Source organism: Streptomyces sp. NPDC052396 (assembly GCF_044593195.1).
Classification (GTDB): Bacteria; Actinomycetota; Actinomycetes; order Streptomycetales; family Streptomycetaceae; genus Streptomyces.
Map to the genome: position 1 here is coordinate 1 of NZ_JBIUAW010000014.1, position 56,305 is coordinate 56,305.

Consider the following 56,305-nt stretch of genomic DNA (forward strand, 5'->3'; position numbering starts at 1 on the left):
ACAAGCGGCGATGAGACCCTGATCTCGCTTGCCTAACATGCCTTAACCCCGTACAGGCGGCTGACCTGCGAACTTCGCAGGTAGCACTAGATAACTTCGGCGGCATGCGCCCTGGCGGCCGTGCTCTACAAGATCGTCACCAGTGGGGCGGTGAGCGCGGCCTTGCAGGCGATCATCGAGAAGGCGCTTCATGCGGCGGTCTGACGGCGGCTATGTGACGGCCGAGGCCGCGTTGGCACTGCCCACGCTGGTGCTGGTCTGCATGGCGCTGATCTGGGGGCTGATGGCCGCGTGCACCCAGATCCGGTGTGTGGACGCGGCCCGGGCCGGGGCCCGGGCGGCGGCCCGTTCGGAGCCGTCGGCGGTGGCGGTGGCGGCGGCGCGGTCCGCCGCCCCCGCCGGGGCCGGCATCACGGTGAGCAGGGAGGGCGATCTGGTGCGGGTACGGGTCCAGGCCCGGACCGCCGGGCCCGGGCCGCTGGCGGTCCGGCTGGGCGGAGAGGCGGTGGCCCTTGCCGAAGACACGGTGGGGTGACGCGGGAAGCGCCTCGGTCTGGACGGCGGTGGTGGCGACGGCGCTGTGCGCGGTGTTCGCGGTACTGCTGGCCATGAGCCAGGCGATGCTGGCCCGGCACCGGGCGGGCGGTGCGGCGGATCTGGCCGTGCTGGCGGCCGCCGATCACGCCCTGCTGGGCGAGGAGGCCGCCTGCGGCCTGGCCCGCCGGGTGGCCGCCGCCCAGCGGGCCAGGGTGGTGCGGTGTGCGCTGTCCGGTGAGACCGCGGAGGTGTCGGCCGAGGCGCGGACCGGTCCCTACGCCGTGCAGGCCCGCTCCCGGGCCGGGCCCGCGACGGTGCGGGCCGGGCCCTGATCGGCCGGCCGCTGGGGTGGTCCGGATCAGCCCGCCGCCGGGCTGGTGGTCCTGGGGCAGCCGGGCTGGTGTCCCAAGACCACCAGCCTGCTGACCGGGCCGGTCCCTGACTCAGGCGGCCGCCGGGGCGGCGCCTGATCAGCCGGCCCCCGGGCCGGGCCTTGATCGGCCGGCGGCGGGTCCGGTCCTTGGTCAGTCGGCGGCCGGGGCGGTCCCGGGGACCTCCGGTGGGGCGTCGGCCAGCAGTCGGGTGAGCAGCCTGATGGCCGCCTTCTTGTCCAGCGGGTCGTTGCCGTTGCCGCACTTGGGTGACTGGATGCAGGACGGGCAGCCGGACTCGCACTCGCAGGCGGCGATCGCCTGGCGGGTGGCGTCCAGCCAGGAAGCGGCGGTGTGGAAGGCCCGTTCGGCGAAGCCCGCACCGCCGGGGTGGCCGTCGTAGACGAACACGGTGGGCAGCAGGGTGTCCGGGTGCAGGGGTACCGAGACCCCGCCGATGTCCCAGCGGTCGCAGGTGGCGAACAGCGGCAGCAGGCCGATGGAGGCGTGCTCGGCGGCGTGCAGGGCGCCGCCCAGCGCGTCGGGGTGGATGCGCGCCTGCTCCAGCTGATCCTCGGTGACCGTCCACCACACGGCGCGGGTGCGCAGCGTACGAGGTGGCAGGTCCAGCTTGGACTCGCCCAGGACCTCGCCGGTGATCAGCTTCCGGCGCAGAAAGGAGACCACTTGGCTGGTGACCTCGACCGAGCCGAAGCACAGCCGGGCGTCCCCCCAGGGGACCTCGGTGGAGGTTTCCAGGATGGAGATGGCGGTGGTGTCCCGGGCGGTCGTCGAGTACGGCGGGTCGGCCTGTTCCACCAGGGCGACCGAGTCCTCCAGGTCGAGCCTGCGGACCAGATAGCTGCGTCCCTGGTGCAGGTGGACGGCGCCCTCGTGGACGGTGGTGTGCGCGGCCGCGGCGTCCACGGTGCCCAGCAGCCGCCCGGTGCCTTCCTCCACCACCTGGACGGGCCTGCCGCCCTCGCCTCGGATGTCGGTGAGGTCGGCGGCGCGCTCTCGGCGGGTCCAGTGCCAGACGCTGCCCCGGCGCCGGAGCAGCTTGCGGGCCTCCAGCTGGGCCAGCAGGCCGGGGGTCTCGGGGCCGAAGAGGGACAGGTCGGCCTCGGTGAGCGGCAGTTCCTCGGCCGCCGCGCACAGGTGGGGGGCCAGGACGTAGGGGTTGTCCGGGTCCAGCACGGTGGATTCGACGGGCTGGGCGAAGAGCGCCTCGGGGTGGTGCACCAGATAGGTGTCCAGCGGGTCGTCCCTGGCCACCAGGACGGCGAGCGCGCCCTGGCCCGCGCGGCCGGCGCGCCCGGCCTGCTGCCACATGGAGGCACGGGTTCCGGGATAGCCGGCCAGCAGTACGGCGTCCAGGCCGGCCACGTCCACCCCCAGTTCCAGGGCGGAGGTGGCGGCCAGGCCCAGCAGTTCGCCGGAGTGCAGGGAGCGTTCGATGGCCCGGCGCTCCTCAGGCAGGTAGCCGCCGCGGTAGGCGGCGACGCGGGAGGGGAGGGAGCGGTCCACGGCGGCCAGCCGCTCCTGGGTTATCAGCGCCACCAGCTCCGCGCCCCGCCGGGAGCGGGTGAAGGCCACGGTGCGCACCCCCTGGACGGCGAGGCCGGTGAGCAGGTCCGCGGTCTCGGCGGTGGCGGTGCGGCGCACCGGCGCGCCCCGTTCGCCGTGCAGCTCGGTGAGCGGGGGCTCCCACAGGGTGAAGACCAGCTCGCCGCGCGGGGAGGCGTTGTCGGTGATCTCCGCCACCGGCAGCCCGGTGAGCCGGCCGGCGGCGGCGGCCGGTTGGGAGGCGGTGGCGGAGGCCAGCAGGAAGACCGGTTCGGACCCGTAGCGGGCGCAGACGCGGCGCAGCCGGCGCAGCACCTGGGCCACATGCGAGCCGAATACCCCCCGGTAGCTGTGGCATTCGTCGATGACCACAAAGCGCAGGGCGCGCAGGAAGGAGGCCCATCGGGGGTGGGCGGGCAGGATGGAACAGTGCAGCATGTCGGGGTTGGTGAGCACGTAGTTGGCGTACTGCCGCACCCATTCGCGTTCCTCGACCGGGGTGTCGCCGTCGTAGACGGCGGGGCGCACCGCCTTGCCCAGCGGGGCGGCCAGTTCCTGTACGGCGCGGCGCTGGTCGGCGGCGAGCGCCTTGGTGGGTGCGAGGTAGAGGGCGGTGGTGCCGCGCCCGTTGGGCGCCTCGGACCCGTCCAGCAGGGTGCTCAGCACCGGGGCCAGATAGGCCAGCGACTTGCCGGAGGCGGTGCCGGTGGCCACTACCGCCGACTCGCCGCGCAGGGCGTACTCCGCGGTGGCCGCCTGGTGGGCCCAGGGGCGGGGGATCCCGGCCGCCCGGATGGCCTCCGTGACCTCCGGCCGGATCTTCTCCGGCCAGGGGGCATGACGTCCGGGACGAGGGGGCAAGTGCTCCGTATGAGTGATGCGTGCAGCCCGGTCTGGCCCCGCGGCGAGTCGGTCGAGGATCGCCCGGGGAGCGGGATGTACGCCCGCCTGCGGCGGGAGTTGATCGTGAGCCATCGACATCGAGTGTGTCACTGGCGTGACGGACAATGGCCCCAAGGCGTCGTGCACGCCTGCCGGTAAGTGATTGAATGCCATCGCGGCTGCCGATCCATGGGGGGCGACCGCTCGATGCAAGGTGCTGGAGGATCCGTGGACCTGTCCCTGTCGACCCGTACCGTTGGCGACCGCACGGTTGTCGAGGTCGGTGGCGAGATTGATGTGTACACCGCGCCCAAGCTGCGTGAGCAGCTGGTCGAGCTTGTCAACGATGGCAACTACCACCTTGTGGTGGACATGGAGCGGGTCGACTTCCTCGACTCGACCGGTCTCGGCGTCCTGGTGGGCGGGCTGAAGCGGGTGCGTGCGCATGAGGGCTCGCTGCGTCTGGTGTGCAACCAGGAGCGCATTCTGAAGATTTTCCGTATCACCGGTCTGACCAAGGTGTTCCCGATCCACACCTCGGTCGATGACGCGGTGTCCGCGACCGACTGACCGGTCGCCGGACAACATCGTCACACGGGGGTTCCGGGCCGCGGGGCTCGGCGCCTCCGTGAGTTGGCCCGGTTCCCTGGGCGGGAGCGTGGGCCCGTACGCCTGAGGGGGATGGCATGGCCACCGTCGAATTGCTCTTCAGTGCCCTTCCCGAGCACGTCCGCACCGCCCGTCTGGTGGCGGCCGCGGTGGCGCGCCGGGCCGGGGTCGACGAGGCCGTGCTGGACGAGGTGCGGCTCGCCGTGGGCGAGGCGTGCTCCCGGGCGGTCGGGCTGCATGCCAGCAATGAGATCCCCACGCCGGTCCGGGTGGTGCTGACCGAGGACGAGAAGAAGTTCTCCATCGAGGTGGGTGACGACGCGCCGCGTGCGGTCGCCGTGGAGTCCGCCGCCGGGGGCGCCGGCGCGGGTGCCGCCGAGGAGGGCGGCGCGGACGGGGACGATGAGATGGGCCTCGCCGTGATCAGCGGTCTGGTGGACGACGTCGAGGTGACGGCCGGCGAGAGCGGCGGCGTCATCCGGATGAGCTGGCCGACCACCCCCGCTTCCGTGGCTCCCTAGCGCCGACGCGCGACAGCGCCGGGACGTAGTACCGGCTGCGCTCCCTGCGGCAGTCGTGGCTGCCGAGCCGGGCGTAGTCATCAGCGGTGGCCGGATTCATCCGGTCCATGCGCGTGCTGCCCGTGCTCTCCCGGGAGATCGGCGTTCCGGACGGTTTTCGAGGCCGGCCTTCACCCGGTGCCCATGGCGGCCGCGCGGGGCGTTCACCCGGCCTTCACCGGCCGCAGGCTCATTCCATTACCGCGTACTGTTTCTGATCTCGCCATGCTCCCTACAATCCGTCCATCTTGAGCTCAGGACGCCTGAGCGTGGCGGCTGTTCCGTCGTCGCGGTGCGGCCGCGCGCCCATGTGCCAAACGTCTAGGGAGGACGAATGGCGGGGCACTTCACCCCTGAACAGGTGGACTTCACGCACAATCTCGCGGTCGAGCTGACCGGCGGCAACCGCACCATCGTGATCGTCATCGCGGCCGTCGCGCTCGCGGCGCTCGTGGTGGCCGTGATGCTGGTGCGGCAAGTACTTGCCGCGGACGAGGGCACCGACAGCATGAAGAGAATCGCGGCGGCGGTCCAGGAGGGCGCCAATGCCTATCTGGCCCGGCAGTTGCGCACCCTCGGTGTGTTCGCCGTGGTGGTCTTCTTCCTGCTGATGCTGCTGCCGGCCGACAACTGGTCGCAGCGGGCGGGGCGTTCGGCCTTCTTTCTGGTGGGGGCGCTCTTCTCCGCGGTGACCGGCTATATCGGCATGTGGCTGGCGGTACGCAGCAATGTGCGGGTGGCCGCCGCGGCACGTGAGGCGACCCCCGCGCCGGGGGAGCCGGAACGGGATCTGACGGCGGTGGCACACCAGGCCATGAAGATCGCGTTTCGGACGGGCGGTGTGGTCGGCATGTTCACCGTCGGCCTGGGCCTGCTCGGCGCCTCCTGCGTGGTGCTGGTGTACGCGGCCGACGCGCCCAAGGTGCTGGAGGGCTTCGGTTTCGGCGCGGCGCTGCTGGCGATGTTCATGAGGGTCGGCGGCGGCATCTTCACCAAGGCCGCGGATGTGGGCGCCGACCTGGTGGGCAAGGTCGAACAGGGCATTCCGGAGGACGACCCGCGCAATGCCGCCACCATCGCGGACAATGTGGGCGACAACGTGGGCGACTGCGCGGGGATGGCGGCCGACCTCTTCGAGTCCTATGCGGTGACCCTGGTGGCCGCGCTGATCCTGGGCAAGGCCGCATTCGGCAACGCCGGACTGGCCTTTCCACTGCTGGTCCCGGCCATCGGTGTGCTCACCGCGATGGCGGGCATCTTCGCGGTGGCCCCGCGGCGTGCCGACCGCAGCGGGATGACCGCGATCAACCGGGGGTTCTTCATCTCCGCGGTGATCTCGCTGGCCCTGGTGGCGGTGGCGGCCTTCAGCTATCTGCCGTCCAGCTACGCCGACTTGAAGGGGCTGGGGGACGCGGCCATCCGCGGCCACCACGGCGATCCCCGGGTGCTGGCGCTGGTGGCGGTGGCCATCGGCATTGTGCTGGCGGCGCTGATCCAGCAGCTCACCGGCTACTTCACCGAGACCAGCCGGCGGCCGGTGCGGGACATCGGCAAGACCTCGCTCACCGGCCCGGCGACCGTGGTGCTCTCCGGCATCTCGGTCGGCCTGGAATCGGCCGTCTACTCCGCGGTGTTGATCGCGCTGGCCGTCTACGGGGCGTTCCTGCTGGGCGGTTCCTCCATCATGCTGGCGCTGTTCGCGGTGGCCCTGGCCGGCACCGGCCTGCTGACCACGGTCGGGGTGATCGTGGCCATGGACACCTTCGGTCCGGTCTCCGACAACGCCCAGGGCATCGCCGAGATGTCCGGTGATGTGGAGGGCGCGGGCGCGCGGGTGCTCACCGATCTGGACGCGGTGGGCAACACCACCAAGGCCATCACCAAGGGCATCGCCATCGCCACCGCGGTGCTGGCCGCCTCCGCGCTGTTCGGCTCGTACCGGGACGCTATCGCGACCGCGGTGCATGATGTGCACGCCAAGTCCGGTGAAATGGGCCTGAGTCTGGATATCTCACAGCCCAACAACCTGGTGGGGCTGGTGCTGGGTGCCGCGGTGGTCTTCCTCTTCTCCGGGCTGGCCATCAACGCCGTGTCGCGGTCGGCCGGTTCGGTGGTCTACGAGGTGCGGCGGCAGTTCCGCGAACATCCCGGGATCATGGATTACAGCGAGAAGCCGGAGTACGGCCGGGTGGTGGACATCTGCACCAAGGACGCCCTGCGCGAACTGGCCACGCCCGGGCTGCTGGCGGTGATGGCGCCCATCGCGGTGGGCTTCTCGCTCGGGGTGGGTGCGCTCGGTTCGTACCTGGCCGGGGCGATCGGCACCGGCACCCTGATGGCGGTCTTCCTGGCCAACTCCGGTGGCGCCTGGGACAACGCCAAGAAGCTGGTGGAGGACGGGCATCACGGCGGCAAGGGCAGTGAGGCCCATGCGGCCACCGTCATCGGGGACACCGTCGGCGACCCGTTCAAGGACACCGCCGGTCCCGCGATCAACCCGCTGCTGAAGGTGATGAACCTGGTCGCCCTGCTGATCGCCCCGGCGGTGGTGAAGTTCTCCTACGGCGATGACGCCAACCGGGGGCTGCGGATCGCGGTGGCGGTGCTGGCGGCCGTGGTCATCGTGGGCGCGGTGTATGTCTCCAAGCGGCGCGGCGTCGCCGTGGAGAGCGAGGGCGAACGGTCGGCCGAGAAGGTCGGTCCGGCGGTGGTGTCCTGACCGGCAGAGGATGAGGAACTGATACGGGCGGCGGTTGCCGCCCGTATCCAGGTATGTGATCCGTATCCGCCGCCGCGCACCACCGGGAATGCGGCGAAGACCACGCCAAGCTTGGTGCAAATGGCGCTAATCACCGCATAGGGACTGCCCTGTTCGTGGTCGGCACCCGCTGGACGTGTAAGTTCCGGGGCCGGAGAGCCACTGAAGGGACCGAACCGGTGAACAAGAAGCTTCTGACCGCACTGTCCGGCGGTGCGGCACTTGTCCTGGCACTGACGGGCTGCGGCGGCGGTGACGACAGCGGCAAGAAGCTCGACAAGTGGGCCAAGCAGGTCTGTGACCAGATGCAGCCTCAGGTGAAGAAGATCCAGGATGCCAACTCCTCGATCGCCTCGATGAAGTCGGAGGAGGACTCCAAGAAGGTCCAGCAGACCGACTCGGCCGCCTTCCAGGCCAACGCGGATGCCTTCAAGGAGCTGGCCTCGGCGGTGAGCAATGCCGGTGCGCCGCCGGTCAAGGGCGGGGAGACCAGCCAGAAGAACGCGGTCAAGGCGCTCAACGACCTCTCCGCCGCCTACACCGGGCTGAAGAAGAAGGTGGAGGGCCTGACCACCAATGACAAGGCCAAGTTCGCCAGCGGTCTGGACTCCATCGGGAACGACCTCCGCCAGCTCACCGGCAAGAGCCAGGACGCGCTGAACAACCTGCAGTCCGGCGATGTGGGCAAGGCCATGGTCAAGCAGCCGGCCTGCAAGAACGGCTCGGCGAGCGGCACGCCGACCACCAAGTGACCCGGTTGTGACCCGAAGGCCCGGTGCGCCCCGCGCCGGGCCTTCGCCCATTGTCGGTGCCGCCCGCGACAATGGTGTCCGTGAGTACGCTTCCCTCCGCCGAAGACCCCGCGCGCACCGCCCGCCTGCGCGACGCCCTGCTTGCCGCCGCTTTCACCGCGGACGGCCTGCTCGATCTGCTGGGCGCCTCCGCCTATGCCGCGCTCGCCCGCAGCGAGACCGTCCCCGCGCTGCGCGCCACCCGGGGCGACAGCCCGCTGGAGACCCTGGTCCGGCTGTTCCTGCTGCAACGGCCGGTGGCGGAGCAGCGGGCCAGGGCCGCGCTGCCGGTGGAGGAGTGCCTGGCCGACGGCTGGCTGGTGCGCGAGGGATCCCAGGTGCGGGCCGGCGTGGACGTACGTCCCTACGGCGGGCCCGAGGGGCAGGACTGGTGGATCGTCTCCGACCTCGGCTGCGCGGTCGGCGGCGCCGGCGGCATCGGCCGGGGCCCGGCCGGGGTGGACCGCTCCGAGCTGGTGCTCGGGGTGGGCGGCGCTTCCACCACGCTCGCCGGGATCACTGTGCGCACCCCGGTGGAAAGCGCGCTGGACCTGGGCACCGGCTCCGGCATCCAGGCGCTGCACGCCGCCCAGCACGCCACCCGGGTCACCGCCACCGACGTCAACCCCCGTGCCCTGCATATGACCCGGCTCACCCTGGCGCTCTCCGGCGCCCCGGCCGCCGACCTGCGCCAGGGCCCGCTGTTCGAGCCGGTGGCCGGGGAACGTTACGACCTGATCGTCTCCAACCCCCCGTTTGTGATCTCCCCCGGCGCCCGGCTGACCTACCGGGACGGCGGGATGGGCGGCGACGACCTGTGCCGGGAGCTGGTGCGCCAGTCCGCCGCCCACCTCAACGACGGCGGCTACTGCCAACTCCTGGCGAACTGGCTGCACTTGGCCGACCAGGACTGGCGGGAGCGGCTGGCCTCCTGGGTGCCGGACGGCTGTGACGCCTGGATCGTCCAGCGCGAGGTGCAGGACGTGGCGCAGTACGCCGAGCTGTGGCTGCGCGATGCCGGGGACCACCGCACCACGCCCGAGGAGTACGCGGCCCGCTATGACGCCTGGCTGGAGGAGTTCGAGGCGCGTGGCGCCAAGGGCGTCGGCTTCGGCTGGATCACCCTGCGCAAGTCGGGCGCCGAGCGGCCCTCGGTGACCGTTGAGGAGTGGCCGCATCCGGTGGAGCAGCCGCTGGGCGAGCACATCCGGTCCCACTTCGAGCGGCAGGACTTCCTGCGCGCTCACGATGACGCGGCGCTGCTCGGCGCCCGGTTCCGGCTGTCCGCCGAGGTGATGCAGGAGCAGATGGGGCTGCCGGGCGCGGAGGACCCGGAGCATGTGGTGCTCCGTCAGGGCCGGGGCATGCGCCGGGCCACCAAGGTGGACACGGTGGGCGCCGGCTTCGCCGGGGTCTGCGACGGGACGCTCAGCGCGGGCCGGATCCTGGACGCCATCGCCCAGTTGCTGGGGGAGGACCCGGTGCTGCTGCGCGATCGTACGCCGGACTCGATCCGGCTGCTGGTGGAGCAGGGCTTTTTGACGCCGGAGGCGGGCTGATGCCGGAAGCGGGCTGACGGCACTGGTGGCCGACGGCGCCGGTGGCTGGGGGTACTGGTGCTGACGGCGCCGGTAGATGGGGCCCACCGGCGTCCGGGCTCGCTGGTAGCCCGGCTCGTCGGCGCCGGGCTCACTGGTAGACGGGCTCCAGCAGGCCGGGGTCGAAGGGCGCCCGGGTGGCCCGGCCCGGCGGCAGCGGCCGGACCACCACCGCCCGCAGCACCTCGCCGATCGCCGTCCGCTTCTGGCCCGGGCCGAAGGCCGCCCAGCGCTCCTCGGTGAAACCGGCCAGCAGATTGCGGGCGGCCTGCCGGGCCAGGTACGCCTCCCGCTGCCGCTCCGCCTCCTCGACGCGCCCGGCGGGCGGGTGCTCGGCCGCCCGCAGGGCGTCCAGTTCCCGCTGCCCGGGCCAGGGGGTGTGGTCGGGTGCCAGCCGGCCGTACCGGTCGGCCAGCGCCCGGGTCACCAGCTCTTCGATATGCCGGTCCACCAGGTCCATGCGCCGGGCCAGGCCACGGCAGTTGGCGGAGTTGCAGGCGTAGGAGCCATGCGGGGTCCGTTTGCTGACCGGATTGCCGACCAGCGGTGAGTCGCACATCTGACCGGACAGATTCAGCCGTCCACAGCGCAGGAATCCGGACAGCAGATATTTGCCGGCCGCCCTGGCCGCCGGGCGGGCCCGGTGCCGCCGCATCCGCTCCGGATCACCGGTGAGATCGGCCGGATTGATCTTGTAGTAGCCGTTGTAGCGGGCGCACAGCCGCTTCCACTCCTCCGGCGTCGCCACCGTCTGCCAGCTGCCCCGGCTGGGCTCGCCGGTGTCCGGATCCAGCACGATGGCACCGGCCAGCGCCCGGTAGCCGCAGACGGCCGGGTTGGTGATCATGTTGCGCACGGTGGTGCTGGTCCACCGGCCGCCCTTGACGGTGGGTATGCCCTCGCGAATCAGCCATTGCGTGATGGTGCGTTCGGACTCGCCCGCCAGCGCCATGTCGATGGCGGCGCGCAGACAGCGGGACTCCACGGGGTGCAGCACCTCGTTGTGGCCGCGGCCGGCCCTTTCGTCCGCCGCCAGCCAGCCGAAACGGCGCGGGCCGCCCGGTCCTCTGCCCTGCCGGGCACGGCCTCGGCGGCCGTCCTCCGCCGACGCACCGGCCCCGGGCGTATCGGGCAGCCCGGGCACCAGTCCCGGTGTCGACGTAGCCTTCATTAAGACCTTCGGAGAATGCGACCGGCTAGTGTACTGGTTGGTACGTACATTACCGTTCGAGTGGCGTTGCGGGCTTCCTCCGTTTGACACGGGGGCGGGATGTACCGTCACACTCCGCAGCGACACAGCAACTCCCGTACCGAGCGCCGACCGGAAGAAGAACGAAGTTGTCCCCGACCAGCGAGACCGCAGACGGCGGCCGCCGACTCGTCATCGTCGAGTCGCCTGCCAAGGCGAAGACGATCAAGGGCTACCTCGGCCCCGGATACGTCGTCGAGGCGAGCGTCGGGCACATCCGCGACCTGCCGAACGGCGCCGCAGAGGTCCCGGCCAAGTACAAGGGGGAGCCCTGGGCCCGCCTCGGGGTGAATGTCGACGCCGACTTCCAGCCCATCTATGTGGTCAACGCCGACAAGAAGGACCAGGTCAAGAAGCTCAAGGGGCTGCTGGCCGAGTCCGATGAACTCTTCCTGGCCACCGATGAGGACCGCGAGGGCGAGGCCATCGCCTGGCACCTCCAGGAGGTCCTCAAGCCCAAGGTGCCGGTCCGCCGGATGGTCTTCCACGAGATCACCAAGGACGCCATCCAGTCCGCGGTGGCCAACCCGCGCGAGCTGAACAAGAAGCTGGTCGACGCCCAGGAGACCCGGCGCATCCTGGACCGCCTCTACGGCTACGAGGTCTCCCCCGTGCTGTGGAAGAAGGTCATGCCGCGGCTGTCCGCCGGACGGGTGCAGTCGGTGGCCACCCGCCTGGTGGTGGAGCGCGAGCGCGAGCGCATCGCCTTCCGCTCCGCCGAGTACTGGGACCTCACCGGCACCTTCTCCACCGGCCGCGCCGGTGACACCAGCGATCCCGGCGCCTTCGCCGCCCGCCTGACCTCGGTCGACGGCCGCCGGGTGGCCCAGGGCCGGGACTTCGGCTCCAACGGGCAGCTCAAGGACGCCGCTCAGGTGCTGCACCTGGACGAGGCCAACGCCCGCGCGCTGGCCGCCGCCCTCGCCGACACCGCCTTCGCGGTGCGCTCGGTGGAGTCCAAGCCCTACCGCCGCTCGCCCTACGCGCCCTTCCGCACCACCACGCTCCAGCAGGAGGCCTCGCGCAAGCTGGGCTTCGGCGCCAAGGCGACCATGCAGGTGGCCCAGAAGCTGTACGAGAACGGCTTCATCACCTATATGCGTACGGACTCCACCACGCTGTCCGACACCGCCGTCAGCGCCGCCCGCAACCAGGTCACCCAGCTCTACGGCGCCGAGTACCTGCCGGAGAAGCCCCGTACCTACGCGGGCAAGGTCAAGAACGCCCAGGAGGCGCACGAGGCGATCCGCCCCTCGGGTGATCGTTTCCGCACCCCGGCCGAGACCGGCCTCACCGGCGACCAGTTCCGGCTCTATGAGCTGATCTGGAAGCGGACCGTCGCCTCCCAGATGAAGGACGCGGTCGGCAACTCGGTCACCGTGCGCATCGGCGGCCTGGCCGCCGACGGCCGGAACGCCGAGTTCAGCGCCTCCGGCAAGACCATCACCTTCCACGGCTTTATGAAGGCTTACGTCGAGGGCGCCGACGACCCCAACGCCGAGCTGGACGACCGCGAGCGCCGGCTGCCGCAGGTCGCCGAGGGCGACGCGCTGGCCGCCACGGAGATCACCGCCGACGGCCACGCCACCAAGCCCCCGGCCCGCTACACCGAGGCCACGCTGGTCAAGGAGCTGGAAGAGCGCGAGATCGGCCGCCCGTCGACCTACGCCTCGATCATCGGCACCATCCTCGACCGCGGCTATGTGTTCAAGAAGGGCACCGCACTGGTCCCGTCCTTCCTGTCCTTCGCCGTGGTCAACCTGCTGGAGAAGCACTTCGGCCGGCTGGTCGACTATGACTTCACCGCCGCCATGGAAGAGGACCTGGACCGCATCGCCCGTGGTGAGGCCCAGGCCGTGCCGTGGCTGCGCCGCTTCTACTTCGGTGAGGGCACCGAGGGCGAGGCCGGTGGCGCCGCCGACGCCGGGAACGGCGACGGCGACCACCTCGGCGGCCTCAAGGAACTGGTCACCGACCTGGGCGCGATCGACGCCCGTGAGGTGTCCTCCTTCCCGGTCGGCAACGACATCGTGCTGCGGGTGGGCCGCTACGGTCCGTACATCGAGCGCGGGGAGAAGGACACCGAGGGCCACCAGCGGGCGGACGTCCCCGGGGACCTGGCGCCGGACGAGCTGACCGTGGAGTACGCCGAGGAGCTGCTGGCCAGACCGAGCGGCGAGTTCGAGCTGGGCGCGGACCCGGAGACCGGCCACCAGATCGTGGCCAAGGACGGCCGCTACGGTCCGTATGTCACCGAGGTGCTGCCCGAGGGCACCCCCAAGACCGGCAAGAACGCGGTCAAGGCGCGTACCGCCTCGCTGTTCAAGTCGATGGCCCTGGACACCGTGACCCTCCAGGACGCGCTCCGGCTGATGTCGTTGCCGCGCGTGGTCGGCACCGACGCCGAGGGCCAGGAGATCACCGCACAGAACGGCCGCTACGGTCCCTACCTGAAGAAGGGCACCGACTCGCGCTCCCTGGAGAGCGAGGACCAGATCTTCGCCATCACCCTGGAGCAGGCGCTGGCCATCTACGCCCAGCCCAAGCAGCGCGGGCGGGCCGCGGCCAAGCCGCCGCTGAAGGAACTGGGCACCGACCCGGTCAGCGAGCGCCCGGTGGTGGTCAAGGACGGCCGCTTCGGCCCGTATGTCACCGACGGCGAGACCAACGCCACGCTGCGCCGGGACGACGACGTGGAGACGATCACCCCGGAGCGCGGCTACGAGCTGCTGGCGGAGAAGCGCGCCAAGGGCCCGGCCAAGAAGACCGCCAAGAAGGCCCCGGCCAAGAAGGCGGCCGCCAAGAAGACGACCACGGCCAAGAAGACCGCCGCGAAGAAGACCACGGCGACCAAGAAGGCGGCGGCCAAGAAGACCACCACCGCCAAGAAGACGGCCGCGGCCAAGGCCACCGCCAAGGCGGAGTAGGGCGCGGCGGGGCAGAACAGCGCACGCGGGCGGCGCACCGGATTCCGGTGCGCCGCCCGCGTCATCGCACTGGTGACCGGTATGCGAGCGCTCCGGATAGGCTGGCAGGATGACGCGAGCCGAGCAGCCAACCGAGGTGACCTCGATGTCCGGGGCACTGGCCGCGGACTCCCGCGAGCGTGCGGTACGAGCCCTGTTGCGCATTCCGCCGGTCCGCCAGCTGTGGAGCGCACAGCTGGCGGGCGGGGTGGCGGACGCCCTGGGCCTGCTGGTGATGGTGCTGCTGGCGCTGCAGGCATCGGCCGTGGCCGGATCCTTCGGCGGCGGCTACCGCGGGGTCGCGCTGGCCGTGGCCGCCGTGATCGGCGTCCGGCTGGTGGCCGCACTGCTCTTCGGGGCCGTTCTGCTCGGCCCGGTCTCCGCGCTGCTCGCCCCCACCGGACCGCTGGACCGGCGGTGGACCATGGTCGGCGCGGACGCCCTCCGGGCACTGCTGCTGGCGGTGGCCCCGGTGTGGATCGACTTCAGTCATGCCAAGGCCCTGCCGGTCCTGCTGGTCTCGGCCTTCCTGCTGGGCGCGGCCGAGCGGGTGTGGACGGTGGCCAAGGAGGCCGCCGCCCCCGCGCTGCTGCCGGCCCCGTCGCCGGAGGACGCCGCGGTGCGTCCGCTGCCGGATCATCTGGACGCCCTGCGCCGGCTGTCGCTGCGCACCTCCTTTGTGGCCCTGCCGCTGGCGGCCGCGGCGCTGCTGGCCGTCACCCTGCTCGGCAAGCTGCCGGCCGTCTGGTTCGACTGGTTTGACCTGCACCAGGCCGCCCTGGGCAGCTATCTGGGCGCCTCCCTCTTCACCGCCTCCGCGGTGATCCTCTACTTCCTGCTGCTGCCCGGCGCGGAGGCCGTCCCGGTGCGCTCCCCGCTGCAGGGCCTGCGCCGGCCCCGGCAGGGCGAGGTCCCGGACAAGGGCCGTACCGGCGCCATCCCGGTGCTGGTCCTGGCCTGCGCGGCGGTGGCCGGAGCGGTCGCCGCGGCGGTCGGGGTGGCCGCGCTGCAGGCCATGGACCTGGGCGGCGGCCCGGCGGGCTACGCGCTGCTGGTGCTGGCGCTGGGCGGCGGCCCGGTGCTCGGCATCCGCACCGCGGTCAAGGTGCTGCCCGGCTTCTCCCGGCGCCGTCTGCTGGCCCTGGCGCTGGCCGTCACCGGCCTGGCGCTGCTGGTCGCCGGCCTGGTGCCGGACGCCACCACGGTGCTGCTGCTGATGCTGCTGGCCGGGGTGTCCGCCGGAGTGGCCGCAGCCACCGGCCACCACCTGCTGGACCAGGAGACCGAGGACAGCCGCCGGGCGCGCACCACCGAACACCTGCACTCCGTGGTCCGGGTGACCGTGGCGCTGGGCGCGGTGGCCGCACCGGTGCTGGCCGCGGTGATCGGACCGCACCGGCTGGCCGGCGACGGCGTGGTCTTCGCACATGGCGGCGCCGCCTTCACCCTGATGCTGGTCGGCGCGCTGCTGCTGCCGGTGGCCGCCCTGGTGCTGGGCAGGACCGACGACCGGCATGGGGTGCCCATCCACCGCGACCTGCTGGACGCGGTGCGCGGCGGCGACCCGGACCAGGCGACCGCCGGCACCGGCTTCTTCATCGCCTTCGAGGGCGGGGACGGCGCCGGGAAGTCCACCCAGGTGCAGGCCATCGCCGAGTGGATCCGGGGCAAGGGCCACGAGGTGGTGGTCACCCGCGAGCCGGGCGCCACCCCCATCGGCAAGCGGCTGCGCGCCATCCTGCTGGACGTCTCCTCGGCCGGCCTGTCCGACCGGGCCGAGGCGCTGCTCTACGCGGCCGACCGGGCCGAGCACGTGGACTCGGTGGTCCGCCCTGCGCTGGCCCGCGGCGCGGTGGTGATCACCGACCGCTATATCGACTCCTCCGTCGCCTACCAGGGCGCCGGACGCGACCTGTCGCCCACCGAGATCGCCCGTATCAACCGCTGGGCCACCGGCGGACTGGTCCCGCATCTGACCGTGCTGCTGGATGTCTCCCCGGAGACCGCCCGGGAGCGCTTCACCGAGGCGCCCGACCGGCTGGAGTCCGAGCCCGCCGAGTTCCACCAGCGGGTCCGTACCGGTTTTCTGACCCTGGCCGCCGCCGACCCGGCGCGCTATCTGGTGGTGGACGCCGGGCAGCAGCCGGACGAGGTCACCACGGTGGTGCGGCACCGCCTGGACCGGGTGCTGCCGCTCTCCGAGGCCGAGATCAAGGCCCGCGAGGAGGCCCGTAAGGCGGCCGAGGAGGAGGCCCGCCGCAGGGCCGAGGAGGAAGCGGCCCGCAAGGCCGAGGAGGAGCGGCGGGAGCGCGAGCGCCAGGAGCAGCTGGCCAAGCTGCGCGCGGAGGAAGAGGAGCGCCTGCGCCGCGAGCAGGAGGAGGCCCGGCGCCGGGAGGCCGAGCTCCAGGCCGAGCTTCAGGCGGAGAACGCCCGCAAGCGCGCCGAGGAGACCCGCCGCCGACTGGAGGAGGAGCGCAAGCGCCGCGAGGCCGAGGAGCGGGCCCGGGCCGCCGAGCAGGAACGGCTGCGCAAGCAGGCCGAGGAGGAGGCGCGGCTGCGCGCCGAGGCGGAGGAACGGCGCCTGGAGAAGCAGCGCAAGGCGGAGGAGGCTCTGCTGCGCGCGGAGGAGGCCCGGCTGGCGGCCGAGGCCGAGGCCGGGGCCGCTGCCGAAGCCGAGGCCGTCGCGGACGAGCCCGCCGGGCGCCTGTCCCTGCGCAAGGCGGAGCCCGCCGACGCGGAGCGGACCGAGACCCTGCCGGTGAACCACCCGGACGAGGGCGAACGGACCGAGGTCCTGCCCCTCCCGCAGGCCGGCGCCGCGGAGACGGAGGTGCTGCCGGCCGTACCGGCCCCTGAGGCCGCGGAGACCGAGGCGCTGCCGTCCGTGCCGGCCTCTCAGGCCGCCGAGACCGAGGTGCTGCCGTCCGTGCACCGCCCCGACCCGACCGAGCGGGCGGGCATGCGGGACACCGACGAGGCCCTCACCGTGGAGACGCCGGTGGTGCACCGGCGAGACCCGCGGGAGGGGCCATGGGGCGCCGGTGCCGAGGACGAGACCACGGTGCTGCCGCCGGTACCTGCCGCCGCCCCCGCCCCCGCCCAGCAGCGCGTCACCTGGGGCGTCCCGGCCAAGGAAGACGACGGCTCCGGCAAGGGCGACGAGTCCGGCAAGGGCGACGAGTCCGGGAAGGCCGGCGGATCCGGCGAGGCCGGAGAGTCCCGGAAGGGCGCCGCGCCGCGCCGCCCGGCCCCGCCCGAGCGGCCGGAGGACCCGGTGGAGCGGGTGCCCGACTGGCTGTTCCGCCCCGAGGACCGGAAGGACCCGCGGCAGTCGCAGGCCCCGCAGGACGCCGCCGACGGCGACCGCACCCGGGAACTGCCGCAGGCCGGCGACGCCGCCAAGCCGCGGCGCCGCCCGGGCTGGTCCCAGGAGGAGACCGGCGAGCGCCCCTCGCTCGCCGACGACCTCTTCGGCCGCCGCGACGAGAAGTGAGCGCGGACCCACTGTCGGTGGGGTGTCCCACAATGGAGGACGCGGTCAGCTAGCGCAGGAAGAACGGCGGGGAGACAGCCATGGCGGTATGGGACGACCTGGTCGGCCAGGACCGGGTGATCGAGCAGCTCTCCGCCGCCGCGCGGGACGCCGACGCCCTGGTCACCGCCCAGGAGGCCGGCCGGCCCGTGTCGCCGGCCGGCTCCCGGATGACCCACGCCTGGCTGTTCACCGGCCCGCCCGGCTCCGGCCGGGCCACCGCCGCCCGGGCCTTCGCCGCCGCCCTGCAGTGCCTCAGCCCGGACCGGGCGCTCAGCGGCGCCCCCGGCTGCGGCTTCTGCGACGGCTGTCACACCACCCTGGTCGGCACCCACGCCGATGTCGAGGTGGTCCGCACCGACCTGCTCTCCATCGGCGTCAAGGAGACCCGCGACCTGGTCCGGCGCGCCCAGCTGTCACCGGCCGGCGGCCGCTGGCAGGTGATCGTCCTGGAGGACGCCGACCGCCTCACCGAGGGCGCCGGCAACGTCCTGCTCAAGGCGGTGGAGGAGCCCGCGCCACGCACCGTCTGGCTGCTGTGCGCCCCCTCCCTGGAGGATGTGCTGCCGACCATCCGCTCCCGCTGCCGCTCGCTGAACCTGCGCACCCCCTCCGCCCGGGCCGTCGCCGACGTCCTCGTCCGCCGGGACGGCATCGCCCCCGAGCTGGCCGCCCAGTCCGCCCGCGCCACCCAGGGCCACATCGGACGGGCCCGCCGGCTGGCCACCGATGAGCGGGCCCGGGCCCGCCGCTCCGCCGTGCTTCAGCTGCCGCTGCGCGTCGGCGAACTGGGCGGCTGCCTCAAGGCGGCCCAGGAGCTGATCGACGCGGCCGCCGAGGACGCCAAGCAGGTGGCCGAGGAGATCGACGCCAAGGAGACCGAGGAGCTGCGCGCCGCGCTCGGCGCCACGGCCGGCACCGGCGGCCGGCTGCCCCGTGGCACCGCGGGTGTCATGAAGGAGCTCCAGGACAGGCAGAAGCGCCGTGCCACCCGCACCCAGCGCGACAGCCTGGACCTGGCACTGACCGATCTCACCGGCTTCTACCGCGATGTGCTGGCCCTGCAGCTGGGCTCCGGGGTGGAGCTGGCCAATGCCGACGCCCACGAGGCACTGGACCGCATCGCCCGCGGCTCCCGGCCCGAGACGACCCTGCGCCGGATCGAGGCCATCGGCGCCTGCCGCCGCGCGCTGGACCGCAATGTGGCCCCGCTGCTGGCGGTCGAGGCGATGACGGTGGCCCTGCGGGCCGGCTGACCCCCGACGGCCGGCCCGGTAAGCACAGCGGAGTGCGCCGTACACCGCAGCCCGGGTGATTCTCACTCTTACGAGGCGACCTGTGGCCTCAAGGCCACCGACTGACGTGCCCAGCCGGATACGCTCCGTATCTCCACATCTCCACTTTTCCGGCCTGCACCCGCCCAGCTGCCTTCCGCCCCGCCGCACAGAGGGATCAGCCGATGGACCTCAGCCGCCTGCTCCGTACCTCCGGCACCGTGGCCGCCGCCGCGGTCCTGCTGATCGCCGCCTCCGCCGCCGGAAGCGCGGCCCCCGCGGCCGTCCCCAGACACGACCGGGACGCCACCCGCGGCTACCTGGCCGAGGTGGCCACCCCGCACTCGCTGCGCCCCTACTACGCCCAGCAGTTGCACTGGCACTCCTGCCAGGGCGCCACCGGCTTCGAGTGCGCCACCCTGCGGGCCCCGCTGGACTACGCGGCGCCGCGCGGCGGCGAGGTCAAGCTGGCCCTCTCCCGCCAGAAGGCCACCGGCTCCCGCGCCCGCCGCCTGGGCTCACTGCTGGTCAACCCCGGCGGCCCGGGCGGCTCCGCGATCGACTACCTCCAGCGGTACGCCGGCAAGAACTACCCGGCGAGCATCCGCTCCCGCTACGACCTGGTGGCCATGGACCCGCGCGGAGTGGCCAGGAGCGAGCCGGTCAGCTGTCTGACCGATGCCGAGATGGACGACTACGCCCAGGTCGAGCAGACCCCGCACAACGATGCCGAGGTCCGCGAACTGGTCACCGCCCTCAAGAAGTTCGCGGCCGGCTGCGCCGCCCACTCGGGCCGGATCCTGGGCCATGTCTCCACCGTGGAGGCCGCCCGCGACATGGATGTGCTGCGCGCCGTCCTGGGCGACGACAAGCTGCACTACGTCGGCGCCTCCTATGGCACCTTCCTCGGTGCCACCTACGCCGAGCTCTTCCCGTCCCGGACCGGCCGGCTGGTGCTGGACGGCGCGCTGGACCCCTCGCTGGGCGCCGAGCGGGCCAACCGCGACCAGGCGGCCGGCTTCCAGACCGCCTTCGCCTCCTTCGCCAAGGACTGCGCCCGGCGCGACGACTGCCCGCTGGGCACCTCCGGCACCGGCGCCATGGGCAGCCGCCTGAAGTCCTTCCTCACCTCCCTGGACGCCCATCCGCTGCCCACCGCCAGGTCCCGCCCGCTCACCGAGTCCCTGGCCACCACCGGCGTGATCGCCGCCATGTACGACCAGGACGCCTGGCCCACCCTGCGCAGGGCGCTGTCCCTGGCCAGGGGCGGCGACGGTTCGGTGCTGCTGGCGCTCTCCGACGCCTACTACGAACGCGACGCCCAGGGCTCGTACAGCAACCTGATGGCCGCCAACGCCGCCGTGAACTGCCTGGACTCGCCCACCGCCTTCCACGGCCCCGACGATGTCCGCCAGGCCGTCCCCCGCTTCACCAAGGTCTCTCCCGTGCTCGGCGAGAACCTCGCCTGGGGCGGTCTGAGCTGCGCCTACTGGCCCACCCACCCCACCGGCCGGCCGCACCGCATCACCGCCCGCGGCGCCGCCCCCATCCTGGTCGTCGGCACCCTCCGCGACCCCGCCACTCCCTACCCCTGGGCCCGCGCCCTGGCCCGCCAGCTCTCCTCCGGCCGTCTGCTGACCTACGACGGCGACGGCCACACCGCCTACACCCGTGGCAGCACCTGTGTGGACTCCGCCGTCAACACCTACCTCCTCGGCTCCAGCGCCCCGCCCGCCGACCAGCGCTGCAGCTGACCGCGAAGACCTGGTACGAAGCACCCCCGGATGCTGTGTAAACTTGGCGAAGCTGCCGCTGCCAGTTTCGGTCCGGTGGTGTGCCGCCTTAGCTCAGTTGGCCAGAGCAACGCACTCGTAATGCGTAGGTCTCGGGTTCGAATCCCGAAGGCGGCTCAGTTGAAGCCCAGTTCAGTTACCCACTGACCTGGGCTTTTTCCTTGCCTGCGGTCGGTTGCCGTGGAATGGAGACGATCTCCGCACGGACAGGTGAGCCCGAAGTGAGCCCGCCGGTGCCGGCGGAGGCCCTGGGAACGAACCGCGCGGTCGCCTCGGCGGCCAGCCGGCGGGCCAGGGCGCGGGCCCAGGGGTAGGGAGTGGCGGGGTCGCGGGTGGTGCCGGCGACCTTGATGTCCACGCCCGCCGCGAGCATCAGCGTCGCGGCGCCGTGACGCAGGTCATGCAGCCGGATCGGGGGCAGGCCGCCGGCCGACACCAGCCGCTCGAAGTACTCGAAGTAGTGGCGATGGTGGGGGACTTCGTGGTCGGATTCGCGTCCCGCTTCCGTACGCCGCATGCGCCGCCCCGGCGCAGGCCGCGGAAGGCGATCAGGTGGAACGGGGCGTACAGCCGCTCGTCGGCGATGAAGTCGAGGAACTGGCCGGTCTGTTCGGGAGTCCAGACGCTTCCGGTTCGACGTGGGCAGCCGGTGTTCACGAGACCGGGCAGCGCCGGTCCGGTGGGTAACTCCGCTTGGGGCCTGAGGCAGTGCTGGTGGCAGAACTCCGCTACTACCAGCACGGTTACTGACGACGGCATGCAGCTCGGGCCTGGCGACACCTCGGCATTGCCGGTTTACCAGGTAGTGCCGGCGGGCTCCTCGATGGTGGTGTTGATGCGGTTGAAGAAGTTGGTCAGGCTGATCATCAGGATGATCGCGGAGAGCTGCTCCTCGTTGAAGTGGTCCGCGGCCTCGTTCCACACCTCGTCAGGGACGGCCTTGCCGGAGCGGTCGGCAATCCGGGTGGCGGCCTCGGTCAGGGCCAGGGCCGCGCGCTCCTCGTCGGTGAAGAACGGCGCCTCGCGCCAGGCGGCCACGGCGTGCAGGCGTTCGTCGCTCTCGCCGTGCTTCTTCGCACCGGCGACGCCGGCGAACACGCAGGCGCTGCAGCCGTTGATCTGGCTGGCACGCAGGTGAACCAGTTCCAGGATCTGGGGGGAGACGCCGCCCTGGTACATGGCCTTGTAGATGTTCTGGATGCCCTTCATGGCGTCCGGCAGGACCAGGGCGGGGTTCTTCATCCGGGCAGTGGTGGTGACCGCGGCGTTCATCTGCATCTCCGTTGAACCGTTAGCGTCTGTCACTGGACCGACGGATCCGGACGCGGGGGTGTGACAGGTGAGCGAGAACTTTTTTCTGGCCGACCGTTTTGAGGTGGAACAGCCCGGACTCAAGGCAGTGGCCTACCGGATGCTGCGCTCACGTACCTCGCGGCGCGAGGAACCGCTGCCCGAGCACGACGGGTCGGTCCGGCTTCCCGACCCGGTGGTCACCGCGCCGGCCCGCGTCGACCCCGAGCAGGAAATCCTGATCGCGGACTCCGTGGGCATTGCGCTCATGATCGTGCTGGAGACCCTCTCCCCGGCCGAGCGACTGGCCTTCGTCCTGCACGACATGTTCGACGTGCCCTTCGACGACATCGCCCCCATCCTCGGCCGGACCACGATCTCCACCCGGCAGCTCACCAGCCGCGCCCGCCGCCGGGTCCAGGGCGCCGCCCCGGCGGCCGACACAGACGTTGCCCGCAAACGCGATGTCGTGGACGCCTTCCTGACCGCCTCCCGCGGCGGCGACTTCGAGGCGCTCCTGGCCGTCCTCGACCCCGAGGTGGTCGCGCGCTCCGACGGCGGCACGCTCGTCCCGAGCATCCTGCGGCGCGGCGCAGCCGATGTGGCATCCCAGGCGATCACCTTCGCCCGTTTCGCGGCGGACGCGCGTCTGGCGCTGGTCAACGGCACGCCCGGCGTTGTCTCGTTCGCCGGGGACCGGCCTTTGTCCGTCATGTCGTTCACCATCCGGGACGGCCGTATCACCGGACTCGACATCCTCACGGATCCTGACCGCCTGACCGCGCTCGGTCTGAGCGCCTGACCGATGCCGGCCACTCCACAACGGATTCACGCGGCTCGTCGGACCCGCTGACATTCCGGTCCCCACCCATCCACGCAGCCACCACTCGCGCACCCTCAGCAGCGGCCGCGGGGGCGAAGCTCTGCGCCGCGCGATGGCCCGCCCGCGCCCCGGCGGCTGCCGTCAACGCCACTTCTTCGGGGGCCAGTTGCCCTTCGCGCGCAGCTTCAGGTACTCCTCCGTCGGGAGGAAGGTCGGCGGGAAGTGGGCCGCGGTTCCGTCGTGCGGGGCGACGATGACCGAAGTGAAGGGGGCCTGCATGGGGTCCCCGGTTTCCAGGTGCTCCTTGAAGTCGAAGCGCACGGTCCAGCCGTAGCGGAATTCGATCGCCGTGCCGGGCAGCATGACGATGGAATCCGGGCGGTCCGGATATGCCGTGGTCCGCAGGAAACGGGCGGCCGCCGCCACCGCCTCTTCGCGGGTGAGCTTTCGGGTCTTCCAGGCCCTGAGACAACGCACCATGTCAGCGTATGGCCGGTCGCGGAACGTGGCGCACGGGGGCACTGAGTAGTCAAGTCTCTTTTTTCGCGAACCACTTGCTTTGGGGCGGGAACGGGCGCAAACTGACAAATACACCAGACAACCGGTGAGAGCCGCACCGTCGGTGGAGACGTCCATCGGCCCGAGTGACCCCCATCTCGGCATACTGGCTAGGCCCCCGGAAGGGCACATATCGAGGACCGGGGTTCTCAGCGACGACTGAGGATTCGTGGAATCGATAAGGAGCGCCGGGGGCTGTGTTATGCCCGCGACCGGTTACGCAGGGTGGCCGGATGGGTGCGTACGGTCCGCGAATGGCGGTGGCCGAGCGGTGATCGTCGGAGTTGACAAGGGTTTGACACAAGTCTGTTGGACCCCTGTCCAACGCCCGTTGACACCTGGTGTGCCCGCCGAAGAAGCTGATGTCTAGTTTCCGCAGCACTGTATCGATTCACCGATCACCGATGTGCGTCCGGCCGGCTGCCTGAAAGAGCCGCCTGAAAGAGCCGCCTGAAACGGCTGCTTCGAACGGCCGCTTCGCGCGCCGCCCTCTGCGGGGAACCGCGCGCATTCGACGCGGAATCGCTGTGTTCCCACCGTTCACCACGGGTCGATTCCCCGTGTTCTGCGCTGCGTTGATCTCAAGGGATCCCAAGAGGTCTCAAGTGCCTTCCGACTCCCCCGAGGAGAGGTAGATGGATGCTTCAGTCATAGTCGCCGGCGCGGGCCCGGCCGGTCTTACGCTCGCCGCGGAGCTGCGGCTGGCGGGGGTCGATGTCATCGTTCTGGAACGCCTGCCGGAGCCGACCGGGGAGTCGCGCGGGCTGGGGTTCACCACGCGCACCATGGAGGTCTTCGACCAGCGCGGACTGCTGCCCCGGCTGGGCGAGATGGGCACCAGCAACGCGGGTCATTTCGGCGGTGTTCCGGTGGACTTCGGGGTGCTGGACAGCGTGCACCAGGCGGCCAAGACCGTGCCGCAGTCGGTCACCGAGGCGATGCTGGAGGGCTGGGCGCGCGAGCTGGGTGCCGATATCCGGCGCGGGCACGAGCTGTTGGCGTTCCGCGACACGGGGGAGGGGGTGGAGGCCGATGTCCGTGGACCGGACGGTGCCGAATTCCAGTTGTCCGCCCCGTACTTGGTGGGCTGTGACGGCGGCCGCAGCACGGTGCGCAAGGCGGCCGGCTTCGACTTCCCCGGCACCGCCGCCACCATGGAGATGTTCCTGGCGGACATCCGGGGTGTGGAGCTCAAGCCGCGGCTGATCGGTGAGACCCTGCCCGGCGGCATGGTGATGGCCGGGCCGCTGGGTGATGGCGGCTGGACCCGGATCATTGTCTGTGAGCATGGCGCCGAGCCACGGCGGCGCACCGAGCCGCCGGCCTACCAGGAGGTGGCCGCCGCCTGGGAGCGGATCACCGGTATCGATATCTCGCATGCCGAGGCCGGCTGGGTCAGTGCCTTCGGGGACGCCACCCGCCAGGTCACCGAGTACCGCCGGGGCCGGGTGCTGCTGGCCGGGGACTCGGCGCACATCCATCTGCCGGCCGGCGGCCAGGGCATGAACACCGGCATCCAGGACGCGGTCAACCTCGGCTGGAAGCTGGCCGCGGTGGTGCGCGGCACCGCCCACCCCGGACTGCTGGACACCTACCACGGCGAGCGGTTCCCGGTCGGCGAGCGGCTGATGCTCAACACCAAGGCCCAGGGCCTGCTCTTCCTCAGCGGCCCGGAGATCCAGCCGCTGCGCGATGTGCTCGCCGAGCTGATCCGCTACGAGGACGTCAGCCGCCATCTCGCGGGCATGGTCAGCGGGTTGGAGATCCGCTATGAGGTCGGCCCGGGCACCCACCCGCTGCTGGGCCTGCGGATGCCGCACCTGGAGCTGGTCGGCGAGCAGGGCAAGACCAGCAGCACCCAACTGCTGCACCCGGCGCGCGGGGTGCTGCTGGACCTGGAGGACAACGCCCGGCTGCGCAACCGGGCGGCGGGCTGGTCGGACCGGATCGACATCGTGACCGCCGCGCCGCACGGGCTCACCGAGGACAGCCCGCTGTGGGGCACCTCGGCCGTCCTGGTGCGCCCGGACGGGCATGTGGCCTGGGCCGCCCCGGGCAGCCACCACGACCTGCCCATGGCGCTGGACCGCTGGTTCGGCCCCTCCCGCTTCCAGCGCGCCTGACAGCGACCAGGAGAGAGAAGAGAGAACAGATGCACAGCACGTTGATCGTGGCCAGGATGGACCCGCAGTCGGCCGAGGACGTGGCCCGTCTCTTCAAGGAGTTCGACGGCACCGAGATGCCGCACCGGATGGGCACCCGGCGCCGTCAGCTCTTCTCGTACCGGGGGCTGTACTTCCACCTCCAGGACTTCGACGAGACCGATGGCCGGGAGCGCATCGAGGACGCCAAGACCGACCCCCGGTTCGTGGGCATCAGCGAGGACCTCAAGCCCTTTATCACCGCCTATGACCCGGACACCTGGCGCTCCCCGGCCGACGCCATGGCGCAGCGCTTCTACCACTGGACAGCGCTGTGACCGCCTGGTCCGGCCGGCGGGTGGTGATCACCGGGATCGGGGTCACCGCGCCCGGCGGGGTGGGCGCCAAGAACTTCTGGAGCCTGCTGACCGACGGCCGTACCGCCACCCGGCGGATCGGCTTCTTCGACCCCTCCCCGTTCCGCTCACAGGTGGCCGCCGAGGTCGACTTCGACGCCGAGCTGCTGGGCCTGGGCGCCCAGGAGATCCGGCGGATGGACCGGGCCGCCCAGTTCGCGGTGGTCACCGCCCGGGAGGCGGTGGCGGACAGCGGTCTGGAGTTCGCCGCCCTGGACCCGCACCGCACCGGGGTGACCATCGGCAGCGCGGTCGGCGCCACCATGGGCCTGGACCAGGAGTACCGCACGGTCAGCGACAGCGGCCGGCTGGACCTGGTGGACCATGAGTACGCGGTGCCGCACCTGTACAACTACCTGGTGCCCAGCTCCTTCGCGGCCGAGGTGGCCTGGGCGGTGGGCGCCGAGGGGCCCAGCACGGTGGTCTCCACCGGCTGCACCTCGGGCCTGGACGCGGTGGGGTACGCCACCGAGCTGATCCGGGAGGGGACGGCGGATGTGATGGTGGCCGGGGCGACGGACGCCCCGATCTCCCCCATCACCGTGGCCTGTTTCGACGCCATCAAGGCCACCACTCCCCGCAACGACGACCCGGAGCACGCCTCCAGGCCGTTCGACGGCACCCGCAACGGCTTTGTGCTGGGCGAGGGTTCGGCCGTGTTCGTACTGGAGGAGCTGGCCAGCGCCCGCCGGCGCGGGGCCCGTATCTATGCCGAGATCGCCGGGTACGCCACCCGCAGCAACGCCTTCCATATGACCGGGCTGCGGCCGGACGGCCGGGAGATGGCCGAGGCCATCTCGGTGGCGCTGGCCGAGGCCCGGCTGAACGCCCAGGACGTGGACTACATCAACGCCCATGGCTCGGGCACCAAGCAGAACGACCGGCATGAGACCGCCGCCTTCAAGCGCAGCCTGGGCGAGCACGCCTATGCGGTCCCGGTCAGCTCCATCAAGTCGATGGTGGGGCACTCGCTGGGCGCCATCGGCTCCATTGAGATCGCCGCTTCGGCGCTGGCCATCGAGCATGACGTGGTGCCGCCGACGGCCAATCTGCACACCCCCGACCCGGAGTGCGACCTGGACTATGTACCGCTGACGGCGCGCGACTGGAAGACCGACACCGTGCTGTCGGTGGGCAGCGGCTTCGGCGGCTTCCAGAGCGCCATGGTGCTGACGCGTCCGGAGAGGAGGGCGGCATGAGCGCCGTGACGACCGTGGTCACCGGGCTGGGCGTGGCCGCCCCCAACGGGCTGGGCACCGAGGCCTATTGGGCCGCCACCCGGGCCGGCACCAGTGGCATCGGACGGATCGCCCGCTGGGACCCCGCGCGCTATCCGTCCCGGCTGGCCGGTGAGATCGAGGGTTTCGCCGCCCAGGAGCACCTGCCCGGCCGGCTGCTGCCGCAGACCGACCGGATGACCCAGCTCGCCCTGGCCGGCGCCGACTGGGCGTTCGCCGACGCCGGGGTGGTGCCCGCGGAGCTGCCGGACTACGCGGCGGGTGTGATCACCGCCAGTTCCGCGGGTGGCTTCGAGTTCGGCCAGAAGGAGCTCAAGGCGCTGTGGAGCCAGGGCAGCCGATATGTCAGCGCCTACCAGTCCTTCGCCTGGTTCTATGCGGTCAACAGCGGCCAGATCTCCATCCGCAATGGGCTGCGCGGCCCCAGCGGGGTGGTGGTCAGCGACCAGGCCGGCGGCCTGGACGCGGTGGCCCAGGCCCGGCGGCAGATCCGCAAGGGCACCCGGCTGGTGATGTCCGGGGCCATTGACGCCTCCATCTGCCCCTGGGGCTGGGTGGCACAGATGGCCGGCAACCGGATGAGCACCAGCGACGACCCGGAGCGCGCCTATCTGCCCTTTGACGCCGCCGCGGCCGGCCATGTGCCGGGCGAGGGCGGGGCGTTGCTGGTCCTGGAGGACCTGGACAGTGCCCGGGAGCGGGGCGCCCGGCGGATCTACGGCGAGATCGCCGGCTATGGGTCCACCTTTGACCCCCGGCCGGGCAGCGGCCGTCCGCCCGGTCTGCGCAAGGCCATCGAACTGGCCCTGGCCGACGCGGAGATGGCACCCGGCGAGATCGATGTGGTGTTCGCGGACGCGGCCGCCCTCCCGGAGCTGGACCGGATCGAGGCCGAGGCGATCACCGCGGTCTTCGGCGCCCGGGGCGTTCCGGTCACCGCCCCCAAGACCATGACCGGACGGCTCAACTCCGGTGCGGCGCCGCTGGATCTGGCCGCCGCCTTCCTGGCCATCCGGGACGGGGTGATCCCGCCGTCCATCGGCGTCGACCCCGTCGAGGACTACCGGCTCGACCTGGTCACCGAACGGCCGCGCCCCGCGCCGGTGCGCGCCGCCCTGGTGGTGGCGCGCGGCCACGGCGGCTTCAACTCCGCCCTGGTGGTCCGTGGCACCGGCCAGTGAACCCTCCACACCCGAGCAGCAAGGAAAGGACCGCCATGTCTGGTCATGAGTTCGCCGAGTTCTCCCTTGAGGACCTCAGGCGCATCCTGCGTGAAGGAGCCGGCACCGACGAGGCCGTCGACCTGGACGGCGACATCCTGGACAGCGACTTCGCCGAACTGGGCTATGAGTCCCTGGCGTTGCTGGAGACGGCCGGCCGGATCGAGCGCGAATTCGGCGTCACCCTGGACGACGACCTGCTCACCGAGATCCGCACGCCGCGTGCGCTGATCGAGGCGGTCAACTCCTCGCTGGTGCCCGCCCAGGCCGGCTGATCCCCCACACCCACACATGCCGCCGCCGTGCCCCCGGGCACGGCGGCGGTGGCACTTCATCACCAGGAGATGTGACGTGACGCAGCAAACCCCCAAGGTCGCCGTGGTCACCGGCGCCACCAGCGGCATCGGCCTCGCGGTCACCAGGCTGCTGGCCCTGGACGGACACCGGGTGTTCCTCTGTGCCCGGAGCGAGGACAGTGTGACCGCCACCGTCAAGGAGCTGCGGGACGAGGGGCTGGAGGTGGACGGCGCGCCCTGCGACGTCCGTTCCGCCGAGGACATCCGCCGGTTTGTGGCCCAGGCGGTGGAGCGCTTCGGCACCATCGATGTGCTGGTCAACAACGCGGGCCGCAGTGGTGGTGGTGTCACCGCCGACATCGCCGACGAGCTGTGGTTCGACGTGATCAACACCAACCTCAACAGCGTCTTCCTGATGACCCGCGAGGTGCTCAACGCCGGCGGGATGCGCCACAAGGACCGCGGCCGGATCATCAATATCGCGTCCACGGCGGGTAAGCAGGGTGTGGTGCTGGGTGCTCCGTACTCGGCGTCCAAGCATGGGGTGGTCGGTTTCACCAAGGCGCTGGGCAATGAGCTGGCGCCGACCGGGATCACGGTGAACGCGGTGTGCCCGGGTTATGTGGAGACGCCGATGGCGCAGCGGGTGCGGGCCGGTTACGCGGCCGCGTATGAGACGTCCGAGGACGCGATTCTGGAGAAGTTCCAGGCGAAGATCCCGCTGGGCCGTTACTCCACGCCCGAGGAGGTGGCCGGTCTGGTCGGTTACCTGGCCTCGGACACCGCCGCTTCCATTACCTCCCAGGCGCTCAATGTCTGCGGCGGTCTGGGCAACTTCTAAGGGACTCAAGAGACATGACTATTCGTGAGGTTGAGCACGAGATCACCGTGCACGCCCCCGCCGCCGAGGTCTACCGCCTGATCGCCGAGGTGGAGAACTGGCCGCTGATCTTCCCGCCGAGTGTGTATGTGGAGCAGGAGCCGCTGGGGGAGGGCCAGGAGCGCATCCGGATCTGGGCGACCGCCAATGGCACCGCCAAGAACTGGACTTCGCGGCGCACCCTGGACGCGGAGGCGCTGCGGATCACTTTCCGGCAGGAGGTGTCGGCTCCGCCGGTGGCGTCGATGGGCGGCACCTGGATCATCGAGCCGCTGTCGGACGCCGAGTCGCGGATCCGGCTGCTGCATGACTACCGGGCGATCGATGACGACCCGGAGAAGCTGGCCTGGATCGATCAGGCCGTGGACCGCAACAGCCGCTCCGAACTGGCCTCCCTCAAGGAGAACGTGGAACGGGCCACCAGTCAGGCCGAGTTGACGCTCTCCTTCACCGACAGCGTCACCATCAAGGGCTCGGCCAAGGATGTCTATGACTTCCTCAACGAGGCCCAGCTGTGGAGCGAGCGGCTGCCGCATGTGGCCACGGTCTCGCTGACCGAGGACACCCCGGGTCTCCAGGTGCTGCGGATGGACACCCGTACCAAGGACGGCTCCCAGCACACCACCGAGTCGGTCCGGGTCTGCTTCCCGCACGAGAAGATCGTCTACAAGCAGACCACCCTGCCCGCGCTGATGAACCTGCACACCGGCTACTGGCTGCTGGTGGAGGGGCCGGACGGGGTCACCACCGCCACCTCCCAGCACTTGGTGGTGGTCAACACCGCCAATATCACCGGGATTCTGGGTGCGGACGCCGGTGTCCCGGAGGCCCGTGAGTTCCTGCGCAACGCCCTGGGCGGCAACAGCCGGGCCACCCTGGGCCATGCCAAGGAGTACGCGGAAGCGCGGCGCTGAGCGGTGGACGCGCTGGACACGGAGGTCACCGACGTCATCGTGGTCGGGGCGGGTCCGGTGGGGCTGCTGCTGGCCGGGGAGCTGCGCACCGGCGGGGCGCGGGTGACCGTACTGGAGCAACTGGCCGAGCCCACCGGTGAGTCACGGGCCTCGATGCTGCACTCCCGGTCGATGGAGATCCTCCAGGACCGGGGCCTGCTGCCCCGGCTGGGACCGCCGCCCCCGGCCGGGCCGGGCCATTTCGGCGGCATCCCGCTGGACCTGGCCGAGGCCGGAGCGGAGCATCCCTTCGCCGGCCAGTGGAAGGCGCCACAGACCCTGATCGAGGCGGCGCTCCAGGACTGGGCCGCCGGCCTGGGCGCCGGGATACGGCGCGGTCACACCGTGACCGGACTGGTTCAGGAAGCCGGCCGGGTCATGGTGACCGGCACCGGGCCGGACGGTGCATTCCGGCTGGCCGCCCGCTACTTGGCGGGCTGTGACGGGGAGCGGAGCGCGGTGCGGCGGCTGGCGGGCTTTGACTTCGCCGGCAGCGGTCCCACCAAGGAGATGCTCCGCGCCGACCTGGCGGACATCGCGCCGGCCGACCGCCGCTTCGAACGGCACCCGCTGGGCGTGGCCAACTCCCGCCGGGGGCCGGACGGCATCACCCGGATCATGGTGTACGAATACGCCCGTACGCCCCGGGAGATCAAGGACCCGGGCTTCGCCGAGATCGCCGAGGTCTGGCGGCGGGTCACCGGAGAGGACATCGGCGGCGCCCGCCCGGTGTGGACCAACGCCTTCCACAACGCCCGCCGCCAGGTGACCCATTACCGGCAGGGGCGGGTCTTCCTGGCCGGGGACGCCGCCCATGTCCAGCTGCCGGTCGGCGGCCAGGCACTCAACCTCGGCCTCCAGGATGCCGCCGCCCTGGGCTGGCGGCTGGCCGCCCGTATCCGGGGCGAGGCCGACGAGGCGCTGCTGGACGGCTACCACGGCGAACGCCATCCGGTGGGCGCCCGCACGCTCACCCATATCGAGGCACAGGCCCAGTTGTTGTTCGGAGGGCCCGAAGTGGACGCGCTGCGCGCGGTCTTCCGCGAGCTGCTCGGCATCCGCGCGGCCCGCCGCCATCTCGCCGGAATGATCAGCGGGCTCGACCGCCCCCGCTCCGACCGTCAACCCACCACCCAGCACAGGAGGACCACCACCATGATGGGCAAGCTCGCCGGGAAGACCGCCCTGGTCACCGGCTCCAGCCGGGGCATCGGACGGGCCACCGCGGTGCGCCTGTCGCGCGAGGGCGCGCTGGTCGCGGTGCACTGCTCCAGCGACCGGGAGGGCGCCGCCGAGACCGTGGCGACCATTGAGAAGGAAGGCGGCCGGGCCTTCGCGGTCCAGGCCGAACTGGGCGTCACCGGCGATGTCCATGAGCTCTTCCTGGCCCTGGAACAGGGCCTGAAGGAGCGCACCGGCACCACCACCCTGGACATCCTGGTCAACAACGCCGGAGTGATGGGCGGAGTGGCCCCCGAGGAGGTCACCCCCGCCCAGTTCGACCGGCTGTTCGCGGTCAACGCCAAGGCGCCGTTCTTTATCGTCCAGCGGGCCCTGCGGCTGATCCCGGACGGGGGCAGGATCATCAACATCTCCTCCGGCCTCACCCGCTTCGCCAACCCCGAGGAAGTGGCCTATGCCATGACCAAGGGCGCCATCGACCAGCTCACCCTGCACTTCGCCAAATATCTGGGCCCCCGGAACATCACCGTCAACAGCGTGGGCCCGGGCATCACCGACAACGGCAGCCCCATCTTCGACAACCCGGAGGCGGTGGCCGCGATGGCCCAGTACTCGGTGTTCAACCGGGTGGGGGAGACCTCGGACGTGGCCGATGTGGTGGTCTTCCTGGCGAGCCCGGAGGCCCGCTGGATCACTGGCTCCTACCTGGACGCCAGCGGCGGCACCCTGCTGCGCTGATGGCCGCCCCGACCGCCCCGGCGGGCACCGCCAACGCCCGGCGCGCCCTGCTGTTCGTACTCGCCGGGAACATGCTGATCGACGCCCTGGAGGTGTCGGTGGTGCTGCCCGCGCTGCCGGCCGTCCGGGACGGGCTGGGCCTTTCGGCGTGGACCACCCAGTGGGTGATGAGCGGCTTCGCACTGGGCTTCGCCGCACTACTGCTGCTCGGCCCGCCGGTGATCGCCCGGTGGGGGCGGCGCCGGGCCTATCTGGCCGCCCTGCTGGTCTTCGCCGCCGCCTCGCTGGCCGGCGGGCCGGCCCAGGACGCCACCCTGCTGATCGCCACCCGGGTGGTCAAGGGCATGTGTGCCGCGCTCACCGCCCCCACCGGCCTGGCGATCATCAGCACCACCTTCCGGGAGGGCGCCGAACAGCGCCGGGCGGTCTCGGTCTACTCGCTGTTCGGGGCCGCCGGATTCACCACCGGGCTGCTGTGCTCCGGAGCGCTCACCGGCCTGAGCTGGCGCTGGGACCTGGTCTTCCCGGCACCGGTGGCACTGGTGCTGCTGGTCTTCGCGGCCCGGCTGATCCCGGCCGACCGTGTGGCGGCCGGCGCACCCCGCCCACCGCGCACGGTCCTGCTGCGCAATGGGCCGCTGGTGCGCTCCGCGTTCTGCGCGGCCACCCTCAATGGCTGCTATCTGGGCCTGCTGGTGCTGCTGGTCTTCCGGTCGCAGGACCAACTGGGCTGGAACTCCTGGCAGTCGGCCCTGTCGGTGCTGCCCGCCTGTGTCCCGCTGGCGCTCTCACTGCCGTATGCCGGGCGGATGGTGGGCCGCTTCGGTACCGCCCGGCTGATCACGGCCGGGGCGCTGGCCGCCAACGCGGGCTGTGCGTACTGCCTCTGGCATCCGCGGGGGCCGTACGCCGCCGCGGTGCTGCCCGGCCTGCTGCTGGTCGGCGCCGGCTTTGTGCTCTCCTTCGCGGCCCTCAACCTCCAGGCCACCAGCGGCATTCCGGCCGAGTGGCGCGGCTCAGCGGTGCCGCTCTACCAGACGGCAGTCCAGCTCGGCGCCGCGGTGACGCTCCCGGCGGTGGTGGCCCTGGCGGCCGGCCCGGCCGGGTACCGCCACGCACTGCTGCTGATCACCGGCGTGGCCTGCGCCGGTTCCCTCGTCGCCCTCACCGGAGCGCGGCGCACCCCTCGCTGAGCCTCTCCACCGGCCGTCACCGGTGGAGCCCATGAACGGAGAACCCCGTTGCGCGTCCTGTTCGCGATCTTTCCGGCGACCGCCCATCTGCATCCGATCGTGCCGCTGGCCTGGGCGCTGCAGAGCGCCGGTCACGAGGTGGTGGTGGCGGCCCACGAGGGGGTGGTCGAACCGGATCTGCACGGCAATATCGCCGCCTCGGGTCTGACCGGGCTGAAGCTGGGCACCCGGGACGAGTTCCCCGGCCGGCTGGGCCCGGAGCAGGGCGAGGGCAAGCCGGACCGGCCCAGCCTGGCGCTGGACCACCAGGGCGGGGACGGCTGGCAGTACACCCGGGCGGTGCTGGGCGGCATGTTCTCCATGCACTACCCGGCCGAGCCGGAGGGCGGCGGTGACCGCCGCCCGGTGACCGACGCGCTGGTGGACTTCGCCCGCGCCTGGCGGCCCGACCTGGTGCTCTGGGACCCGCTGATGCTGCCCGCCCCGGTGGCCGCCCGCGCCTGTGGTGCCGCGCACGCCCGGCTGCTGTGGGGCATGGACAACATCGGGCTGATCCGGCGGCTGACCCGGCAGGAGATCGCCGACCCCGCCTCCTCGCTGACCGAGGACCCCTGGCTGCCCTGGCTGCTGCCCATGCTGGAGCGCTACGGCCTGGACTTCCACGAGGAGATGCTGACCGGCCAGTGGTCACTGGACCTGACCCCGCCCCGGATGCAGTACCCCCTCGGCCTGACCACCGTCCCCCTCCGCCGGGTCCCCTACAGCGGCTCCGCCCCGCTGGCCGACTGGCTGCACTCCCGCCCCGAACGGCCCCGGGTGGTGCTCACCCTGGGCGTCAGCCGGCGCCGGATCTTCGGCAACTACAGCGGCTTCCCGATGCGCGAGTTCTTCGACTCGGTCTCCGGCCTGGACCTGGAGGTCGTCGCCACCCTCAACGGCGGCCAGCTGAACGAGGTGGGCACCCTGCCGGACAATGTCCGCGCCCTGGAGTACATCCCGCTCAACCAGGTGATGCCGACCAGCTCGGCGGTCATCCACCACGGCGGCGGCGGCACCTTCGCCTCCGCGGTGGCCTTCAAAGTGCCCCAGCTGGTGGTGCCGCTGCCGATGTGGGACGAGGCGGTGCGCGGCCGCTATGTCGCCGAGCGGGGCGCCGGCCTGGTGGCCGACCCGGAGAAGCTGGAGGTGGACCAGCTGCGCGCGCAACTGGTCCGGCTGCTGGAGGACCCGTCCTTCCGGGACGGCACCCGGGACCTGCACCAGGACATGCTGGCCGCCCCCGCGCCCAGGGAGATCATCCCGCTGCTGGAGCGGCTGACCGCCGAGTGCCGGGGCTGACGCCATGCGGGTACTGATGATCCCCACCCCGGTGCCGGCCCATCTGATGCCGCTGGTGCCGCTGGCCTGGGCGCTGCGCTCGGCCGGCCATGAGGTGCAGGTGCTCGGCCAGCGCGATGTGCTGAGCGCGGTCGGGGCCGCCGGGCTGACCGCGGTGTGCACCGGCGGGGAGTTCGACGTCAATGGCATGCTGCTGCGCGGACTGCCCGGCGGGCAGCGGCCGTTGCAGGCCCGGCCCCGCCCCGCCCGTTCGACGCTGGGCGGCTATGGCCGGGTGTGGACGGCACACGCCCTGGCGGTCACCGCCCCGTACCTGGAGTTCGCCCGGGAGTTCCGCCCCGATCTGATCCTCGCCGATCCGCTGGAGTACGCCTCCCTGATTATCGGCGCGGTGCTGGAGGTGCCGGTGGTGCACCACCGCTGGACGGTGGACGCCATCTCCGGGCCCGCACGGCGGGCCAGCCGGCCCAGCCTCCGGGAACTGTGCCGGAGCCTGGGTGTGGACGAGCTGCCCGATCCCACCGTGCTGCTCGACCCCACACCACCCTCCCTGCGGCTGCCGGAGTCGGAGGAGGGCACGCCCATCCGCTGGGTGCCGTTCAGCGGCACCGGCCAACTGCCCGCCGGGCTGCGGGAGAAGAAGGCGGACCGGCGGGTGGTCGTCTCGCTGGGCAACACCCTGGCGCTGCACGGTGTGCCCTTCGCCGGCCGGCTGCTGCACTCCTTCGCCGGTATGGCGGGGGCGGAGATCCTGGCCACCGTCCCGGAACCACAGCGGCGGGAGCTGGGACCGGTGCCCGAGCCGGTGCGCCTGATCGACCCGCTGCCACTGCATCTGTTCCTGGACACCTGTGACGCCATGGTCCACCACGGCGGCGCCGGAACCGCCATGACCGCCACCGCCTTCGGCCTGCCCCAGCTGGTCCTGCCGCAACTCGCCGACCACTTCGCGGTCGGCGACCGGATCGCCGCGGCGGGCGCCGGTCTCAGCTTCGACGAGGCCGGACAGCAGGACGACCCCCAGGTGGTGCGTGGCGCCCTGGAAGAACTGCTGGCCGAACCCCGCCATGGGGCCGCCGCCCGCCGGCTGGCCGGGGAGATGCGTGCGATGCCCGCGCCCGCCCAGGTGGCGGCGGATCTCGAAGCCATTGGAGAGGGACGGAACCAGCCGTGCGCATCGAGGAAATGACCATCCCCGGCACCTTTCTGATCACGCCGGACCAACTGCCCGACGACCGGGGGGTGTTCTTCGAGGCCATGCGGTGTGACCGGCTGGCTGGGGCCGGGATCGACTTCACCCCCCGGCAGATCAACTACTCGGTCTCCAAACGCCATACGCTGCGCGGCCTGCACAGTGTGAGCATCCCGCCGGGACAGGCGAAGTTCGTCACCTGTGTCCGGGGCGCGCTGCGGGACATCGTGGTCGATCTGCGCATCGGCTCACCGGCCTTCGGCCGGCACCAGGTCAGTGAACTGACCGCCGAATCCGGCCGGTCGGTCTATGTGCCCGAGGGTGTGGGCCATGGATTCCTGGCGCTCACCGATGACGCCTGCATCTGCTACGTGGTCTCCAGCACCTATGTCCCCGGCACCCAGATCGACATCAATCCGCTCGACCCCGAACTCGACCTGCCCTGGAACTGCCCCGAACCGCCGCTGATCTCGGAGAAGGACGCCAAGGCGCCCACCCTGGCCGAAGCGGTGGCGGCCGGGCTGCTGCCCGTCCTCCCGGGCCCGAAGGAGCAACCATGAGGCTTCTCTTCGTGGCCGCCGGAAGCCCGGCCACCGTCTTCGCCCTGGCGCCGTTGGCCACCGCCGCCCGCAACGCCGGCCACCAGGTGGTGATGGCCGCCAATGAGGACATGATGCCGGTGGTGGCCGCCTCCGGACTGCCCGGAGTGCCCACCACCGGCCGGCCCATCCGGCACTTCATCACCACCGACCGGCAGGGGAATCCGGAGACGATTCCCACCGACCCCGTCGAGCAGGCCCGCTTCACCGGCCGCTGGTTCGCCCGGATGGCCGCCGCGAGCCTGGACCGCATGCTGGAGTTCGCCCATGACTGGCGCCCGGACCTCGTGGTCGGCGGCACGATGTGTTACGTGGCGCCGCTACTGGCCGCACACCTGGGCATCCCTCATGCGCGCCAGGCTTGGGACGCCATCGATGCCGACGGCATCCACCCCGGCGCGGACCTCGAACTCGCTCCGGAACTGGCCCGGTTGGGCCTGGCGAGCATTGCGGAACCGGATCTGTTCATCGACATCTGTCCGCCTGGCCTGCGACCACCGCATGCCGCACCGGCGCAGATGATGCGCTACATCCCCGCCAACCGGCAGCGCACCCTGGAGCGCTGGATGTACACCCGGGGCGAGCGGCGCCGGATCTGCGTCAGCTCCGGCAGCCGGGTGGCCAAGGACAGCTATGACCAGAACTTCGAGTTTCTGCGGGGCCTCGCCAAGGAGGTCGCGGCCTGGGACGTGGAACTGATCGTGGCCGCACCCGAGGAGGTGGCCGGGGCGCTGCGGGCCGAACTGCCCGGGATCCGGGCCGGCTGGATCCCGCTGGACGTGGTGGCCCCCACCTGTGACCTGCTGGTGCACCACGCCGGCGGCGTCTCCACCCTCACCGGTCTCAACGCCGGAGTCGCCCAACTGCTCATCCCCAAGGGCGCGGTGCTGGAGATTCCGTCCCGCCGGGTCGCCGACTACGGCGCGGCCATCACCCTGCTGCCCGGCCAGGACACCCCGGAGGCCATCGCCGAGTCCTGCCGGGAGCTGCTGGCCTCCCCCGGCTACGGCAAGCGGGCCCGGGACCTCGCCGCGGAGATCGCCTCGATGCCCGCCCCGGCGCGGATTGTGCCGGTCCTCGAACAACTCGCCTGATCCCAGGCGCTTTGCCCATCCCCTTTCCCTTGTGCAGAGAGAGGCTCCTTATGAAAGCCCTGGTGTTGTCGGGCGGGTCGGGGACCCGTCTGCGGCCGTTCAGCTACTCCATGCCCAAACAGCTGATCCCGATCGCCAACAAGCCCGTGCTGGAACACGTTCTGGAGAACATCCGCGATCTGGGCGTCACCGAGATCGGGATCATCGTCGGGGACCGCATCCATGAGATAGCCCCGGTGCTGGGCGACGGCTCCCGGTTCGGGGTGCGGATCACCTATATCCCGCAGGACAAGCCGCGCGGGCTGGCGCACACCGTGGTCCTCGCCCGGGAGTTCCTGGGCGACGACGACTTTGTGATGTACCTGGGCGACAACATGCTGCCCGAGGGAGTGGCGGACATCGCCGCCGAGTTCACCGCCGAGCGGCCGGACGCCCAGGTCGTGGTCTACAAGGTGCCCAACCCGACCGCCTTCGGGGTGGCCGAACTCGGCCCGGACGGCGAGGTGCTGCGGCTGGTGGAGAAGCCCAAGGAGCCCAAGAGCGACCTGGCGCTGATCGGGGTGTACTTCTTCACCCCCGCCATCCACCAGGCCGTGGCCTCCATCGCGCCCAGCGCACGCGGCGAGCTGGAGATCACCGACGCCATCCAGTGGCTGGTCACCCAGGGCGCCGACGTCAGGGCCCGGGAGTACGCCGGGTACTGGAAGGACACCGGCAAGGTCGAGGATGTGCTGGAGTGCAACCGGCACCTGCTGGAGGACCTCACCGCCGAGGTGGCCGGTGAGGTCGACGAGGCCAGTGTGCTCACCGGGGCAGTGGTGGTGGAGGCCGGGGCGCGGGTGGTGCGCTCCCGGATCGAGGGACCGGTGGTGATCGGCGCCGGCACCGTGGTGGAGGACAGCCACCTCGGGCCGCACACCGCCATCGGGCGGGACAATGTGCTCCGCCGCGCGGGACTGACCTACTCCATCACCCTGGACGGCGCCGAGGTCAGCGATGTGCGCGGACTGCACGGCTCGTTGATCGGCCGGCAGGCCGTCGTCGGGGGCTCGGCCCAGCACCGGCTGGTCGTCGGTGACCACACCCGGGTGGAGGTGGCGGCATGAGGATCCTGGTCACCGGCGCCGCCGGATTCATCGGCTCGCACTATGTGCGCACCCTGCTGTCCGGCGGCTACCCGGGCTTCGAGGACGCCGAGGTCACCGTCCTGGACAAGCTCACCTACGCCGGCAACCGGGCCAATCTGCCCGCCGAGCACCAGCGGCTGAGCTTTGTCGAGGGCGACATCTGCGATCTGCCGCTGCTGCTGGAGCTGTTCCCGGGGCATGACGCGGTGGTGCACTTCGCGGCCGAGTCCCATGTGGACCGTTCCATCGAAGCGGCCGCGGACTTTGTGCGCACCAATGTCGGCGGTACACAGAACGTGCTGGAAGCCGTGCTGCGCACCGGCGTTGAGCGGGTGGTGCATGTCTCCACCGACGAGGTGTACGGCTCGATCGCCGAGGGCTCCTGGACCGAGACCTGGCCGCTGGAGCCCAACACCCCCTACGCCGCCTCCAAGGCCGGCTCGGACCTGGTCGCCCGCTCCTACTTCAAGACCCATGGGCTGAACCTGTCCATCACCCGCTGCTCCAACAACTACGGGCCCTACCAGCACCCCGAGAAGCTCATCCCGCTGTTCATCACCAACCTGCTGGAAGGCAGGCAGGTGCCGCTGTACGGCGACGGAAAGAACATCCGCGAGTGGCTCCATGTGGACGACCACTGCCGCGGCATCCAGCTGGTCCTGGACAAGGGCCGCGCCGGCGAGGTCTACAACATCGGCGGCGGCAACGAACGCACCAACCTCGAGATCACCCACACCCTCCTGGACCTCCTCGGCGCCGATGAGTCGGCCATCCGCCGGGTCGCCGACCGCAAGGGCCACGACCTGCGCTACTCCATCGACGAGTCCAAGATCCAGCAGGAGCTGGGCTATGCCCCGCTGACCTCCTTCGAACAGGGCCTGGCCGACACCGTGAACTGGTACCGCGACAACCCCGGCTGGTGGAAGCCGGTCAAGCACGGAGCCCAGAGTGCCGCGCGCTGAGGGCCTGACGGTGGTGGTGCTGGGCGCCACCGGCTATCTGGGCCGCCGGCTGTGCGAGTCCTTCACCGGGCAGGGAGCCAGGGTCCGCCCGGTGTCCCGAGGTGCCACCGGACCGGAGGCCGTCCGGCTGGATGTGCTGACCGCCTGGCCGGAGGAACTGGCCCGGGTGCTGGGCTCGGACGGCGTGGATGTGGTGGTCAACGCGGCGGGCCGGGCCTGGGCCGCCGACGAGCGGCAGATGGCCGAGGGCAACGCCCGGCTGGTGGCCCGGATCACCCAGGCGCTGGCCGGCCTGGACCGGGCGCCCCGGCTGGTGCAGCTGGGCAGCGTCCATGAGTACGGCGCCGGCACCCCGGGCACGGCCACCACCGAGGACCAGCCGGCCGCGCCGGTGACCCCCTATGGCCGCACCAAGCTCCAGGGCAGCCAGGAAGTGCTGCGCGCCGCCCGGGAGTCGGGGGTGGACGGGGTGGTGCTCCGGCTGGCCAATGTGGTCGGCGCCGGGGCGCCCGCCGGCAGCCTGTTCGGCAAGGTGGCGGACCACCTGGCCGAGGCCGCCCGCACCCGGGCGCTGGGCGGCACACCGGCCGAGCTCCGGCTGCCGCCGCTGCGCACCCGCCGCGACCTGGTGGACCTCGCGGACACGGTGGACGCGGTGCTGGCCGCCGCCACCGCCCCGGCGGACCTGGTGCGCGGCCAGGTGATCAATGTGGGCGGCGGCCGGGCCGTCCCCATGCGGGAACCGGTCGACCGGATGGTCGCCCTCAGCGGCCTGCCGGTCCCGGTGGCCGAGGCGGCCCCCACCCCGCCGCTCCGCGCCGATGTGGAGTGGCAACTGCTGGACATCACCCGGGCGCGCCGGCTGCTGGGCTGGCGGCCGCGCCGCACTCTCGACGATTCGCTGCGCGACCTGCTCGCCGCCGCGATGCCCCATGCCTACGGAAGGACCGCACCATGAGCGAGCGCAAGGACCTGGTACTGGAGGAGGTCCGCAAGTTCCACCGGGAGGCCTCCCCGGTAAGGGAGTTCATCCCGGGGCAGACCGAGATCTGGCCCTCGGGCGCGGTGCTGGAGGAGGAGGACCGGGTGGCGCTGGTGGAGGCCGCCCTGGAGATGCGGATCGCGGCCGGGCGCAGCCAGCGCATGTTCGAGTCGCGGTTCGCCCGCCGGCTCAAGCGGCGCAAGGCACACCTGACCAACTCCGGTTCCTCCGCGAACCTGTTGGCGGTCTCCGCGCTGACCTCGCATGTGCTGGAGGACCGGCGGCTCCGCCCGGGCGACGAGGTGATCACGGTCGCGGCGGGCTTCCCCACCACGGTCAACCCCATCCTGCAGAACGGCCTGGTGCCGGTGTTCGTGGATGTGGAGCTGGGCACCTACAACGCCACCGCGGCCAAGGTGGCGGCGGCCATCGGCCCCAGGACCCGGGCCATCATCATCGCGCACGCCCTGGGCAACCCCTTCGAGGTCGCCGAGATCGCCCAACTCGCCGAGGAACACGAGCTGTTCCTGATCGAGGACAACTGCGACGCGGTCGGCTCGCTCTACGACGGGCAGCTCACCGGCACCTTCGGCGATATGACCACGGTCAGCTTCTACCCGGCACACCATCTGACCATGGGCGAGGGCGGCTGTGTGCTGACCTCCAACCTGGCGCTGGCCCGGGTGGTGGAGTCGCTGCGGGACTGGGGCCGGGACTGCTGGTGCGAGCCGGGGGAGAACGACAAGTGCCTCAAGCGGTTCAAGTACCAGATGGGCACCCTCCCCGAGGGCTATGACCACAAGTACATCTTCTCGCACGTGGGTTACAACCTGAAGGCCACCGACATCCAGGCGGCCCTGGGCCTGACCCAGCTGGCCAAGCTGGACTCCTTCATCGACGCCCGCAAGCGCAACTGGCGGCGGCTGCGGGACGGTCTGGACGGGGTGCCCGGCCTGCTGCTGCCGGAGGCCACCGCCAAGTCCGACCCCAGCTGGTTCGGCTTCGCCATCACCGTCCGGCCCGGGGCCCACTACGGCCGGGCCGAGCTGGTGGACTTCCTGGAGGACCGGAAGATCGGCACCCGGCGGCTGTTCGCCGGCAACCTCACCCGGCACCCGGCCTATACCGACCAGCCGCACCGCATCGTCGGCGACCTCACCAACAGCGACATCATCACCGACCAGACCTTCTGGATCGGCGTGTACCCGGCCCTGACCGAGGAGATGCTCGACTATGTGATCGCCTCGATCAGGGAATTCGTGGCCGGGCGCGGATGAGCGACCGCATGGACATCGTGGGAAACGGATTCCTGGCCCGGAACCTGCGGCCGCTCGCGGACCGGCACCCGGGCACCGTGGCCCTCGCGGCGGGGGTCTCCTGGGCGAGCGGCACCTCCGATGCCGACTTCGCCCGGGAGGCCGCGCTGCTGAAGGAGGCCGCCGAAGGGTGCCTGGCCACCGGCCGGCGGCTGCTGTTCTTCTCCACCGCCGCCACCGGGATGTACGGACGGGCCGTGGGCCCCGGCCGGGAGGACGCGCCGATCACCCCCTGCACCCCCTACGGGGCGCACAAGCTCGCCCTGGAGGAGCAGTTGCGCGCCTCCGGGGCCGACCACCTGATTCTGCGCCTGGGCCATCTGGTCGGCCCGGACCAGCCCGACCACCAGCTACTGCCGTCCCTGGTACGGCAGTTGCGCGGGGGAGCGGTGCGTATCCACCGGGGCGCCGCCCGGGACCTGATCGACGTCCGGGATGTGATCACCGTCATCGACCGGCTGCTGGCCCTGGACCTGCGCGCCGAGACGGTCAATGTGGCCTCCGGGGTGGCGGTGCCGGTGGAGGACATCGTCGATCACCTGGGGCAGGCGCTGGGCCTGACGGCACGCCGCGAGTACCAGGAGGCCGGCGGCCAGCACACCATCTCCATCGACAAGTTGCGCGCCCTGGTGCCGGAGGTCGGGGGCATGGGCTTCGGGCCCGGCTACTACCGCCGCATCCTCGACGACTTCACCGGCGCCGCCCGGGTCTGAGCCGGGCCCGTACCTCTGACACCTGATCCATAAGCAGGGAGCCCGATCAATGCCTTCTCTCATCCAGCCACGCGAGGACACCGGTCTCGCGGCCCGCCTCGCCCGTTCCGCCGCCGCCACCGAGGGCGCCGGGCCGGCCACCGCCGACTTCGCCTCCTGGCTGGCCGGCCGGGGCCGGGCCAGCACCTTCCGGGTGGACCGCATCCCCTTCGCCGAGCTGGACGGCTGGTCGTTCGAGGAGCCGACCGGCAATCTGGTGCACCGCAGCGGCCGGTTCTTCACCGTGGAGGGCCTGCGTGTCACCGAGGAGGAGGGCCCCTACGGGGACGGGCCCTACGCCGACTGGCACCAGCCCATCATCAAGCAGCCCGAGGTGGGCATCCTGGGCATCCTGGCCAAGGAGTTCGACGGGGTGCTGCACTTCCTGATGCAGGCCAAGATGGAACCCGGCAACCGCCCCCAAGTTCTCGGCTCCGCTCGAACAGGGGGGACCCCCACCCTGCTCCAGCTCTCGCCCACGGTGCAGGCCACCCGCAGCAACTACACCAAGGCGCACCAGGGCGCCGATGTGAAGTACATCGAGTACTTCATCGAGCCGGGCCGGGGCCGGGTGATCACGGACGCGCTGCAGTCCGAACACGGGTCGTGGTTCTTCCGCAAGTCCAACCGCAACATGGTGGTGGAGGCGCTGGAAGAGGTGCCGCTGCTGGACGACTTCTGCTGGCTCACCCTGGGACAGATCGCCCAACTGCTGCACCGCGACAATGTGGTCAACATGGACTCCCGCACCGTGCTGTCCACCCTGCCCCACGCGGACCCCACGGCGGGCGCACTGCTGCCGGACACCCGGCTGCTGTCCTGGATCACCGGTGAGCGCTCCCGGCACGACGTGCGCGCCGAGCGCGTCCCGCTGGCCGGCCTGCCCGGCTGGAAGCGCGGCGAGGACACCATCGAGCACCAGGACGGCCGCTACTTCAAGGTGGTGGCGGTCCGGGTGCAGGCCGGCAACCGCGAGGTGACCGGCTGGACCCAGCCGCTGTTCGAACCGGTGGGGCAGGGCGTGACCGCCTTCCTCACCCGGGAGTTCGACGGAGTGCGCCATGTGCTGGTGCACGCCCGGGTGGAGGGCGGCTTCCTGGACACCGTGGAGCTCGGCCCCACCGTTCAGTACACCCCGGGCAACTACGCCCATCTGCCCGCCGCGCAGCGCCCGTTGTTCCTGGACGCGGTCCTGGCGGCCACCCCGCTCTATGAGGCGGTGCACTCCGAGGAGGGCGGCCGCTTCCTCAACGCCGAGAGCCGCTATCTGCTGGTGGAAGCCGATGAGCGGCTGGCCCCGCTGGACCCGCCGCCGGGCTACGCCTGGGTGACCCCCGCCCAGCTGAGCTCGCTGGTCCGGCACGGCCACTACCTCAATGTCCAGGGCCGTACCCTGCTGGCCTGCCTCAACGCCTGGACGGTGAGCGGCCGATGAACGCACCGGTGCGGATCGCGGTCCTCGGCTGCGCGGATATCGCGGTACGCCGGATGCTGCCCGCCTTCGCGGCCGACCCCGGACTGCGGACGGTGGCCGTGGCAAGCCGGGACGGGGCCCGGGCGGCCGAGGTCGCCGGCCGCTTCGGCTGCCGCCCCGTAACGGGCTATGCGGCCGTGCTGGCCGACCCGGAGGTGCAGGCCGTCTATGTCCCGCTGCCGGCGGCCCTGCATGCCGAGTGGGTGGAACGGGCCCTGCTGGCCGGCAAGCATGTGCTGGCCGAGAAGCCGCTCACCCCGGACCCGGAGGTCACCGGGAAGCTGCTGGCGCTGGCCGAGGAGTCGGGGCTGGCGCTGATGGAGAATGTGATGTTCGTCCACCACACCCGGCACACCGCGGTGCGGGAGCTGGTGCGGGACGGCGCCATCGGTGAACTCCGGGCCCTGCACGCGGCGTTCACCATCCCGCCGTTGCCCGATGACGACATCCGCTACTCGCCGGAACTGGGCGGCGGCGCGCTGGCCGATGTGGGCGTCTACCCGCTGCGGGCCGCCCTGCATCTGCTGGGCCCCGAACTGGCCGTCTCCGGCGCGCACTTGACCACCCGCGCCGGGAAGCGGGTGGAGACCGCCGGGGCCGCGCTGCTGCGCACCCCCGCCGGGGTGAGCGCCCAGATCACCTTCGGCATGGAGCACGGCTACCGGTCGGCCTATGAACTGTGGGGCACCGAGGGCCGGATCACCGTGGACCGGGCCTTCACCCCGCCCGCCGGCCATACACCGGTGCTGGGCCTGCACCGGGGCGCGGAGCACCGGGAGATCGCACTGGAGCCCTGCGACCAGGTGGCGGCCACCGTGGCCGCATTTGTCACCGCGGTACGGGCCGGGCACGCCCCCGGCGAGGACACACTGCGGCAGGCGGCGCTGCTGGACGAGGTGCGCCGGTCGGCCGCGGGAAGGGATTCGGATGAGTGGCACACCGGTTGAGGAACTGGCCGAGATCAGGGAACGGGCGCGCCGGGGTCCCGGCGACCGCGCCACCGAGGCCCAGCACGCCAAGGGCAAGCTCACCGCCCGCGAACGCATCGAACTGCTGCTGGACGAGGGCTCGTTCCACGAGGTGGAGCCGCTGCGGCGGCACCGGGCCACCGGTTTCGGGCTGGAGGCCAGGCGCCCGTACACCGATGGCGTGATCACCGGCTGGGGGGCCGTGCACGGCCGGACCGTATTCGTCTATGCCCATGACTTCCGGATCTTCGGCGGCTCCCTGGGCGAGGCCCATGCCACCAAGATCCACAAGATTATGGATATGGCCCTGGCGGCCGGGGCGCCCCTGGTGTCGCTCAACGACGGGGCGGGCGCCCGGATCCAGGAGGGTGTCTCGGCGCTGGCCGGCTATGGCGGGATCTTCCAGCGCAACACCAAGGCGTCGGGAGTGATCCCGCAGATCAGTGTGATGCTTGGGCCCTGCGCGGGCGGTGCGGCCTACAGCCCGGCGCTGACCGACTTTGTCTTTATGGTCCGGGACACCTCCCAGATGTTCATCACCGGGCCCGATGTGGTCAAGGCCGTCACCGGCGCGGACATCTCGCAGAACGGCCTGGGCGGCGCCGATGTGCATGGCGCCGTCTCCGGGGTGGCGCACTTCGTCTATGACGACGAGGAGACCTGCCTGGAGGAGGTCCGCTATCTGCTGTCCCTGCTGCCGCAGAACAACCGGGAGCACCCGCCGGCCGTGGTCGCCGCGGACCCGGCCGACCGGCGCGCCGAGGCGCTCCATGAGCTGGTGCCGGCCGATGGCAACCGGCCGTATGACATGCGCCGGGTGATCGCGGAACTGGTCGACGACGGCGAGCTGTTGGAGGTGCATGAGTCCTGGGCGGCCAACATCCTGTGTGTGCTGGCCCGGCTGGACGGCAAGGTGGTGGGGGTGGTGGCCAGCCAGCCGCAGTCGCTGGCCGGGGTGCTGGATATCTCGGCATCCGAGAAAGCGGCCCGATTTGTTCAGGTCTGTGATGCTTTCAATATCCCGATAGTGACGCTACTGGACGTCCCCGGCTTCCTGCCCGGGGTGGACCAGGAGCACGGCGGGATCATCCGGCATGGCGCCAAGCTGCTCTACGCCTACTGCAATGCCACCGTGCCCAGGATCTCGGTGGTGCTGCGCAAGGCATACGGCGGCGCCTATATCGTGCTGGACTCCCGCTCCATCGGGGTGGACCTGGCCTATGCCTGGCCGGCAAATGAGATCGCGGTGATGGGTGCCGAGGGCGCGGCCAATGTCATCTTCCGCCGGCAGATCGCCGAGGCCGGTGACCCGGAGGCGATGCGGGCCCGGATGGTCAAGGAGTACCGGGCCGAGCTGATGCACCCCTACTACGCGGCCGAACGCGGGCTGGTCGACGATGTCATCGACCCCGCCGAGACCCGCCGGGTGCTGATCGCGGGCCTGGCCATGCTGGCCACCAAGCACGCCGATCTGCCGTCCCGCAAGCATGGCAACCCCCCGCAGTAACGGGTGGGTTGGCCGGGGCAACTGCCTTTGTGGTTTTACTTGACGCCCGGTAAGTAGGGCACCCATGATGGGACCACCGGAGGCCAACGGGCGTCAGTCATCGACGGACCGAGCCGGCCGGCGTACGCCGGTCCCGTCAAGCCGCGGCCTCGGTCACCCCCGCCCGGGGCCGCACCCGTCAACCCGTCTCGGAGGAACCGGCGATGGAAGAGCCCAGGCCCGGCCGCACGGTGCACACCGAGGTGGTGCTGGACGTCATCTGCGCCCACTCCTACCTGGGTTGGACCCGCTTCCAGCGCGCGGCCGGGCGGTTGCGCGCGGTGGGCGTCCGGGTCGGGGTGACGGTGGCACCGTTCGAGCTGGCGCCCGGCGCCGGCACCGAGGGGCGGCCGCTGCTGGAGGTGCTCAGGGAGGTCTTCGGCCCCGAGGCGGCGGCCGGCACCGCGCAGTTCGCCCGGCATGCCGCCGCGGACGGCCTGCGGCTGGACTACCAACGGGCCGTGGCCACCGGCACCTTCAAGGCGCACCTGCTGATCGCCCTGGCCGCCCGGCAGGACCGGGCCGAGGCCATGGTGGAGCGCCTGTTCCGGGCCCACTTCACCGACGGCCTGCACATCGGCGACGATGCCGTGCTGGCCGCGCTGGCCGCCGAAGTGGGCGTGGTCCCCGGTGAGTTGGACGAGCGGGAGCTGCGCGCCCGGCTGGACGCGGTACGCGCGGCGGGCGTCACCGGGGTGCCGGTCTTCCGTATCGGCGGCCGGGTGACGCTCACCGGTTCCCAGCCCGAGGCCGTGCTGTACGCGGCGCTGAAGGACGCGGCGGACGCCGCGAGCGCCGTCTGATCACCACCCCGCCGATCCACCGAAGGAGATACCCATGTCAGAAAGCCGGTTGAAGCTGGCCGTCATCATCGGCAGCGTCCGGGAGGGACGTTTCGGCCCCACCGCGGCCAACTGGTTCGCCGGCGAGGCCAGGCGCCGCGATGACATCGAGGTCGACCTGGTGGACCTGGCCGAGGTGCACCTGGGCCAGGAGGCGCCGTCCATGTCGCCCTCGCCGGAGGCCCTGGCCGCCCTGGGGCAGCTCACCCCGCGGCTGGCGGCCGCCGACGCCTTTGTGGTGGTGACCGCGGAGTACAACCACAGCTACCCGGCGGCCCTGAAGAACGCCATCGACTGGCACAACACCCAGTTCCACGCCAAGCCGGTGGCCTTTGTCTCCTACGGCGGCCTGGCCGGCGGCCTGCGGGCGGTGGAGCACCTGCGGCAGGTCTTCGCCGAGCTGCACGCGGTCACCACCCGGGACACCGTGAGCTTCCACGGCACCTGGGAGCACTTCGAGAGCGATGGCCGGCTGAAGAACCCCGAGGGGCCCAACACCGCCGCCAAGAAGCTGCTGGACCAGGTGACCTGGTGGGCCCGGGTGCTGCGGGAGGCCCGCGCCAAGGACCCGTACACCGCCTGAGACCCCCGCAGACAAGGAGAACAGCGCATGGGCAGCACACTCACCGGCAAGACGGCCCTGGTCACCGGCGGCAGCCGGGGAATCGGCCGGGCCATAGCCAAGCGCCTCGGCCGGGAGGGAGCCAGGGTCGGGGTGCACTACGGCAGCAATGAGGCGGCGGCCAAGGAGACGGTGGCCGCCATCGAGGCGGCCGGCGGCAGCGCCTTCCCGGTACGGGCCCAGCTGGGCGTGCCGGACGACGCGGAGACGCTCTGGGCGGCCTTCGACACCCAGGCCGACGGGCTGGACATCCTGGTCAACAACGCCGGGGTGCTGGGTGACCAGTCGACCATCGAGGACGTCACCAAGGAGAACTTCGAGCGGGTCTTCGCGGTCAACGCCCGGGCGCCGTTCTTCATCACCCAGCTGGGGCTGCGGCGGCTGCGCGACAACGGCCGCATCATCAATGTCTCCACCATGCTCACCCGGGGCATCGCGATGCCCCAGGCCATCAACTACGCCATGTCCAAGAGCCCGATGGACGTGGTCACCCGCACCCTGGCCAAGCAGCTCGGCCCGCGCGGCATCACCGTCAACACCGTGGCGCCGGGCGTGGTGGAGACCGATATGCACGAGGGGCGGCTGGCCGGTCCGGCCCGTCAGTACCTGGAGTCCCAGGTGCCGCTGGGCCGCATCGGACTGCCCGAGGACATCGCCGACGCGGTGGCCTTCCTGGCGAGCGAGGACGGCCGCTGGGTGACCGGCCACTGGCTGGACGCCACCGGCGGAACGATGTTGTGAGCAGCGGAAGTTGAGCGTCCGTCGCGCGGATACTCAACATTCGCACTAGGCAACGACAGATCCATGTCAAGAGCATGGCGGAGCCGAGCACTGCCTGGTTGGCTGTGGCCAATCCCCGGAGTTAGTAGACAACTTGGGGATATTTGCCGAAACATCAGACAGGCAGGTGCTTTCTATGGTTTCGCGGGTTTCGCGACGCGGATTTCTGGGCTCCGCGGCAGCGGTGGCGGGAGCCGCCGCGGTCGGCGGCTTCACACCGGCCTATGCCGGGGCCCGGACCGACTGCGGACCGGTCGCCCCCGAGGTGATCGTCCGCCCCGGCGACGCGCGGTACACCGAACTGGCCACCCGTGGCTACAACCAGCGGTTCTCCTCCAGCGCGGACGAGATCTGGCTGGTGCACAGCGCGGAACAGGTGGAGAAGGCCGTCAACCAGGCCGTCCGGCAGAACCAGCGGATCACCGTGCGCAGCGGTGGCCACTGCTTCGAGGGCCTGGTGGACGACCCGCAGATCAGACTGCTGGTGGACACCTCGGAGATGAAGGGCGTGACCTTCGACCCCCGGATGAACGCCTTTGCCGTGCTGCCGGGCAACCGGCTGGGCGAGGTCTACAAGGCGCTCCACGACGGCTGGGGAGTGACCCTGCCCGCGGGCGTGTGCCCCGAGGTGGGCGTGGCCGGCCATGTGGCCGGCGGCGGATACGGCCCGCTCTCCCGCCACTACGGTCTCTCGGTCGACCACCTGCACGCGGTCGAGGTGGTGGTGGCCGGCAAGGACGGCCGGGCCCGCACCCTGGTGGGCACCTGCGACCCCAAGGACCCGCACCACGACCTGTGGTGGGCGCACACCGGTGGCGGCGGCGGCCAGTTCGGCATTGTCACCAAGTACTGGTTCCGCACCCCGGGCGCCAAGGGCGAGCCGGGCAAGCTGCTGCCCACCCCGCCCGAGCGGTTCCGGGTCAGCTATGTCACCTGGCCCTGGAACGGGCTGACCGAGGCCGGCTTCACCCGGCTGGTGATGAACCACGGTGCCTGGCACGCGGCCAACAGCGGGCCCGACTCCCCGTACGCCCGGATGCACAGCTCGCTCCAGCTGTTCGCCGCCTTCGCGGGGTACGTCAAGCTGGAGATCAGGATGGACGCCACAGTGCCCAACCTGGAGCAGCTGCACAACGACTACATCAAGGCCCTCTCGGCCGGCGTCGGCGTCCAGCCCACCGTGCAGACCACCGACTCCACCTGGCTGGAGGCCGCCCTGACGCCCTCCGGCGACCGGCAGGGCTACACCCGCCACAAGTCGATGGGCGGCTATCTGCGCAAGCCCTTCACCGACACCCAGATCGCCGCGCTCTACAAGAGCCTGACCGACCAGACCCACAAGGGCATCGGGCTGGTGTACCTGGCCGCCTATGGCTGCAAGATCAATACGGTCGCCCCGACGGCCACCGCGGTGGCGCAGCGGGACTCCATCATCAAGCTCTGGTACGCCAACAACTGGGTGGACAAGGCCGATGACGAGGCCGAGGTCAACTGGATACGCACCCTGCACGGCACGGTGCACGCGTCCACCGGCGGGGTGCCGGTGCCCAATGACCAGCAGGACGGCTGCTACATCAACTACCCGGACATCGACATCCGGAACACCAGCGTCAACCACTCCGGAGTGCCCTGGTCCACGCTGCTCTACAAGCAGAACTACCCCCGGCTGCAGCGGGCCAAGAGCACCTATGACCCGCGCGGGGTGTTCCGGCACACCCTCTCGGTGGACCCGGCATGACCGCGCGGGGACTGCGCATCGAGAGCGGTGCGCCCAGCGCGGAGGAAGTCGCCGCGGTGACGGTGGCGTTGTCGGCGGTGCTGGCGGCCCGGGCCGCCGGGGTGGCGGGCGAGGGATCGCGGGATGTGGCCGGTGCGCGGTGGACACCGGCCATGACCCGGCGCCGGGCGGCCACCTCCTGGGTGGCCGGGCCCCGGCCCGGCTGGCGGAACGCCGCCTGACGCGGGGCGGTTGACGAAATCGGCACGGCCACCGCCCCCGGACAGCGGGTGCGGTGGCCGTGGTGAATGCGGGAATCGGCAGGCCGGCTCAGGCGTGCCCGAATCGGAATCCCACGCCGCGTGCGGTGATGATCCAGGTGCTGGAGCCGAGTTTGCTCCGCAGGCTGCTGACATGGGTATCAATGGTACGTCCGGGACGTGATCGTGAATCCTCCCAGACCTGCGTCATGATCTGTTTTCTGGAAATGATGTTCTCCGGCTGGGAGGCAAGGAGGTAGAGCAAGTCGAACTCCTTGCGGGTCACTTCGACGCGTCGGTCACCCAAGTGGATTTCCCGAGTCCGGGAATCGATGCTGAGCGGCCCCCTGATGATGATCTCCGTGACCGGCTGATGCTGCTGCACGGGGCGGACCCGGCGCATGACGGCCTCGATACGGGCGGTCAGTTCGGGGAAACCATAGGGCTTGACAATGTAGTCGTCCGAGCCTGCCTGCAGACTCAGTACACGGTCGAGTTCGGTGTCACGAGCGGTGACGACAATGATCGCGGTATTGCCCGCGGACCGGATGGCGCGGCATACGGCCACCCCGTCGAGGTCGGGCAGGTCCAGATCGATCAGCAATAAGTCGGCGTCCCGGTACTGCTGGAGCGCCTTGGTGCCGGTGTCCACGCTGTCGGCCTGATATCCATGCCGGCGGAGGCCCATGACCAGGGCCCGGGCGGCCCGGGGCTCGTTCTCCACCACCAGTACCCGCAGGGTGGACCGGGCCTGGGCGGGTAAGCGGGGCCGTGTCGGTGATTGCCGCAGAATTTTCTGCTCTAGAAAGCCAGTGGACTGATGACCCATCCGATGCTCCCCCACGTTCATCCAATAACAGGCATCGAGTCAGTGCTTCTCGAACGAGACTATAAAGCGGCTTTAGGTCCTGTCAAAGTTCATTTTGTGACGTACCGTCAAAAAATCCTGATTCTTAACTGGCCGGAAACAAAGGCAGGGCTTGACGCGGCGCGCCTTAATGTGTTGACGAACCGTCAGGTATGGTTCCGTCGACCTGCGGCCCAGTGACGGTGGCAACACGGACCGTAACCATGCGGAGGGTTCCGTTCGGGCCCGCCGGAGCGGTCGGGCAGGTTACTGAAAGAAATAAGAAATCCAACTACACAGGAATGACATGAAATTGCTTACCACCTTGTCCGGCGGCGATTCCCGGAAATAGCTTGGCGGTACTTCCGACCGAGTGGGGGCAGGGAATGGCTGGAGGAATGACGGGCATCGCGACGGCGTTAGCGGTGTGCGCCGGGGCGGGCTGCCGGGGTCGTGCGGCGGAGGGCGGGGCCCGTGGGCTCACGGCCGCCGGGAGCCGGCTCTGTGCGGCCTGCGGTGACCGCCTGGTGCGGGAGCTGTCCCGGCTGCCCCGGCTCCATGAGGAGTGCGGCCTGCGGCTGGGGGGTGGCCCTGACCAGCGGCAGGAGAAGACCTCCGGGGGGCCGTTGCCCGGTATGCCATTCAACTCCGCGGCGGCCGAGGCGCGTTCGGCGATCATGGGAGTGCTGCGCTGCTGGGCGGCGGTGGTGGTGGAGGACCGGGGTGTGGCCGCGCCGGAGAATACGGTGTCCGCGCTCGGCGAGTTCCTCATCCGGCATGCCGGCTGGCTGGCCGCCCAGGACGCGGCCCATGAAGTCTCCCTGGAAATAGCAAAGTTGGTGAACCGCGCGTACCGGGTCATCGATCCGCTGCCGATTCGCCGGGTGCCGATAGGCGGTTGTGTGGAGGCCGGCTGCCCGGGAACCCTGACCGCGCTGCTGCGGCCGCACCGGCCCGATTCCCAGGCCGAAATCGTCTGTGACACCGCCCCCGGGCACCGCTGGCAGGCGGCGGACTGGCTGCGGCTGCGGCGGCGCCTGGCGCAGGGTAACTCCACCGCGGAGGCTCCGGCGGCGGCGTGGGTCAGTGCCGGACACATCGCCCGGCTGTGGCGTATCCCACCCGGCAGTGTCTACCGCCATGCCAGCGAGCAGCGCTGGCGCCGCCGCACCAGGGCGGGCCGCACCTACTACCACGACGGGGACGTCCGCCGGACCCTGGACGGGCGGGGCTAGGGCCGGGGCGGCCGGCTCCGGGTGCGGGGGAGGGGCGCCCGTGTCAGCGTGGTGCCAGGGGGCCGCGCGCAAGGAGGGATCCGCAGTGACCGGCACCAAGAGCTGGAGTGTTCACATCGACATCAAGGAACACGACCACACCGTCACCGCCGAGGCCAGGCTCAGCGGCAAGGCTCCGGGCCCGATCGTCGGCGAGGGCACCGCCCGCTGCAACCCGGGCGACGAGAACGTCCCGGACATCGGCGACGAACTGTCCGTGGCCCGGGCGCTCAACCGGATCGCCGACCAGCTGCTGGACAAGACGATCAAGGACATCGAGTCGCATACCCATGAGCCGGTGCGGGGGCTGCGGGCCTGATCCGGGGGGCTCCGGCCGCGTGGTGGACATAGCGGAGCGCCGGCTGGAAGCCCGCCGCGGCGGCCAGCCGGCGACTGGGGTGATTGTCCCGTGAGCAGGTCCAACTGACGGCGCGGCCCATGGTGTTGAGGTCCATGCACAGTTCGGTCACACAGGCGAGCGCCAGCCCGTGGCCACGGTGCGCGGGCACGGTGGCCACCGCGATGTCCGCGTAGCGCTCGCCGAGGAAGTGGGTGACGGCGAGGGAGAGCAGCCGGCCGCGCCGGAAGGCGCCATGGGCGGAGCCGGATCCCGCCGGCGCCGCGGCCCCGCCCCAACTGCCGCCGAGCCGGCGGAAGTCGGGGCCCAGCGCGGCCACCGCGGCGGCGTCCGCCGCGGTCAGCCGCCGTATGGTCATGCCCCGGCCCGGCCGCCGGGCCGGGGCGGGGGCGCCCGGGTGCGTCCAGATCATCCGCTCCCAGGGGGTGATCCGTTCGAAGGCGGCGCCCAGCACCGGCAGGAACCGGTCCGGCGCCGCGAAGTAGCGGTGGGCCAGCGGAGCCAGCCCGGCCGGGTCCACCGCCTGGGGATCACCGCCCAGCAGGACGTGCCCGGCGCACTCCACGGCCCCGGCCCGGGCGGCTGTCGGACGGTCGGCCCACCAGCGGCCGCACCCGGTGGTGCGGAGGTGTTCGGTGAGCGAGCCAAGGCCCGGGCGGCCGGTGGGGAACCAGGCGGCCCAGGGGCCGGCGGCCGGAGCGGTGCGCGGGGACAGTGCGATCACCGGGGTTCCCTTCCGCCGGCCGGGGCGGCGTCAGCGCTGACCGGCCTTCTTTCCGTGGTTGGCCTTCTTCTTGCGCCGGGTCTTCTTCTTGCGTGCGCGCCTGGACATGGAATGCCTTCGTTCGGCGGGGCGGGCGGCGGTCAGGCGGCCTGGTCGACCAGCCGGCCGGCGAGCTTGCACAGTCGGCGCACGGTGCGCTCCTCCAGCGCCACCGGGGCCACCGGGGAGAGCGCGGTGCGGTCGTAGTAGGCACCGGGCTCCAGCTCGGTGGCGGGGTCGCACAGGCGGACCACCCGGGCGGCGCCCTCGGCGGGGGAGTCGCCCTCGTGCGCGTACATCGGCAGCAGCGCGGTGTCGCATACGCCCGGGTGCACGCTGACGGATGTCCAGTCGGCCGAGGAGCGGGCGAAGATGGTCAGGGCGAGCTGGGACTGGGCGTAGGCGGCCACCCGGGAGTAGCGGCGGGCGCGGTTGATGTCGTTCCAGGCGATGGAGGCCGTGCGGTGCATCGAGGACGACACATGGATCACCCGGCTGCCGGGGCGGGCGGACAGCGGCCCGGAGAGCTCCCGGGTGAGCAGGTAGGCGGCCAGGAAGTTCACCTGGAGGGCGAGCTCATGGCCGTCGGCGGTGAGGGTGCGGCGCTCCGGGGCGGCCACCGCCGCGTTGTTGACCAGGACGTCCAGCACCGGGAACCGGTCGGCCACCCAGGCGGCCATGGCGCGCACCTCGTCCAGCCGGGAGAAGTCCGCGACGGTCGGATGCAGCAGCTTCCCGTCCGCGCCGGCGGCGGTCAGCCGGGCGACGGCATCCTCGCCACTGGCCTGGTCCGGGGCGTGCACCAGGACGGTGGCGCCCCCTTCGGCGAGCAGCCGGGCGGTCTCCCAGCCGATGCCGGAGGTGGCGCCGGTGACCAGGACGGTCCGGGGGGAGGGCGAGGCAGCAGAAGACATGGTGATCCACTCCGGGATGCGGAAAGGCAGCTGATTCCCGGGGTCCTCGCTGCTGCGGGACCGCCGGGCGAAGGTGACGCACCACCGGTCACGGTGAACGGCGACGGGTGGGGTGGAGACAGCGGGCCGGCAGGCGGCCGTAGGACCGCTAGCGGACCGCGAGAGAGCAGCGCGCGGGACTCGGCGACGCCGTATGAGGCGGCCGGTCGTCATGGCGCACGGAGCTGTTCACACACCCCATCCAAGGAGAGGGCGGAACCGGCGGCAAGGGCCGGACGGTGTCCCTGACGCTCCCCTGACGAGGCCCTGATGCCCCTTCACTCGAATGGAGCAACTCACCCGAGCGTGTTCGGGAAAAGTGTGTTCCCTTTACATTGTTCAGTCCACAAATCGAGTGAATTGTGCATCTGCACGTGTGGCGCGCTTGCCAGTGCGGAAGCGATCAGTAGATACCGGCGCGCCACCGGGCCGTGCCCTTGGGTACAGGGGAGTGTTTCCATGACTACTTCGGAATCCGAACGGACGTGTCCCTTCCGTCACGATGACGCCTTGGAACCAGACCCCTTCATGGCAAGGATGCGGGTGGAGGCGCCCATCGCCCGGGTCCGCATGCCCTATGGCGAGGGTGAGTGCTGGCTGGTCACGCGGTACGAGGACGTCCGCACCGTCACCCAGGACCGCCGCTTCAGCCGGGCCGCCATCATCGGCAAGGACTTCCCGCGCATCACACCGGCTCCCATCGTCCAGTCCGAGGCCATCAATGTGATGGACCCGCCCGCTCTCAGCAGACTCCGCCGCCTGGTCACCAAGGGCTTCAGCAACAAACAGGTCGAGGAGCTGCGGCCGAAGACCCAGCAGGTGGTGGACGCGCTGCTGGACACCATGGAGCTGCACGGCCCGCCCGGCGACATCGCCAAGGACCTGGCCGGCAAGCTGCCGCTGACCACCATCTGCGAGCTGCTGCAGGTGCCGGCCGCCGAACGTCCGCAGCTGCGCGCGTGGGCCATGGCGATGATGTCCATGAAGCCGGCCGACCGGGAGAAGGCGGCCGAGGCCAAGGCCGGGCTGCGGGAGTACTTCGCCGAACTGACCGCCGAACGCCGCCGCAACCCGGGCGACGACCTGCTCAGCACCCTGGCCACCGCCGAGGTGGACGGTGAGCGG

51 protein-coding genes and 1 tRNA gene (1 of these 52 cut by a window edge) are annotated in these 56,305 nt (G+C 71.4%); 43 read left to right on the plus strand and 9 right to left on the minus strand.

Translation table 11 applies throughout. From position 1 onward, the window contains the following. Positions 1-120 precede the first annotated feature (120 nt). The 3 genes from ACIHFE_RS29005 to ACIHFE_RS29015 are packed head-to-tail and all read left to right on the plus strand — an operon-like array spanning position 121 to position 869. Positions 121-204: a DUF4244 domain-containing protein gene (locus tag ACIHFE_RS29005; RefSeq protein WP_400111413.1), complete on the plus strand. Its 84-nt coding sequence runs from the start codon at positions 121-123 to the stop codon at positions 202-204. After that, entirely contained in the window at positions 191-535 is a 345-nt protein-coding gene (locus tag ACIHFE_RS29010) for a TadE family type IV pilus minor pilin (RefSeq protein ID WP_400111190.1), read from the plus strand. Before ACIHFE_RS29005 ends, ACIHFE_RS29010 begins: the two co-directional genes overlap by 14 nt. Beyond that, positions 513-869 (plus strand): Rv3654c family TadE-like protein, encoded by a 357-nt coding sequence (locus ACIHFE_RS29015; RefSeq protein WP_400111192.1) that lies wholly within the window; start codon positions 513-515, stop codon positions 867-869. The genes ACIHFE_RS29010 and ACIHFE_RS29015 overlap by 23 nt, the downstream gene beginning before the upstream one ends. A 192-nt stretch (positions 870-1,061) precedes the next feature. Here ACIHFE_RS29015 and ACIHFE_RS29020 read toward each other — a convergent pair whose 3' ends face one another. Then, complete coding sequence (locus ACIHFE_RS29020; protein ID WP_400111194.1) at positions 1,062-3,530, minus strand: DEAD/DEAH box helicase; 2,469 nt, start codon at positions 3,528-3,530, stop codon at positions 1,062-1,064. Positions 3,531-3,584: 54 nt separating this feature from the next. Between ACIHFE_RS29020 and bldG the strand changes: the two genes are divergently transcribed. From bldG to ACIHFE_RS29045, 5 genes are all read left to right on the plus strand, one after another. Continuing rightward, positions 3,585-3,926, plus strand: a complete 342-nt coding sequence (bldG, locus tag ACIHFE_RS29025) for an anti-sigma factor antagonist BldG (protein ID WP_109282532.1) — start codon at positions 3,585-3,587, stop codon at positions 3,924-3,926. Between the two features lie 116 nt (positions 3,927-4,042). Further along, positions 4,043-4,486 (plus strand): ATP-binding protein, encoded by a 444-nt coding sequence (locus tag ACIHFE_RS29030; RefSeq protein WP_400111197.1) that lies wholly within the window; start codon positions 4,043-4,045, stop codon positions 4,484-4,486. A 373-nt stretch (positions 4,487-4,859) separates the two neighbouring features. Further along, positions 4,860-7,244: a sodium-translocating pyrophosphatase gene (locus ACIHFE_RS29035; RefSeq protein WP_400111199.1), complete on the plus strand. Its 2,385-nt coding sequence runs from the start codon at positions 4,860-4,862 to the stop codon at positions 7,242-7,244. Between the two features lie 218 nt (positions 7,245-7,462). Next, on the plus strand, positions 7,463-8,035 hold the full coding sequence (locus ACIHFE_RS29040; RefSeq protein ID WP_400111200.1) for a small secreted protein: 573 nt from the start codon (positions 7,463-7,465) through the stop codon (positions 8,033-8,035). Positions 8,036-8,106: 71 nt separating this feature from the next. Then, on the plus strand, positions 8,107-9,633 hold the full coding sequence (locus tag ACIHFE_RS29045) for a methyltransferase (protein ID WP_400111202.1): 1,527 nt from the start codon (positions 8,107-8,109) through the stop codon (positions 9,631-9,633). A gap of 130 nt (positions 9,634-9,763) precedes the next feature. Here the strand turns inward: ACIHFE_RS29045 and ACIHFE_RS29050 are convergent, their stop codons facing one another. Next, positions 9,764-10,843, minus strand: coding sequence for a recombinase family protein (locus tag ACIHFE_RS29050; RefSeq protein ID WP_400111205.1), 1,080 nt, complete (start codon positions 10,841-10,843; stop codon positions 9,764-9,766). Positions 10,844-11,010: 167 nt separating this feature from the next. On the opposite strand from ACIHFE_RS29050, the gene topA reads away from it, so the two are divergent. The 5 genes from topA to ACIHFE_RS29075 all read left to right on the plus strand — a co-directional run bounded on the left by topA (position 11,011) and on the right by ACIHFE_RS29075 (position 20,603). Further along, positions 11,011-13,848, plus strand: a complete 2,838-nt coding sequence (gene topA / locus ACIHFE_RS29055) for a type I DNA topoisomerase (RefSeq protein WP_400111207.1) — start codon at positions 11,011-11,013, stop codon at positions 13,846-13,848. Positions 13,849-13,957: 109 nt separating this feature from the next. Continuing rightward, the gene (gene tmk / locus ACIHFE_RS29060) at positions 13,958-17,380 is read left to right on the plus strand and encodes a dTMP kinase (protein ID WP_400111209.1); all 3,423 of its coding nucleotides are present in this window, start codon (positions 13,958-13,960) and stop codon (positions 17,378-17,380) included. Between the two features lie 80 nt (positions 17,381-17,460). Then, positions 17,461-18,675: a DNA polymerase III subunit delta' gene (locus tag ACIHFE_RS29065; RefSeq protein ID WP_400111211.1), complete on the plus strand. Its 1,215-nt coding sequence runs from the start codon at positions 17,461-17,463 to the stop codon at positions 18,673-18,675. Positions 18,676-18,878: 203 nt separating this feature from the next. Further along, a complete protein-coding gene (locus tag ACIHFE_RS29070; protein WP_400111213.1) occupies positions 18,879-20,447 on the plus strand; it encodes an alpha/beta hydrolase in 1,569 nt (522 codons plus the stop codon). An 82-nt stretch (positions 20,448-20,529) separates the two neighbouring features. Next, positions 20,530-20,603, plus strand: a tRNA-Thr gene (locus ACIHFE_RS29075). Between the two features lie 19 nt (positions 20,604-20,622). Here the strand turns inward: ACIHFE_RS29075 and ACIHFE_RS29080 are convergent. Beyond that, entirely contained in the window at positions 20,623-21,003 is a 381-nt protein-coding gene (locus ACIHFE_RS29080; protein WP_400111214.1) for an alpha/beta hydrolase, read from the minus strand. A gap of 278 nt (positions 21,004-21,281) precedes the next feature. Then, positions 21,282-21,758, minus strand: a complete 477-nt coding sequence (locus ACIHFE_RS29085) for a carboxymuconolactone decarboxylase family protein (RefSeq protein WP_400111215.1) — start codon at positions 21,756-21,758, stop codon at positions 21,282-21,284. Between the two features lie 67 nt (positions 21,759-21,825). Here ACIHFE_RS29085 and ACIHFE_RS29090 point away from each other — a divergent pair, with 67 nt between their 5' ends. Beyond that, positions 21,826-22,578: a sigma factor-like helix-turn-helix DNA-binding protein gene (locus ACIHFE_RS29090; protein WP_400111217.1), complete on the plus strand. Its 753-nt coding sequence runs from the start codon at positions 21,826-21,828 to the stop codon at positions 22,576-22,578. 162 nt (positions 22,579-22,740) lie between these two features. Here the strand turns inward: ACIHFE_RS29090 and ACIHFE_RS29095 are convergent, their stop codons facing one another. After that, complete coding sequence (locus tag ACIHFE_RS29095) at positions 22,741-23,076, minus strand: YrhB domain-containing protein (RefSeq protein ID WP_400111219.1); 336 nt, start codon at positions 23,074-23,076, stop codon at positions 22,741-22,743. Between the two features lie 716 nt (positions 23,077-23,792). On the opposite strand from ACIHFE_RS29095, the gene ACIHFE_RS29100 reads away from it, so the two are divergent. The 26 genes from ACIHFE_RS29100 (at position 23,793) to ACIHFE_RS29225 (ending at position 50,967) form a co-directional block, all read left to right on the plus strand. Then, positions 23,793-25,280 (plus strand): FAD-dependent monooxygenase, encoded by a 1,488-nt coding sequence (locus ACIHFE_RS29100; protein ID WP_400111221.1) that lies wholly within the window; start codon positions 23,793-23,795, stop codon positions 25,278-25,280. A 29-nt stretch (positions 25,281-25,309) separates the two neighbouring features. Continuing rightward, entirely contained in the window at positions 25,310-25,636 is a 327-nt protein-coding gene (locus ACIHFE_RS29105) for a TcmI family type II polyketide cyclase (RefSeq protein WP_400111223.1), read from the plus strand. Next, entirely contained in the window at positions 25,633-26,913 is a 1,281-nt protein-coding gene (locus tag ACIHFE_RS29110; RefSeq protein ID WP_400111225.1) for a beta-ketoacyl-[acyl-carrier-protein] synthase family protein, read from the plus strand. The genes ACIHFE_RS29105 and ACIHFE_RS29110 overlap by 4 nt, the downstream gene beginning before the upstream one ends. Further along, positions 26,910-28,133, plus strand: a complete 1,224-nt coding sequence (locus tag ACIHFE_RS29115) for a ketosynthase chain-length factor (protein ID WP_400111227.1) — start codon at positions 26,910-26,912, stop codon at positions 28,131-28,133. The genes ACIHFE_RS29110 and ACIHFE_RS29115 overlap by 4 nt, the downstream gene beginning before the upstream one ends. A 35-nt stretch (positions 28,134-28,168) precedes the next feature. Continuing rightward, positions 28,169-28,447 carry an acyl carrier protein gene (locus ACIHFE_RS29120; protein WP_400111228.1) on the plus strand — a complete coding sequence of 93 codons (279 nt, stop codon included), beginning with the start codon at positions 28,169-28,171 and terminating at the stop codon, positions 28,445-28,447. A 76-nt stretch (positions 28,448-28,523) separates the two neighbouring features. Next, positions 28,524-29,309, plus strand: a complete 786-nt coding sequence (locus ACIHFE_RS29125; protein ID WP_400111229.1) for a 3-oxoacyl-ACP reductase — start codon at positions 28,524-28,526, stop codon at positions 29,307-29,309. A 14-nt stretch (positions 29,310-29,323) separates the two neighbouring features. Next, entirely contained in the window at positions 29,324-30,262 is a 939-nt protein-coding gene (locus ACIHFE_RS29130) for an aromatase/cyclase (protein WP_400111231.1), read from the plus strand. Between the two features lie 12 nt (positions 30,263-30,274). Further along, the gene (locus ACIHFE_RS29135; RefSeq protein WP_400111415.1) at positions 30,275-32,221 is read left to right on the plus strand and encodes an SDR family oxidoreductase; all 1,947 of its coding nucleotides are present in this window, start codon (positions 30,275-30,277) and stop codon (positions 32,219-32,221) included. After that, entirely contained in the window at positions 32,221-33,414 is a 1,194-nt protein-coding gene (locus ACIHFE_RS29140) for an MFS transporter (RefSeq protein WP_400111233.1), read from the plus strand. The genes ACIHFE_RS29135 and ACIHFE_RS29140 overlap by 1 nt, the downstream gene beginning before the upstream one ends. Before the next feature lie 48 nt (positions 33,415-33,462). Further along, the gene (locus ACIHFE_RS29145; protein ID WP_400111235.1) at positions 33,463-34,752 is read left to right on the plus strand and encodes a nucleotide disphospho-sugar-binding domain-containing protein; all 1,290 of its coding nucleotides are present in this window, start codon (positions 33,463-33,465) and stop codon (positions 34,750-34,752) included. A gap of 4 nt (positions 34,753-34,756) precedes the next feature. Further along, entirely contained in the window at positions 34,757-35,941 is a 1,185-nt protein-coding gene (locus tag ACIHFE_RS29150) for a nucleotide disphospho-sugar-binding domain-containing protein (protein ID WP_400111236.1), read from the plus strand. Next, the gene (locus ACIHFE_RS29155; protein ID WP_400111238.1) at positions 35,923-36,504 is read left to right on the plus strand and encodes a dTDP-4-dehydrorhamnose 3,5-epimerase family protein; all 582 of its coding nucleotides are present in this window, start codon (positions 35,923-35,925) and stop codon (positions 36,502-36,504) included. The genes ACIHFE_RS29150 and ACIHFE_RS29155 overlap by 19 nt, the downstream gene beginning before the upstream one ends. Then, positions 36,501-37,637, plus strand: coding sequence for a nucleotide disphospho-sugar-binding domain-containing protein (locus tag ACIHFE_RS29160; protein ID WP_400111240.1), 1,137 nt, complete (start codon positions 36,501-36,503; stop codon positions 37,635-37,637). Before ACIHFE_RS29155 ends, ACIHFE_RS29160 begins: the two co-directional genes overlap by 4 nt. A 50-nt stretch (positions 37,638-37,687) precedes the next feature. Further along, on the plus strand, positions 37,688-38,743 hold the full coding sequence (locus tag ACIHFE_RS29165; protein WP_400111242.1) for a glucose-1-phosphate thymidylyltransferase: 1,056 nt from the start codon (positions 37,688-37,690) through the stop codon (positions 38,741-38,743). Next, positions 38,740-39,726, plus strand: coding sequence for a dTDP-glucose 4,6-dehydratase (gene rfbB, locus ACIHFE_RS29170; protein WP_400111244.1), 987 nt, complete (start codon positions 38,740-38,742; stop codon positions 39,724-39,726). Before ACIHFE_RS29165 ends, rfbB begins: the two co-directional genes overlap by 4 nt. Next, the gene (locus tag ACIHFE_RS29175; RefSeq protein ID WP_400111246.1) at positions 39,713-40,684 is read left to right on the plus strand and encodes an NAD-dependent epimerase/dehydratase family protein; all 972 of its coding nucleotides are present in this window, start codon (positions 39,713-39,715) and stop codon (positions 40,682-40,684) included. The genes rfbB and ACIHFE_RS29175 overlap by 14 nt, the downstream gene beginning before the upstream one ends. Continuing rightward, positions 40,681-41,985, plus strand: coding sequence for a lipopolysaccharide biosynthesis protein RfbH (gene rfbH, locus ACIHFE_RS29180; RefSeq protein ID WP_400111248.1), 1,305 nt, complete (start codon positions 40,681-40,683; stop codon positions 41,983-41,985). The genes ACIHFE_RS29175 and rfbH overlap by 4 nt, the downstream gene beginning before the upstream one ends. Positions 41,986-41,993: 8 nt before the next feature. After that, a complete protein-coding gene (locus ACIHFE_RS29185; protein WP_400111250.1) occupies positions 41,994-42,737 on the plus strand; it encodes an NAD-dependent epimerase/dehydratase family protein in 744 nt (247 codons plus the stop codon). 49 nt (positions 42,738-42,786) lie between these two features. After that, positions 42,787-44,211 carry an NDP-hexose 2,3-dehydratase family protein gene (locus ACIHFE_RS29190; protein ID WP_400111252.1) on the plus strand — a complete coding sequence of 475 codons (1,425 nt, stop codon included), beginning with the start codon at positions 42,787-42,789 and terminating at the stop codon, positions 44,209-44,211. After that, positions 44,208-45,197 carry a Gfo/Idh/MocA family protein gene (locus ACIHFE_RS29195; RefSeq protein WP_400111254.1) on the plus strand — a complete coding sequence of 330 codons (990 nt, stop codon included), beginning with the start codon at positions 44,208-44,210 and terminating at the stop codon, positions 45,195-45,197. Before ACIHFE_RS29190 ends, ACIHFE_RS29195 begins: the two co-directional genes overlap by 4 nt. Continuing rightward, the gene (locus tag ACIHFE_RS29200; RefSeq protein ID WP_400111256.1) at positions 45,178-46,725 is read left to right on the plus strand and encodes an acyl-CoA carboxylase subunit beta; all 1,548 of its coding nucleotides are present in this window, start codon (positions 45,178-45,180) and stop codon (positions 46,723-46,725) included. Before ACIHFE_RS29195 ends, ACIHFE_RS29200 begins: the two co-directional genes overlap by 20 nt. A 203-nt stretch (positions 46,726-46,928) precedes the next feature. Continuing rightward, a complete protein-coding gene (locus tag ACIHFE_RS29205; protein WP_400111258.1) occupies positions 46,929-47,567 on the plus strand; it encodes a DsbA family protein in 639 nt (212 codons plus the stop codon). A 34-nt stretch (positions 47,568-47,601) separates the two neighbouring features. Beyond that, entirely contained in the window at positions 47,602-48,189 is a 588-nt protein-coding gene (locus ACIHFE_RS29210; RefSeq protein ID WP_400111260.1) for an NADPH-dependent FMN reductase, read from the plus strand. A 27-nt stretch (positions 48,190-48,216) separates the two neighbouring features. Continuing rightward, positions 48,217-48,969, plus strand: coding sequence for an SDR family oxidoreductase (locus tag ACIHFE_RS29215; RefSeq protein ID WP_400111262.1), 753 nt, complete (start codon positions 48,217-48,219; stop codon positions 48,967-48,969). Between the two features lie 175 nt (positions 48,970-49,144). After that, positions 49,145-50,746: an FAD-binding oxidoreductase gene (locus ACIHFE_RS29220; protein ID WP_400111263.1), complete on the plus strand. Its 1,602-nt coding sequence runs from the start codon at positions 49,145-49,147 to the stop codon at positions 50,744-50,746. After that, positions 50,743-50,967, plus strand: a complete 225-nt coding sequence (locus ACIHFE_RS29225) for an acyl-CoA carboxylase epsilon subunit (RefSeq protein ID WP_400111265.1) — start codon at positions 50,743-50,745, stop codon at positions 50,965-50,967. Before ACIHFE_RS29220 ends, ACIHFE_RS29225 begins: the two co-directional genes overlap by 4 nt. Before the next feature lie 88 nt (positions 50,968-51,055). Here the strand turns inward: ACIHFE_RS29225 and ACIHFE_RS29230 are convergent, their stop codons facing one another. Then, positions 51,056-51,814, minus strand: a complete 759-nt coding sequence (locus ACIHFE_RS29230; protein ID WP_400111267.1) for a response regulator transcription factor — start codon at positions 51,812-51,814, stop codon at positions 51,056-51,058. A 416-nt stretch (positions 51,815-52,230) separates the two neighbouring features. Between ACIHFE_RS29230 and ACIHFE_RS29235 the strand changes: the two genes are divergently transcribed. Continuing rightward, entirely contained in the window at positions 52,231-53,067 is an 837-nt protein-coding gene (locus tag ACIHFE_RS29235) for a hypothetical protein (RefSeq protein ID WP_400111269.1), read from the plus strand. 85 nt (positions 53,068-53,152) lie between these two features. Further along, a complete protein-coding gene (locus ACIHFE_RS29240) occupies positions 53,153-53,425 on the plus strand; it encodes a DUF1876 domain-containing protein (protein WP_400111271.1) in 273 nt (90 codons plus the stop codon). Here the strand turns inward: ACIHFE_RS29240 and ACIHFE_RS29245 are convergent. The 3 genes from ACIHFE_RS29245 to ACIHFE_RS29255 are packed head-to-tail and all read right to left on the minus strand — an operon-like array spanning position 53,373 to position 55,141. Further along, a complete protein-coding gene (locus ACIHFE_RS29245; RefSeq protein ID WP_400111272.1) occupies positions 53,373-54,188 on the minus strand; it encodes a GNAT family N-acetyltransferase in 816 nt (271 codons plus the stop codon). The genes ACIHFE_RS29240 and ACIHFE_RS29245 overlap by 53 nt on opposite strands. Positions 54,189-54,218: 30 nt before the next feature. Continuing rightward, complete coding sequence (locus tag ACIHFE_RS29250; RefSeq protein ID WP_400111417.1) at positions 54,219-54,296, minus strand: 50S ribosomal protein bL37; 78 nt, start codon at positions 54,294-54,296, stop codon at positions 54,219-54,221. A 32-nt stretch (positions 54,297-54,328) separates the two neighbouring features. Further along, on the minus strand, positions 54,329-55,141 hold the full coding sequence (locus tag ACIHFE_RS29255) for an SDR family NAD(P)-dependent oxidoreductase (RefSeq protein WP_400111274.1): 813 nt from the start codon (positions 55,139-55,141) through the stop codon (positions 54,329-54,331). A 498-nt stretch (positions 55,142-55,639) separates the two neighbouring features. On the opposite strand from ACIHFE_RS29255, the gene ACIHFE_RS29260 reads away from it, so the two are divergent. Continuing rightward, positions 55,640-56,305: the 5' portion of a cytochrome P450 gene (locus ACIHFE_RS29260; protein WP_400111275.1), read on the plus strand. Its footprint extends 543 nt past the window's final position; the window shows 666 of its 1,209 coding nt (coding positions 1-666); it begins with the start codon at positions 55,640-55,642; its stop codon lies beyond the right edge, outside the window.

What these genes read in the sequence shown, in the direction of transcription:
- ACIHFE_RS29010 (WP_400111190.1), top strand. Translation starts at nt 191, where the DNA reads ATGCGGCGGTCTGACGGCGGCTATGTGACGGCCGAGGCCGCGTTGGCA.
- ACIHFE_RS29020 (WP_400111194.1), bottom strand. Translation starts at nt 3,530, where the DNA reads ATGGCATTCAATCACTTACCGGCAGGCGTGCACGACGCCTTGGGGCCA.
- ACIHFE_RS29030 (WP_400111197.1), top strand. Translation starts at nt 4,043, where the DNA reads ATGGCCACCGTCGAATTGCTCTTCAGTGCCCTTCCCGAGCACGTCCGC.
- ACIHFE_RS29035 (WP_400111199.1), top strand. Translation starts at nt 4,860, where the DNA reads ATGGCGGGGCACTTCACCCCTGAACAGGTGGACTTCACGCACAATCTC.
- ACIHFE_RS29045 (WP_400111202.1), top strand. Translation starts at nt 8,107, where the DNA reads ATGGTGTCCGTGAGTACGCTTCCCTCCGCCGAAGACCCCGCGCGCACC.
- ACIHFE_RS29050 (WP_400111205.1), bottom strand. Translation starts at nt 10,843, where the DNA reads ATGAAGGCTACGTCGACACCGGGACTGGTGCCCGGGCTGCCCGATACG.
- tmk (WP_400111209.1), top strand. Translation starts at nt 13,958, where the DNA reads ATGACGCGAGCCGAGCAGCCAACCGAGGTGACCTCGATGTCCGGGGCA.
- ACIHFE_RS29065 (WP_400111211.1), top strand. Translation starts at nt 17,461, where the DNA reads ATGGCGGTATGGGACGACCTGGTCGGCCAGGACCGGGTGATCGAGCAG.
- ACIHFE_RS29070 (WP_400111213.1), top strand. Translation starts at nt 18,879, where the DNA reads ATGGACCTCAGCCGCCTGCTCCGTACCTCCGGCACCGTGGCCGCCGCC.
- ACIHFE_RS29080 (WP_400111214.1), bottom strand. Translation starts at nt 21,003, where the DNA reads ATGCGGCGTACGGAAGCGGGACGCGAATCCGACCACGAAGTCCCCCAC.
- ACIHFE_RS29085 (WP_400111215.1), bottom strand. Translation starts at nt 21,758, where the DNA reads ATGAACGCCGCGGTCACCACCACTGCCCGGATGAAGAACCCCGCCCTG.
- ACIHFE_RS29100 (WP_400111221.1), top strand. Translation starts at nt 23,793, where the DNA reads ATGGATGCTTCAGTCATAGTCGCCGGCGCGGGCCCGGCCGGTCTTACG.
- ACIHFE_RS29105 (WP_400111223.1), top strand. Translation starts at nt 25,310, where the DNA reads ATGCACAGCACGTTGATCGTGGCCAGGATGGACCCGCAGTCGGCCGAG.
- ACIHFE_RS29115 (WP_400111227.1), top strand. Translation starts at nt 26,910, where the DNA reads ATGAGCGCCGTGACGACCGTGGTCACCGGGCTGGGCGTGGCCGCCCCC.
- ACIHFE_RS29120 (WP_400111228.1), top strand. Translation starts at nt 28,169, where the DNA reads ATGTCTGGTCATGAGTTCGCCGAGTTCTCCCTTGAGGACCTCAGGCGC.
- ACIHFE_RS29130 (WP_400111231.1), top strand. Translation starts at nt 29,324, where the DNA reads ATGACTATTCGTGAGGTTGAGCACGAGATCACCGTGCACGCCCCCGCC.
- ACIHFE_RS29140 (WP_400111233.1), top strand. Translation starts at nt 32,221, where the DNA reads ATGGCCGCCCCGACCGCCCCGGCGGGCACCGCCAACGCCCGGCGCGCC.
- ACIHFE_RS29150 (WP_400111236.1), top strand. Translation starts at nt 34,757, where the DNA reads ATGCGGGTACTGATGATCCCCACCCCGGTGCCGGCCCATCTGATGCCG.
- ACIHFE_RS29160 (WP_400111240.1), top strand. Translation starts at nt 36,501, where the DNA reads ATGAGGCTTCTCTTCGTGGCCGCCGGAAGCCCGGCCACCGTCTTCGCC.
- ACIHFE_RS29165 (WP_400111242.1), top strand. Translation starts at nt 37,688, where the DNA reads ATGAAAGCCCTGGTGTTGTCGGGCGGGTCGGGGACCCGTCTGCGGCCG.
- rfbB (WP_400111244.1), top strand. Translation starts at nt 38,740, where the DNA reads ATGAGGATCCTGGTCACCGGCGCCGCCGGATTCATCGGCTCGCACTAT.
- rfbH (WP_400111248.1), top strand. Translation starts at nt 40,681, where the DNA reads ATGAGCGAGCGCAAGGACCTGGTACTGGAGGAGGTCCGCAAGTTCCAC.
- ACIHFE_RS29185 (WP_400111250.1), top strand. Translation starts at nt 41,994, where the DNA reads ATGGACATCGTGGGAAACGGATTCCTGGCCCGGAACCTGCGGCCGCTC.
- ACIHFE_RS29190 (WP_400111252.1), top strand. Translation starts at nt 42,787, where the DNA reads ATGCCTTCTCTCATCCAGCCACGCGAGGACACCGGTCTCGCGGCCCGC.
- ACIHFE_RS29195 (WP_400111254.1), top strand. Translation starts at nt 44,208, where the DNA reads ATGAACGCACCGGTGCGGATCGCGGTCCTCGGCTGCGCGGATATCGCG.
- ACIHFE_RS29200 (WP_400111256.1), top strand. Translation starts at nt 45,178, where the DNA reads ATGAGTGGCACACCGGTTGAGGAACTGGCCGAGATCAGGGAACGGGCG.
- ACIHFE_RS29205 (WP_400111258.1), top strand. Translation starts at nt 46,929, where the DNA reads ATGGAAGAGCCCAGGCCCGGCCGCACGGTGCACACCGAGGTGGTGCTG.
- ACIHFE_RS29210 (WP_400111260.1), top strand. Translation starts at nt 47,602, where the DNA reads ATGTCAGAAAGCCGGTTGAAGCTGGCCGTCATCATCGGCAGCGTCCGG.
- ACIHFE_RS29215 (WP_400111262.1), top strand. Translation starts at nt 48,217, where the DNA reads ATGGGCAGCACACTCACCGGCAAGACGGCCCTGGTCACCGGCGGCAGC.
- ACIHFE_RS29220 (WP_400111263.1), top strand. Translation starts at nt 49,145, where the DNA reads ATGGTTTCGCGGGTTTCGCGACGCGGATTTCTGGGCTCCGCGGCAGCG.
- ACIHFE_RS29225 (WP_400111265.1), top strand. Translation starts at nt 50,743, where the DNA reads ATGACCGCGCGGGGACTGCGCATCGAGAGCGGTGCGCCCAGCGCGGAG.
- ACIHFE_RS29230 (WP_400111267.1), bottom strand. Translation starts at nt 51,814, where the DNA reads ATGGGTCATCAGTCCACTGGCTTTCTAGAGCAGAAAATTCTGCGGCAA.
- ACIHFE_RS29235 (WP_400111269.1), top strand. Translation starts at nt 52,231, where the DNA reads ATGACGGGCATCGCGACGGCGTTAGCGGTGTGCGCCGGGGCGGGCTGC.
- ACIHFE_RS29250 (WP_400111417.1), bottom strand. Translation starts at nt 54,296, where the DNA reads ATGTCCAGGCGCGCACGCAAGAAGAAGACCCGGCGCAAGAAGAAGGCC.
- ACIHFE_RS29255 (WP_400111274.1), bottom strand. Translation starts at nt 55,141, where the DNA reads ATGTCTTCTGCTGCCTCGCCCTCCCCCCGGACCGTCCTGGTCACCGGC.